The organism is Paraglaciecola sp. 20A4, assembly GCF_011378905.1.
GTDB lineage: Bacteria > Pseudomonadota > Gammaproteobacteria > Enterobacterales > Alteromonadaceae > Paraglaciecola.
On record NZ_WTPY01000015.1, the window covers coordinates 29437 to 87107 of the forward strand.

The following is a 57671-nucleotide window of genomic DNA, read 5'->3' on the forward strand; positions in this document are numbered from 1 at the left end:
GTTCAATTGGATCGATGTTATCTAATATAGGGGGCGCTGCGAATACCGTAAGAAATAACATTGCCGCTTTGTTAAGTGCAACAGGTATCCAATCCATGATGTGTACATAAACGGCAAGAGTTACGATTAAAAGAGACACGATCAGCCCTGTTGTTCCCAGTTCCTCCGGCAAATACTTAATCTGTAAAGCCAATAAAAGCCCAGTAAATGCCCCAACCAGTGTCGGCAACCAACGATCAAAATTTGCTTCTTCTACGCCAGCCCAAAACCAGAGAAACAATAAACTGGCAAAAAATGAGGTAATATTTAACGCTAAGCTGCCAAGTAAAATCCATGTAATAATCCCCACAGTAACTACTGCGGTGACGATCATTCCTTCAACGGCAGTTGGTTTTTTTTCTTGCTGTTCTTTTTTCATTAGATAATTCCTATTTGATTGCTCTGATAAGGATAGTTGTTACCGAAACTCCATGAGCTGCGTATTCTTGAGGTTTTAATGCTTCGGGTAAGTCTGAGATGCCAAAAGAGAAAAGTGTCAAATATGTTAAGTGCCATTAGCCAATGAATAAACTTATCAAATTTGCCGTATTCAGTCTTATCGGTCATCTGATTTTTCTCGTATATGGGGAGTTATTGATAACGCAACAAAGGAGGAACTTAATATGCTTGTCGCGCTAACTTTGGTGCAGAGTCTTAAATGTTTGCTAGGCAAAACTCATGAACAGCAGCCGAGTACTCTTGCGTGTTGAACATCATCAGTTGATGCGTAGCATCCTCAAACATTTTAAGGGTAACAGGGCCACCAATTTCACTTACGATAAGTTCGAGACCACCGGGAGGGATATTAGGATCTTTAGTCCCGGCCGTATATAAAATAGGTTTAACATTTTCACTGAGAAGTTGTGGTGGCACGTAGTTCAGAAATGAAGCCCAAGAGGCAAGATCGTAGGACCAAGTATTCAATGGATCCTGCTTTTTGGCTTCAGCTGCGCCCAAAAATCCATAGTCTTTGTCAAAATCAAAGAACAGGGCAAGGTCTAGTCGAGCGCCACGACCGAGTTCGGTTAAAAGTAGTTTTACTGGTTCACTTCTCCAATGTGCTGACATCTTTTTAACGGTCGGGCTTCCTGGGACTGCAAGCGATCCCATGCAGATTACACCAGAAATTGCTGGGCAATCCACCGATGAAATAGCGGCTGCAACACCTAAACTAGAACCCAAAGCAAAAACAGGTTTGTTCGTTGTAGTAGTAATGTGCTCAGCGAAATCACGGGTAGCCTGTGCCCACTCATCCATGGTGAAAGTTCCACGAGGTCGACCTCTATTTGAAAGACCGTGACCAGGGGCATCATAACTCCAGATATCTGCACCATGAGCAGCATGGTGCTCGCAAAAAGCGCTATAGATACCGCCATGTCCACCAAGGCCGTGGGATATTACCAAAGCATATTTTTGTTCTATTGTTTCGTCATAGTATCGGTACGCATGTATGTCATTGAGAGTATGGGATTCAATTTTCATTGATATTTCCTTTAAAATTGGATTGCTTTAATTATCAGTCTAAAAACGAACAACACTGCCAGACTGAGTTAATGTGAATTTAATTGTATGTGTTAGTTTTTGATTGGAGGTTTATTGTCAGTCATCGATGCAGTAATTGCTTCGTCAGGTGCTGCCAGCATCGCTTTATATTGCTCAAGGGGATAGGCAAGATGAGGCTTAGATTCGTCATATTCGGGCTGAGGTACACTTTGGGCGGGCGTCTCAAAGACCGCTGGGTTTTGATAGCGAGCCAGTTCTTCTTCAGATATACCGGCAAGTTTTACAACTTCCGGATCTATCCATGTGCCGTTCAAATCCAGCGGGTTTTCCGCTTGGTCGGTAGTCGCCACTTCAAGCACTAGATTTTCAGGGCCTGCAAAGTAGATAGATGAACAAAGGCCGTGATGAATAGGGCCAATAACAGGCACCCCACGCGAGCGAATTCGATCGCGCATTGCCAGCATTTCTTGCTGAGTATCCACGCTCAACGCTAAGTGTTGCAGGGTACCCGGGGCAGATGTACCTGCACCATGGCCTGGGTTCGTATATCCAATCTTGGTCTCTAACTCAGCATTTCCCGGTAAAAATACAAATGCAACTGCAGAGTCACCGAGGCGCATAAAACCGTGCCAGGCGCCCTCAGCACCATGCATCCAATATAAGGCGATGAGTTCCATGCCCAGTACATCGCTAAAAAATTCGATTTGTTTTTTTATGTCGCTGGTTGATATGGCAATGTGATGAAGTGCGTTTGGCCTGATCATGATCTTATTATCCGATGTTATTATTTTGTTAATGCATTTAGGTTTCTTTATTGTAATACAATAATACATTAATTCAATGGGCTGAAAACGAATATTAGCAATCAAACTTAGATCAGGAATTAATGACAATGGTAGTGACATCGCCATCACCCTCTAATTAATTTTGCCAGGTTCAATGTTTACGGATTTTTATTCCGTGATTTTCTGGATCGGCATTTTTACTATGCAGTTCAATATTTGTGTTTGATAGTGTTTCTTCCGCTCATTGAAAATATTCAGTACGTGCAGTGACGTAGGTACAAACGCGAAGAAGATACCCGGCCGCGGATTCCATTGAAAAATGGATCCACCAAACCCCATCCATAAATTTTTTCTCTATTATTCAAGAAACGATTATCTACGTTGCTCCCCAGATCACCTAATTATGGTGAGAATAAATCGAGGGACTCTGTGATAAGAATCCCATACTTGTCCACTAATTAATTTGTTGCTGCAGTGCAGGGTAGCGAGGTTGATCTATTGCTAGCTGTCCTGCCACTGTTTGACGTATGTGCTGTGCTAAACCAGGGGTATTTAATGGCATATTCGTTCGTAGACGATTGACCAGTTCCCAACGTAAATCATCCAGTTCACCTTGTTGCCCCAGTAGGTCTTGTAGCCGAGTATGTTCTTGAATCGCCAAGTCATTGCCACACTGAAATTCTCGCTGGGCTATCCCGAGCGAATTGGCCGCCACTTTGGCTAAAAAACTGCTGTGGGAGTCTAGCTGTTTTGCGACGTCTTCTTTAAGAAAAGATGCCACGCCCGCTAATAGCTCTGCAGGCATTGGCAATTGAGTTCCCTTTGAAATGGGTGTGGTAAAATCAGGTAGGGTAAAGTCACCTCGAATAATTAAATTGACGCAATCCATTTGTGCCTCAGTGGAACGCCTACCAATAACAGGGCGTTCTAAGCTCGGGGTTTCACCCGTGCGCCAAGCATTTGCCATTTGCAGTGTTGCCATTGCCCACCAGAATGAACCAAACACTTGCCAGTACTTAATCTCCTCTGGTGAAACTACTACTTCGCTAGTTTCATAATAACCGTCTAGTAGATCTTTGATCTCTCCGAAGCCACCTACGGGCAAAGCGTCTTTGCCAAACCGCCAAGAGTTGACACAAAGCCAACCTAAGTCTCGTATTGGGTCACCGATTTGGGCTAACTCCCAATCTAAAACCGCGTTGATGCCATCAGCTGTCACCATTAGATTGCCATTACGAAAATCACCGTGGACCAAGGTCGTTCGATATTCTGTGGGGGCATTATCGAGTAACCACCTATAGGTATAGTCGATCATTGGCACCGGTACATTGAGGTCGCGATAGGTTTCCCACGTTTCTTTCACCAAGGATACAGGGCTGATTTGTGGTAAATCGTTGGATAAACCCGCACTCTGCCAGTCCAATGCGTGGATCCGACCGAGGATTTGGCCGCACTCTTTAGCCAGATGCGGGCGAATTCCTTCAAGTTCTTTTGCGCGCACAATGCGTTGGCCTAACGTTTCTCCACTTATCCAATCCATGATAAAACCACTGCCTAAACCATCTTTAGGCTGCAGTACATAATGGACTTTTGGCCCCGGAATTCCTGCGCTCACTGCTAGTTGAAATAGGCGTGCCTCTGTGGCTAAACTGATGCTGCCTACAGTAGACTCAGCTTCGACAGTCGGTTGACTTCGTCGTAGAGCAAACTGTTGTTTACCTGAAGAATCTTCAATGGTGATACGATAAGTCTCTTGGCTGGCACCGGCAGTCAGTTGTTCACAAGACAATAAATTTTTAAAATCAGTTAGTTCTCTAGAGAGAACTTCCCCCAACGCGGTATTGAAGGTCTCAGACATTTTTATTCCTCTACTCCCTTAGGCTTTTTTTGACCCATAAAGCCGAAAAGGTAACCTGCGGCACGTCTTATTTGGATTTCATCAGCGCCTTCTGTAATGCGGTAACGACGGTGATGGCGATAGATATGTTCAAAAGGTTTGTAGCGAGAGTAGCCCATACCTCCATGAACTTGCATGGCGAAATCAGCGGCTTCACAGCACAGCCTGTTTGCTTGATAATTACACATAGACACTTTATCTGACACAGAAAACGCGCCATCACGATCCATTAACCAAGCGGTTTTATGGATCAGTGCGCGTAGCATTTCACAACGTGTATTTAGGTCTACCAGTGGAAACTGAATAGCTTGATTGACAGACAGGGGTTTGCCAAAAGGCTTTCTCTGGTTAGCATGTTCCACGGCTTCGTTTACACAATACTGGGCTGCACCTAAACTTGAAGCTGCTTGGCGAATACGGTTTTCGTTAAAAAAGTGCTGGATGACCATTAACCCTTTGCCTTCATCACCGAAAATTGCGCTGCTTGGCACTCGCACATCAGTAAAAGAGACGCGGGCGTGATCGGATGGCATGTTAAACGTCCAAAGGTATTCTTCAATTTTTAAGCCCTGCGTTTTCATCGGTACTAGAAAAGCAGTGATACCTAGTCCATCACCAGGCTTACCTGAAGTACGTGCCATCACCATATCGGCATCAGCAATATGAACGCCGGTATTCCATGTCTTTTCACCGTTGATAATCCAGTGGTCACCATCGCGTATTGCGTTGGTTTCCATATGGGTAGCGTCAGAGCCATGTTCAGGTTCAGTGATCCCAAACGCAAATCCTTGAGATGCGGTTTTCATTCCCTCTAGCCATTGGTCTTTTTGTTCTTCGGTGCCATATTTCAACATTAATAACAAACCAATATTATTGCCGATAACTGAGTGTTCATTCTGTAGATCATTATGCAAGCCAAGGCCTTTCCCGGCTAAATGCTCTCTGATGATAGCCATGCCTAGATTGCTGCCATTGCGGCCACCAAATTCCTCGGGGAAAGGGTAGTTAAAAATACCGGATTCTATGGCTAAGTCTTTGGCTTTTCGTAGCAGTAATTCCCATTCTTCATTGGGTAGTCCTTCGCGTTCCCAGTCTGTTCTAGCGTCTTCTCGGCGGTGATCAAAGAAGCGAATATTGTCATCTATTTTCTCGAGAGGTTTGATTTTGTCTTCGATAAATTGATCTACCTCAGACAGAAAGTCGATGATTTCTGATGGGATTTCAAAGTTCATTAGCTGTTCCTATTGTCTATGTTTTATATATTTGGCTAAGCTTTGAGAAAAAATATTAGCATGGTTTGTTTGTGATTATATTACGTAATACTAGGTATTCAGTTAATGTTAGCTCAACTGAATACAATTGATATTGGTAACCCCCTGAGCTTTATTTATACTCCGAGGGTTAAGTGATAAAATTAAAACCATTTGTATTCCGCTGTTAAGAATACCTGACGTGGTGCTTCCACATTAGACCAGTATGCTCCGTCATAAAAAGGAGTGGCTCCACCAAAGCTGACTGTTGTTTCATCAGTCAGATTTTTACCTAAGATAGACAGTTTCCAATTGTCACTTGTACCGTTTAAATTGATGCTGACATCAAGTTTTGCATAAGAATCCTGTTGAAGGTAGGGGTCATTTTGACCATCGAAGTAATACTCATCGCTGAACATGAGTTCACTGCGTAAATCGAGGCTCATATCATTGTCGAAATATAGGTGATAACTTGCGTAAATACTCCCAGACCACTCTGGGGCGAACGTCAGTTTGTTGCCTTTAGCATTTCTTGTCGATGTTACAGCATCGCAGTCTGCTTCTCGTGATGTGCCCGTTGAGCAACTAGCGCCAGGAAAGTTATCGTAGGTTGCATCGGTATAAGCGACAGCACCGCCAATCTCAAAATCACTTGTTACAGCGTAACGAAAGTCAGCTTCAAATCCTTGGGTGGTTGCCTCTGCAGCATTTTTAAAGAAAAAGCTGTTGGTGGTCGCATCGAGTGCAGATACCTGTAGATCATCGAAATTTGACTGATAGAGTGCGAAGTTGAAAAATAAGTTGTTATCAAAAAAAACGCCTTTGAGACCAGCTTCGTAACCTGTTGCTGTTTCAGTATCAAAGTGAAAATTTGTTGGACTATTAGAAGAAGAGTTAAACCCACCCGCTTTTGTTGCTTGAGTAGCTGAGGCATAGAGCATAACGTCGTTATTAACGTCCCACTGTACTGAGACACTTGGATCGACACCATTCTCTTCAATTTTACTTACCTCTAGATCGGCGGTAATGTAATCTTCGGCTCCGAAAATACCTGCAAGTACATTGTTAATATCGGGAAATATAGTTACATAACTAGATGCTTTAGAGGCGTTAACTTTTTTGGTCTCATTGGTGTAGCGAGCCCCAACATTAATACGAAAATCATCGCTAATATTCCAAGTTACCTGTGCAAAAGCAGATAATGATGTGGTGTTTTCATCAAAAAATTTAGTATTTTGACTATCAATTGCGCTGGCAAGAAAAGGTGGAAGAGCAAAAGTTGGCCCTAACCAAAGTCCACTGTTACTTAGATTGATTATGCCTCTGTCGTTAGACATTTTAATGTTTCGATCCATGTAGAATCCGCCCACAATATAATCAATGGTTTCACCTCCGAGTGACACAAAGCGAATTTCTTGGGTGAATTGGTCAAAAGTTTCGCCGCCATTTCCCTGTTCCCTGATAAAGGAAATCCAATCTGTTGGAGACATACTATTAGCATATATTTCTTCATGCTCGAACTCACTATAACCACTGATAGATGTTAGCGTGCCACCTGCTAGATCCCAGTCGACTTGAGCTGAATATGCAGAGTTTTCTACCGTTAGACCTTGATCTCGATTACCTGCCTCATATCCTCCCTCAGATGTCAGTCCAGTCAATGGGTTAAAAGTAGCAAGGTCAGGGTTGAGTTCGTTGATAAAACCGTTGGATATAATACCATTGCCAATAAAGTCGAAGTCTGGGTCTCTGGTAAGGAATGTGTCCATAATGGACACTCCGTCAGGAGTAGTAGCACCAGGCTGGATGGCTGATGGGCCGAAATGGACACCGCTGGTATCACGTTCACCGACTTCTGCTTTAACAAATACCGATACTGAATCGCTTGCTTCCCAAACTAAGCTAGCGCGAAGTACTGAAAATTCATCGTCGTTCTGATCTTTTTCGCCATTAAGGACGGTTGTACCGTTAGTAGCCAATCGCGTATTGGTATCGAGCCAGCCACCAGTAAATTTTTTCTGGGCTACAATTCTACCAAAAAGATTGTCTGTCAGTCCCCCAGAGAGCATTGTTTCCACATTGTAACTGCTATTTTCAAGTTCATAAGCGGTCTTAACAGATGCTTCAAAATCTTCTGTAGGTCTGCGGCTTGTAATAACAACGGCACCAGCGATACTATTTTTACCTTGAAGGACACCCTGTGGACCCTTGAGGATCTCAACACGTTGTATATCAGTAAATGGGGCATTAAACTGGTGTCCTCTACTCACATATATACCATCTACATAAATACCTACCGATTGTTCAGCGGCAGCGTTAGTTGAGCCGGTGCCTATACCGCGAATGCTAATGGAGCTTGGACCTGGGGCGGTGGAAAGATATACATTAGGTAACCTTTCAACAACCCCTTTAAAATCAAGAATATTTTGATCTTCTAGTGCATCCCCACTGACAACTTGTATTGATACAGGTACGTCACCCAATGATTGAATACGTTTATTTGCTGATACAGTAATTACTTCCAACCCAACTTCAGCACTCGCTGTTCCGGCGAGTGTTGTGAGTCCGATTACGGCGGCTATGGTCTTCATTTTAAAGTTTGTATGTTTCATATTGTGTGTCCTTCTGCTCTTAGTCTGAGAGAGTGATTTAGATTATTTACTTGTTTCGTTACTGTTTGATTTACATGTCTATTTCGTCTTGTAGTGTTAAAAAGTTACAACCAATTTTTTAGATCTACCTAAACTACTATTGAATGCTCGAGTGTTAGTAGGACTGCCGTCTAGCTTCGTTGGATAAGCAGAGTGTTGTGACTGTAGCTGCGGTGATATATCTGTGAACTCAAACATTATCTATTTCCACCGATTAGAACGCTGCAGTTAAGGCAGATGGCGAATCCAGCTAGCCGTATGTTTTTAATGTTTGATATATTGTATTACAATGATACATTTGTAGCAAGGTAGTAAATAACTGTCAACTCAAATGTTAAAATAATGATTTTCCATTAACTTAAATACGACATGGCGTAGAGGGGGGAGGGGCATAGAGTTAAGCTTTGTTGACGAGCTTATACTATGAGTATTGAAGATAATTAAGTGTTTATTATAAGACGAACATGTATCTAACACTTAGTAATGATGACGAAGCAAGGTCACTTGTATTGAAAGCTCTAATTGAACAGCAGTGGGTAAAAACCGAGTCTTATTTAGACTCGGTTTTGTTTGAACGATAAAATTAAAACCAGTTGTATTCAGCGGTCAAAAATATCTGGCGTGGCGCATCCACATTGGACCAGTATGCGCCAGTAACCAAAGGTGTAGCACCACCATAAGTGACGGTAGTTTCATCAGTCAGGTTTTTTGCTATAAGTGACACTTTCCAATCGCCATCTGCATTTGTTAGGCTTGCGCTGAGATCAAACTTGGTAAATGCCTCCTGAAGCATGTAGGTATCATTTTGACTGCCCCAGAAATAATCATCGCTATAGATTAAATCGCCGCGTAAGGCGAATGTCATTCCGTTGCTTAGATCTAATTGGTAGTCAGCATAAAGGTTAGCCGACCATTCAGGAGCAAATCTAAGTTTATCGCCTTTGGCATTTCTACTCGCTGTCGCATCGTCACAATCTGCTTCTTTTGAACTACCATTGGAACAACTCGCGCCAGGGAAATCACCGTAGGTAGCATCGAGATAGGCTAGCGCACCACCGATTTCAACATCATCTGTTAAGGCATAGCGAATGTCTGCTTCTAGACCCTGTGTGGTTGCTTCTGCAGCGTTTTTAAAGAAAAAAGAATTTGTGGTTGGGTCGAGTGCTGATACCTGTAAATCGTCGAATGTCGTGTTATAGAGTGACACATTGGCTGCTAGGCGGCCTTCTAAGAAATTGCCCTTAAGGCCCATTTCATAGCCGGTAGAGGTTTCGGGATCAAAGCTGGTAATTTCAGCGTAGCTGGCTGAGGAGTTAAAGCCACCTGCTTTTGTTGCTTTGGTGTAAGAAGTGTAAAGCATAATATCTTTAGTAACATCCCATTGTATTGATACACTTGGGTCTAGGCTGGTATCGCTAACCTCACTTCGAGGTAGCTCTTCGGTAGTAAAATAAGCAACTCCAAATGTAGCCAGTGCAAATGGGTTAAATATTGGGTTTTCTACCAAGAAGCCGGCGTCAATTAGGTCGTGATTGACTTTCTTCGTTTCATCAGTATAGCGGGCGCCAACATTAACACGAAAGTCGTCAGCTATATTCCAAGTACCCTGTGCAAAGATAGAATAGGATTCTGTGTTTTCTTTAAAAAATCGATTGTTAGCAGCATCAAAAAATGCGAAAACTGGATTCGCCGGTAAGCCACTATTGCTAAAGTTGATTATGGTGGTAGCCCCGTTCATTTCGATATTACGATCCATATAAAAGGCGCCCACAATGTAATCAAAGGTTTCACCACCAGGGGAAACAAGGCGGATCTCTTGGGTTAACTGGTCGAATTCTTCACCACCCATCCCCTTTGGATCGTTGTTGTAGAGCCAGTCTAAGGGCGCCATAGTAAGCGATGAATTCCTCGAATTATCAAACTCACTATAACCAGTAATGGCCGTCAATGTTCCAAGTTCGATTTCCCAGTCAATCTGGCCAGTAAATGAAGCGCTATCAATCGTTCGTACAAGCGCTTTGTTGCTAGCATCGTATTGATTGGTATCTGGGTTGTATTCGATGGCATAGCCATTGGATATAACACCGTTACTAATAGTATCGTAGTTGGGATCACTGCTCAGGTAGATTGGGAGTAGAGGAGCACCAGAGAAATTTGCAGTCGGTTGTAAGCTTGAAGGACCAAATGACATTCCTCTTACTTCTTTCTCTCCTAGTTCAACTTTGCCGAACAAAGATAATGTGTCGCTAGGCTCCCAGACTAGGCTTAGGCGAAAAGAGGAGAATTCACTTTCGTTTTGGTCTTCTTTTCCATTTAGCACCGTTACCCCGTTTGCTGCTGTTCGAGTATTAGTGTCGAGCCAACCACCGACAAAATTTTGCTGGACTACAACCCGAGCAAAAAAGTTATCTGCAATTGCCCCTGAGACTATGCCTTCAAGGTTATAACCTTCATTCTCAACTTCGTAACTTGTACGCACTGATGCCTCAAAATCGTCAGTAGGGCGAGTTGTTGTAATGACAATGGCACCCGCAACACTGTTTTTGCCTTGCAGTATGCCTTGCGGGCCTTTAAGTACTTCTACCCGTTCTACATCAGTAAAGGGGGCATTAAATTGGCTGCCTCGACTCACGTACATACCATCAACGTACAAGCCAACAGATTGTTCGGCTGCAGCGTTGTCATTTCCTGTGCCGACTCCGCGAATGTAGATTGAACTTTGTTGAGGAGCTGTTCCGAGATTAACATTTGGGAGTCTCTCAACAAGGCCTCCGAAATCTAAAATATTTTGATTTTCTAGCAAATCCCCAGAGACTACTTGCATTGAAACAGGTACGTCATCCAATGTTTGCATACGTTTTTGCGCAGTTACGGTGATCACTTCTAACTGTTGGGCACTTGCTGTCCCAGAGAGTGTTGCTATTCCTATTGCGACCGCAATAGCTTTCTTTTTATAGAATTTGTATTTCATATCGTTAGCCTTTTCCCTTTTGCATGAGCTAGTAATTTAGGTTAGTCGCTTGCTTCATTACTGTTTGATTTACATATTTATTTGGTTTTGTCGTACTAAAAGAGTCATCAGCCATTTTTTAGATCAACTCAAACTACTCTTGAATGCTCGAGTATTAATCGGACTAACTTCTAGCGTGGTTGGATAAGCGGAGTGTTTTAACTGTAATTGTTGTGATGTATCTGTGAACTTAAACATTATCTATCTCTACTGATTAGAAAGTTGCAGTCAAAGTAGGGGACGAATCCAGCTAGTTGTATGTTTTAAACACTTAAAGGTATTGTATTATAATGGTACATATCTAGCAATATAGTAAATATATGTCAACTTAATTGTTAAGAATAATCCTTTGTTATTAACTTAACTATGACAAGGTGTTTGGGGGGGTTGTGTAGAGCTAATCTTTGTTGACGAGCTTATGTCATGAGTGTTGAAGATAAATTCTAGTTCAAAATTATTTAATGTTATGCGGTCAGTAATCTCTATTAGCCTGGTCAAAATCAATTATGTTCAAGCACTCAAACATTTATTGCCAAAATTATTCGTTTGCTAATTATTATTAATGTATCTAAGTGTTATTGTATTACAATATTGGTTGTAATTAGTAAACTATAAAGTCCCAAAACTAAGTAACTAAGAGAGGTTTTAAGTGAGCAGCACAGAAAACGTGATTAAAGAAGGAGCCTTAACGGGTTTTGGTACCCCTAGGTACAGAAATTATGTATTAGGACTGCTTACGCTGGTATATATTTTGAACTTTGTTGATCGGACCATTATTGCAGTTGTTGCACAACCAATAATCAACTCGTTCAATCTTACTGATTCTGAATGGGGACTCCTCACAGGTCCCCCGTTTGCCATTTTTTATGCGTTTATGGGGCTACCCATTGCGCTCTGGGCTGATCGCTCGAACCGGGTCAAGCTTATTGCTCTGTGTATTGTAATCTGGTCTATTATGACCGTTCTATGCGGTTTCGCTGTCGGGTTCCTAACGTTACTGTTATTCAGAATTGGAGTAGCTATAGGGGAAGCGGGTTGTACTCCAGCTGCTACCTCAATTATAGGTGACTATTTTGTGGCACATAAACGAGCGAAGGCTTTAGCTACGTATTCAATGGGGGTGATGCTGGGTGGTGTTTTGGCCAACCTACTGGGTGGCCCGATTGCGCAAATGCAAGGTGCTGATGTTGGTTTGTGGATTTCAAATATGGGTCTTGGAGGCTTATTTTCAGCGGTAGATTGGGTAAATCTAGAGGGGTGGCGAGTCGCATTTTTTGTCATTGGTCTGCCGGGCGTTCTTGTCGCATTCATCTTACTATTGACAGTAAAAGAACCCCCGCGAGGTCATAGTGATCCATCAGAAGAAATGACGGAACAGCAGGCCCATTGGACAGACGTATTCCGGGAACTAAAAAAGAAACCATCGTTTTGGTGGGCCATTATCGGCGGTTCGCTGGTGGCTTTTGTAAGTTATGGTGTGATGGGCTTTCAAGCCCCTTTTTTAATGCGTGAACATGGGTTAGATGTAAGTGAAGCGGCACTTTATTTCGGTGCACCACTGGCTTGTTTCGCAGCGATAGGTACGTTTCTTGGAGGCTACATCACTGAGAAGTTAACTCCTCGAATTCCAAATGCTACAGCGTTGGTTCCGGCTGTGGGCCTACTTATAGCAGTACCGTTTTATATTGCTGCCTTTCATTTGGATGACCTGACAAGCATTTTTATCTGTTGGGGAATAGCGGTGCTTGTGCACTTCACCTATCTTAGCGCGGGATATACTATTGCCCAAGGTGTCGTTACTGCCAAGAATCGTGCAACCGCTATCGCTGTTGCACTTATTTTGTGGTCGTTGATAGGTAACGGAATTGGTCCATATTTTGTTGGTTTTGCTAGTGATTTTTCCATGAATTATCACTTGCTCAATAGTGAGTTTTCGGCGTATTTGACACCTAAAATATGTAAGGCAATGGATTCAAATTTGGCCGCAGAACAGATTGCTGTGTGTGCTGAGGCGAGTTCTTTGGGATTAAAACAAGCTATGAGTTTATCTGCGTGCTGGTTAATTCTCGCTGCTGGCTGTTATCTAATGGCGTCTCGCACGGTAAGACAAGACTTTGTTGCCAAATTATGAAAGTAAATAACCTGAGTATGGCTTATCCCGAATTCAGGTTAAATAGAGGCAATTTAGATGATTTGTGCTGGGATTGTTTCAGAATAAACTTCTTGATAGGGCTTATCCATAGCACAGCCCTACGAATTGTGTTGATTTGGTTTTTATTTGGCATTGTATTACAATGGTACAAATATATTTATGTAGGAATAAGTAAATGAATACCGAGCACAGTTATATTACCGCCGAATGGTTAACCGAAGCCCTGAGATCGACAAACACCATAAGTTCAGACGTATCTGTATCCGCTATAGAAACATCAGTAATCAGTGGCGGTATGATGGCAAATTCATATCTTATAAAGCTAGAGTATGCCAATGGTACAGGAAGCGAACCCGCTTCTTTGGTAGCAAAAGCGCCTTCGAGTAACCCTGATAGTAGAAAGTCAGGGCAGGAGATGGACTCCTACCTGAAGGAAGTGAATTTTTATAAGTACATCGCACCCACTTTGAGTATGAATGTCCCTAAGTGTTACTTCGCACAAATAGACCCCGAGACTTCCGATTTCACTTTGTTACTCGAAGACTTAAACCCCGCAACCATATGCTTACCTAGAGACTGTAGCCTCGAAAAACTGAAAGCATCGATTATTCAACTCGCCTTGCTTCATGCCGACACATGGAATGACGAAAAGCTAAAAAATTACGATTGGTTAGTAGACAGCGCCGCCCCTGGGCATTTTGAACGTATTAAGCCCATGATCACCAAAGGATGGGAGGTTTTGAAGGCGTCTGCCGATGACCGTGTTCGTAGTAATTTTGAGAGGGTCGGTGATGGCTTCTTGGCTATAGCTGAGCGCTGGTTAGGTGATATGGGCAAACGTTTTTGCTTGGCACATTGTGACTATCGCATGACCAATGTTATGTACACAGAGGATAATGAGTCAATCGCCATTGATTGGCAGACCTTGCAATTGGGCCGTCCCGGTCTTGATACCTTTTATCTTATTGCCAACACTCTAGATCCTGAAACACGCAAAGCCCATGAAACAGAGTTGTTGCAGGTTTATTACGATACGTTGCTTGCCAATGGTGTTGAGGATTACAGCTTTGACGATTGTATCGAAGATTACGAATATGGCTCTTTGTATGCGGTAATGATGGTACTGGCAACCACTTACGGCATTGGCGCTACCCACCTTCCCGATGCTTATAAACGCCAAATATTTTTTGTAGTGCCTCGCTATTGGGGCTTTGTTGATGAGCATGAAATTCTGCAACGTTATTCCAGCCAAGCATAACAACTGACACCAATAATTAACATAAGTGAGAGCTGAGAAATGAACACTTTAACCGATCATGACGAATATCTTCATTTGGGTTACCCAAGACAAACTGAGTCTAAATGGAAAGAAAATTATTATTTTAATTTTATTGATCGTGAGGCAGATGCTGTTGGCATCATCCATTTCTCGATCCGTCGAGATACGGGTCGAGCAATATTTAATTTACAGGGACGCATAGGCGGGGAGCGCTTACGTCATACCAATAATATTACATGGCCTGCCACTGACCGCTCGGCCTTTAAAGAAGGAGTGGTACTAACTGATGGTTGCTTGACCCTTGAAATTGTAGAGCCCCATAAAAAGCAGCGTATTACTTTTGAAAAGGACACGACAAAGTTGGATTTGAATTATACGCGTCGTTTCGATGTGTATCAGTACACGCATCATAATGAGGCTGACGCTGAAGTAGAGTCTGATGTGAATATGTCTATAGAGCATTACGAACAGGGACTCCATCTCAATGGAAAAGTCGAGTTTGGTGGAAAAAATATTGAGATTAACTGCCTTGCTCACCGGGATCACTCTTGGGGTTACCGTGACGAGTCCGGCATTGTTGGCTGGAACTGGATTGCGATTCAATTCGAGAGTGCAACGTTGAATTTTACCCGAACTGTTAGTCATAAGTTGGGTGTCATGGGAAATGGATTTATCTCCACCGTTGATGGTACCAAAACGATTGTAACGGTCGAGGTGAACGAGGTGATTAACGATGACAAGGGAGAGCCTGACATAGCCAAATACACTATTACAGATGAAGATGGCGCGAAAACCGATTTTACGGCGAAACGTTTTACCAGTGTTGTTATTCCGATGAATAAAGCACGAACGACTATGTGTTATGAGAATTTTTCAGAATTTACCAATGAGTCAACAGGTGAAACCGGTTTAGGTATAGATGAGCATATGCTTAACGTTTAAGTACATTGCAGTTTCATGAAATATCTAATCATCATATAAACTAAAATATTAGGAAATTATTATGGATGAACCTATTTTTATGTTGAATGCACTTTGGTTTAAGAAAGATGGTGGTCTTGGGAAGTACATGGAATATGGCGCTGCAATAGCGCCTTTATTTAAGGCAGCGGGAGCAGAGGTAAAAGACAATTACTCTCCTGAGGAAAGCCTAGTTGGCGATTGGGACCCCGATGTGTTTTTTGTAGTTCGATACCCCAGTAAAGCTGCATTTATGACTATGGTTAATAGCCCAGAGTATGCAAAAGTGAAACATCTTAGGGAAGAAGCGTTGGATAATAGTTTTTTAGTTAGGTGTAAACCGTTTGAGTGGGTCTAAAACCGATAACACCTTGCTGTTGTCGGCATAATTAATGTGGTTGCTACCGTTAAAACATCTTATTTTCTATACTTTCGTTCCGCTGAGCGATTTTAGGAGCATACGTGAGTAAACAACTAGTTACTTGAACCGATGATAATGGTTTAACCACTTTAGTACTAAATCGAGCAGACAAATTAAATGCGCTCAACCATGCCTTATTTGCCGAACTACGGGCGCATATATTGGCTATCCAAAGCGACGACAGCGTAGGCTGCGTAATTTTGCACGGGGCTGGAAAATGCTTTTCAGTTGGACATGATTTGGGATATGTATCTGAACTTGCAACTCAAACTCTTATAGAGCCTGATTGGGAATCACGGAGATTACGTATTTTAGAACGGATGGCAAAGTCCGTTATTGCCGCAGTACACGGTCATTGCTACACCGATACCCAGAGAATAATGCTTTTATCTGCAGATAATCGACGATTCAGCTTTATGACCAGTATTTAAGGCGTTATTAAAACTAAATGGTGGCTCAATGTATGGGTTAATGGAAGTGATGACTCGGTATAATTTAACCCGTCAGAATTTTCTTTAAAAATAAATCAGGGGGTTTAAATGTTGCTTTGGATTATCGGTATATTTATTATTTTCTGGGCGATTGAATTTTTTTATCTACGTGGTGAAAATATCGATGCCTTCGACCAACCTGCTGGTCAGAGCTTTGCTACTGGCGCAGCACCCAACAACGAACATAAACTAATTGAAAATCTTCTTAAGGAAAATTTCAGCACATTACGGAAAGTATCGCGGAAGGAACGATTGGGTAAAATGCGTGAGTATATGGATGAGATGTGGGCAGATCACGAATTCGTCAGCACATTTACCGAGACTGACATTGATGGATTAAAAGCCGAGTGGGTTGTTGCGCCAGGTGCAGACAGTTTGAATCGTGTGTTGTACCTGCACGGCGGCGCATTTATGCTGGGCAGTCCCAAAAGCCATCGCTTACTCACCAGCAAGTTTTCTCAAATGGCTAATGCAGCAGTGTTGGCGATTGATTATCGTTTGATGCCTGAGCATACTCGACTGAACGGCATCGAAGACTGCCGAAATGCTTATCGCTGGATAGTAGAAAACGGCCCTAAAGGGCAGCAATCAGCGTCAAAACTATTGGTTGCCGGAGACTCCGCCGGAGGCAACCTTACACTCGCACTTTTAGCGTGGGTTCGCGATCAAGGGCTAAGAGCTCCAGACGCTGCAGTTGCACTGTCACCGGCGACTGACAGCACAATAGGTAGCCCTAGTTTTAAAAATAATATGGAGACTGACGCGTTGCTCGGCCCCAGTTTAAGCTTCATGAAGAAAATCCCTCGCAGCCTAATATGTTGGGTATCGCTTCTACAAAACCGTATGAGTCCCAGTAATCCTATCGTGTCACCTGTGTTTGGTGACCTCTCTAATTTACCGCCCATACTAGTGCAGGCCAGCGAGACAGAGATGCTGTTTGATGATGCACGCCGATATGTTAACCGTGCGGTTGCAGCCGGATCCCCAGTTAAGCTGCAATCTTGGGCTCATGTGCCTCATGTCTGGCATATGATTAATGAGAGCGTAACCGAAGCCCCTGAGGCCTTTAAGGAAATAGAAGGTTTTCTAAAAAATCCACGAGCTTTCGTGACTGATAATAAAGCTGTCCACCCTATGGCTGCTTTCACAACCTGAAAAATAAACACTCAAATCACCGGGAATAATAGATCTCCATGACACAACGTAAAATCATCGAAACGTTAACCGCTCAGCCTAATGCAGAGGGAGCTGGGGATGCCATCCACCGAGTTTCGGGTATGCAGCACATTGGCATGGATCCGATCCTAATGATTGATGAATTTCGTGCCGAACATACGGATGAACCCGGCCGCGGTTTTCCACCTCACCCTCACCGCGGCATGCAGACGCTTACCTATATGAAACAGGGCGGAATTATCCACGAAGATAGTCTGGGGAATCACGGTAAAATAAGCAATGGTGGTGCACAGTGGATGTCTGCGGGACGAGGTATTATCCACTCGGAAGTGCCCACCCAGAGCGAGCAAGGTTTGCATGGGTTTCAGTTATGGATAAACCTTTTGGCCAGTGAAAAACTGTCTGAACCCCGTTATCGGGATGTAAACACCGAAGATCTCGGGCACTGGCTGGGCAAAGGTGCAGAGGCGGTTATTATTTCCGGCCAGTGGCAGTTAGATGGCGATATGCTAGAAGGCCCTCTAGAAGAATTGGCGAACTACGTGGCCATCATGGATTTGTCTTTGGCTCCTGGTATACAGATTGAAATACCCATTTCGACAAAGGAAAACTTAATCGGCTACGTCTACAGTGGTCGTGTTGAATTACAGGGTAGTAAAATAATTGAACGACAAATGTTGATTACGGGGGAGGGTGATGAATTAGCCTTTACTGCGGGTGAAAGCGGCGCCAATTTATTGCTAATGAGAGGGTTGCCTCTGCGTGAACCTGTTGTTCATTACGGACCCTTTGTTATGAATACGAATAAAGAAATAGAGAGTACTTTACGAGACTACCAGTCTGGTAGGTTTCCATAAATAGAGTGTGCCCAGATTGTGATGGTCTGAGCGCTTTTGATAACTACAATTTATAATGAGATAATTAATGGATAAGATATTTATTGCTGGTGGCACTGGTATGTTAGGAGCATCAACGGCGCGTGCGTTCGCGGACAAAGGGATACAAGTCATTGTTTCAAGTCGCAAGGATAACGACGTTGTTGGCGATAAACTTGAATCAGAAAGCGATTTGATCAAGGTTGAACGTGTTGATCTTTTCAATTCTGACGATCTCGACGCTCTTTTTAAAAAGCACAAATTTAGCGGACTTGTGATGTTGGCTCATACCCATCAATATGCGCTTACCCGCGACAAGAATAACGAGATTTATCCAATCACTATCAATTGCTTGGAAATGGCACGCAAACATGGGGTTAAACGCGTTGTGTTTGGCGGATCTCTGGCTGTTTATGGTGGATTAATGCCTCCATTTTCGGAATCTGTTGCTTTCCCCCCAGAAGTCCCAGCGGAATACGTAGGTATGCCAAAATTTGAAGTTGCCATGAAGCGAGCTCTTGAAATTATAGCACTTGACTACGGTCAGGATTTTCAGATGGGGCTTTCCGTGCCACCAGGTACGCAGAAACCCGAACCGCATGAATTGGAAGTTGTTATCCTTCGTGCACCCTCGATGTTTGGTCCCGGTTATAAGGCGTTGGGCAGTCCTCTTAGCATCGCGGCGCATGTTGCAGCTGGAAAAATACCGCAGTTCAAGGGAAATCTGGGCTATAAAGACGTGCCTATAGAAATGTTATGGGGACTGTTTGCCGGTGCTCCGGTGAGTTACGTCAAAGATAATGCACAGTGCATTCAAATTGCGATGGGCGCCAAGGAATTGAAGCATCATATTTACAATGTTTGCAGCGGCTTTACTGCCAGCCCACGTGCGCAATTACAGTCAATTCTTAATGTAGCGCCTGAATGTGCGGATCAGATAGGTTTGAAACCTTCTGAGCTTCCAGAAGCCCCAGTTGAGATGGATGCGGGGTTCAATAGCGATCTTTTCGAGAAAGACTTCGGTTGGAAATCAAGTTTTACACTTGAAACAGCATTTGCCGATTATGTCCGCTGGCTTAAGGATAATCAATATTAGATGTGAAACGTGATGCTTATAGCCCCTTTTGCGGGGCTATATTTGATAATTTTTATAGGTCACAGGCCGGTTAAATAATTATTAATTGATATAACTACGAACAAGCCATCTCGCGCATTACTTTCTTGTCCAGCTTCCCTATCGCTGTAACTGGAAGCTGATCAACAAAAAACAGACGCTTTGGAATCTTATAAGGCGACATATTAGCACGACAAAATGCAATAATTTCTGTTTCTAAAACCGCTTTATCTTTATCTGCATCCTTAGAGTTCAGCTGCACGAATAGGTTAACCACATCATTGCCAGGGCGCTTTTCATCAGATGTTCCTACCACTGCAGAAAGATCTACACAGTCGAGCTTTGACAGGGTATCTTCGACATCTATTGAAAACACCTTATAACCACCGACAATCAACATGTCTTTCGCTCTATCACAGAGTGTTATGTAACCTTCCGAATCCATGAACCCAACATCACCGGTATAAATATATTGTTTACCGTCGATTAGACGCACCGCTTTTTCAGTTTCTTCTGGTAAATTAAGATATCCTTTCATCAATCCTGGGGTATTTGCAATAATTTCGCCTGCCTCGCCGAACGGTAATTCTTTAGTACCTGTTTCTAAGTCCATGATTTTCACATCAACACCAGGCAAAGGAATACCGACGGTCGTTGGTTTAGAACGCTTAGGAGGGCTAACCACATAACCAGGGGAGGTTTCCGTCATTCCAAAAAGATCGCAAAGTTTATTTTCCCCTATCCACCCCTCAATTTTTTTACGATCATTTCCCGTCAATGGGGCAGAGCCCGACATCGCTATTTTTAAATTTGAGAGATCTATTTCTCCAGATTTCGGATGATTTAACAGCATTTGATAGAGTGCTGGAACGCCGGCAAGTTGCGTAGGCGGATTTGCGATCAGCTGGTCAATATAATGATCGATATCACGAGGATCGGGTATCAACAAGGACATACCACCAAACAAAAGTACCGCCATCACGCCAGCAGTACCGGCAATATGAAACATTGGAAATGGTGCAGCGCTAACAGTCACTCCGGCCTCCATACCTGCATGAGTATAGGCGTTCTCTGCCACCCATGCTAAGCCACCATGCGTTAGCATAGCCCCTTTGGGGCTGCCTGTAGTACCGCCGGTGTATTGTAGAAGGGCAACATCCTCGTGTGACACGGTCACTTGTTCGAAGTGCGTTTTTTCGTCAGCGATTACACGGGTATAATTATAAGTCTGAACATCCTTTATGGCTGGCATTACAGTCTCATTTGGAGTTTTAATCGTGTCCATCGCACCGGTTACAATGACGTTGTTGATTACACCTTGTAATTGCTCAGCAACGCCTTGTATCGCAGGCACGAATGTATCCAGTACGATCAATGTACTAATGTTGGCATTTTTCACTTGATAAACCAACTCAGGAGGAGCCAGCAAGGGAGATACATTAGAAACAATGACACCCATTTTTGCTGCAGCCACCAAAGCAACAATATACTGAGGGATATTTGTCATTTGAATACCAATTACATCACCCTTGGAAATACCCAATGCGGTTAATCCATTAGCCAGTTGACTTGCCTGAGTATTAAGTTCTGCATAACTTATTTTTTGGCTTAAATAACAAAGAGCAGGGCTGTTCGGGCGATCGATCGCGTGACGACTGACATGAATTGAAAAAGGCACTACCTTTGGGATGGATTCTTCGATCCCCGCTTCATCATAGATAAACTGCCAAGGTTTAGTTTTACCTGTTGTATTCATTTAGTTTCTCCCAAACTATTTTTAATATGTTTCAATCGAAATTTAGATATCGTCTTAGATACAAGAGCCCCTGACCTTATTCAGACTCGGGGAGTTAAGTAATAAAGATTAAAACCAGTTGTATTCAGCTGTTAAAAATATCTGCCGTGGTAAATCGACATTAGACCAGTACATACCAGTAAATATAGGAGTGGCGCCGCCGAAATTAACCGTCGTTTCATCGGTAACATTTTTTGCGATTAATGATAGTTTCCAACGGCCATCTTCACCTGATAGGCTTGCGCTAAGATCAACTTTAGTAAATGCATCCTGTAACATGTAATCATCATTTTGGGCACCAAAAAAATATTCGCCGCTATAGATTATATCGCCTCTCAAATCGAGTAGCATGCCATTACTTAAATTGTATTTGTAGTCAGCATAAACGCTTCCAGACCATTCTGGTGCATACCTGAGTTGATCACCTGCCGCATTTCTGGAGGATGTTATCGGGTCACAATTCGCTTCCTCGGAAACGCCAACAGAGCAACTCGCACCCGGAAAGTCGTCGAAAGTACCATCGAGATAAGCGATAGCTCCACCGATTTCAATGTCGCTGGTTAGTGCATACCGAATATCTGCTTCTAATCCCTGACTAGTTGAGGCTGCCGCATTCTTGAAGAAATAAGAATTAGTCGCAGCATCGAGTGCAGAAACTTGTAGATCCTCAAACGATGTGTCGTAAAGTGCCACATTAGCAAATAATCGGTTTTCTAAGAACGTTCCCTTGAAACCTATTTCATAGCCTGTGGCTGTTTCAGGATCAAAGCTGCTATTAGCGGGTGAATTATTTGAGCTATTAAAACCACCGGCTTTTGTTGCCTTAGTGTAAGAGGCGTAAAGCATAATGTTGTTGTTAACATCCCATTGCATTGACACACTAGGGTCGAAACTTGTATCACTAACCTTACTCCGAGTAAAGTCTGCTTCTGTAAACTCTACTACCCCAAATAAATCGCGAACGCCTTGATTGAGTGGGTCAGTTATTAAAAATGTAGCTTCAAGAGTATGATTGACTGTCTTTTTTTCATCGGTATAGCGCGCACCAACATTCACTCTAAAATCGTCACTTATATTCCAAGTAATCTGGCTAAATAGTGAAAAGGATTCGGTATTTTCAGAAAAATACCGTAGGTTTATAAAGTCATAATAAGAATATACGGGGTAATTGGGTACCAATCCGTTCCCGAAATTGATGGTAGCAGTCGCTCCGTCTTGTAATATGTTGCGATCCATATAGTAAGCACCGACTATATAATCAATGGTTTCTCCGCCGGTTGATACAAAACGGATTTCTTGCGTTAACTGGTCAAATTCTTCGCCACCATTACCTTTCTCATCATTATAATATATCCAATCTAAGGGGACCATTGTACTTGCGGTTCTTTTCGATTGTTCGAATTCACTGTAGGCCGTGACTGATGTCAGGGTGCCGCCTGCAATTTCCCAATCAATTTGACCGGTAAAGTTCGTGTTATCAACCGTTGTTCCAAGGAAACCATTGGTTGCGCCATATTGGTTGGTCTCTGGATTATACCTAAGAGGGAAGCCACTGGAAATTACGCCATCTTTGACGAATCCGTAGTTAGGATCTAAGCTATTGAAAAGCGCTATATAGCTGTCTCCCAATGGTGTGTCTTGCACGGCACTACCACTAAATGCCTTACCACTTACTTTACGATCTCCAACCTCTATTTTGCCGAATAGTGATAATGTGTCAGTGGGCTCCCAAAGCAAACTCAAGCGCAGAATTGAGAACTCATCCTCGTTCTGGTCTTTCTCTCCATTGAGCATAGTCACGCCGTCAAATGCGAGTCGACTGTTTGTATCAAGCCATCCGCCTTTTAGATTTTTCTGGGTTACCAATCTTGCCGAGAGGGTGTCTGAAAGTGGACCCGAAATGATGCCCTCAATATTGTAGCCATCATTTTCAACTTCATAGCCCGTACGTATCGTTGCTTCAAAATCTTGGGTTGGCCGACGGGTGGTAATAACGATAGCGCCAGCAACACTGTTTTTACCTTGTAGAACGCCTTGGGGGCCCTTAAGCACCTCTACTCGCTCTACATCCGTAAAAGGAGCGTTAAATTGGTGTCCTCGGCTCAGGTACATACCATCGATATACATACCTACTGCTTGTTCAGCGGCATTGTTATCAGTTCCTGTGCCAACGCCCCGAATACTGATTGAGTTTAATGTGTTACTTGATGCAAGGTTGACATTAGGTATTCGTTCAACAAGATCTTTAAAATCTACAATATTCTGACTTTCTAACATCTCACCGGTGACAGCTTGCATTGAAACGGGGACGTCTGCCATTGTCTGAACCCGTTTCTGGGATGTGATGCTGATAACTTCCAATTCGTCGGTACTTGCTACACTGGTGAATGTCGTGAGGCCTATTGCGACGGTCATAGCTTTCTTTTTAAAGTGAATGTTTTTCATATTGTAAGTATTTCCCTGTTACATAAGTTGCCATTTTACGATTCGTTGCGATCTACAACTCTAAATTGTAATACAATAATACATATTAGTTGGTATGAAAATGAAGATTGTTAATCAAGTGTTGCTGTAGTGTTATTGTTGCGGGTTGTTCACTTTATGATAAGGTCTTATCGCGTCAAGGTGAGGTCATAAGTCGTCAATGTTGATGTCAAACGACAATAAGCTTTACCATCGATGGGATGATATATTGCAGATTAGACCTGCTGGTACTGGAAAGCAGTCGCGTCCACCCAAAAAATTTGGTTTGGAATGCTTCACCGGTAGTGTTGCACTATTTGTGGAGCACTACCGGTGAAGTTTTTTGCGGACACGACTTTACTAGCTTGTAAAAGTGACAAGTACTTCGAGCTCTTCGGTTATGCAAAATAGGGCTCTTCCATCGGTTTAAATTTTTCCTGTGGCGTAGAAATGAACTCGTGACAAAGGTTTTTTAGCTGAATTTTTGGAAGAACACTGTCGTGTAATTTGAGTGCTAGTTGTTCTTGAATTGGTCGCCCATGTTTCGGTCTTTAATCAAGGGGGAATCCTGAAATACGCTGTGGTTTTTATCATTTAAAAATGGCTATAATTTCTTCGTGCCAACCAAGGGAGAGTTCCAGGCTGCGCCTAGTCGGAAAATGTTTGCACCCCAACTAGGGGGTCTTATGTGGAATTAGATCAAGATTGCAGTCAGTGACTTTAATCGTTTTTTTAAGCTTCACCTGTCAGTTAATAATAGGATATGCAATGCCGTAAATTATTGGGATTTTTTGGGTGAACTGGCCAACACCAATAATTATAGGAGTATTATCTTGATTACTCATAGGTATGTATCACTTTGCTCATGTTGTTATCCCCATTTCAATTTTTTTTATTTGAATAAACAGACCTTCTTATTACCAATGATTCGTCGTAATTTAAGGTCTTAATACGCCAATATAAGATTTTGTTACGTCATTCTCTGCGTGCCTATATCTTAATCGGTCAAGACCTTATATTTGCGCTCATTGAAATGAAGTCTGAGCTAAGTGTTTTTCGGTGTTGCATTATTGATTGATAAATCTATGTCTAAAGGCTAGATGAATTTTCTTGTTCGTATCAATAGTATATGTTAAGTATAATTTATTGATGAAATTTAGAAAAAACCATCTGCAATTGGGAAAGACAGGACGTTGTACGGTATGATCACTCTAAGACATAATGCAATTCAGCAAATATCCCTTCTCGAAAACCTAGGTTTGGATCTTGAACGTTGCTTTCATAATACCAATATATCGCACGAAAAACTGATAGAAAAAGGCGTTTGTGTTAATGAAAGTCAATTAAGGCAGTTTTATTGCAATAGTGTCACGGAATATGGTAATTCCTTTCTCGGTATCATGATGGGAGATAACGTTTCTATCAATTACACTGGTTATTTAGGCCTCGCCTTTATGTCGGCTCGCACGCTTAAGGATTCTATCGGAATCAGCATAAATCACCCACAATTAACAGGATCTACATTTGAACAAGGCCTGAAAATTTTTGAGACAGAGTTTAGTCTTACGCAGACTGGAGGTAGAAAAGAATTAAATGACCTTTTTGATTTTCTTTGCAATGCAGCACTAGCTGGACGTTATAAATTCATTAAAGAAATTTTTGACTGCCAAGTTCCTCTTAATCGTGTCGCTTTCATGCATGCTGACCGAGACCAAGCCGATAAGTATGAGGAGCATTTCGGCTGTGATGTGTCGTTTGAAGCAGAATGTAACGAACTTGTTATCCCTTTGGAGTACTTGCATAAATTATTACCGAGGGCTGATGCCGATGTATTTGAAGTTATGCGCGAGCGTTGTGATTATATTGAACGTCAAATGACTCGTGCCGCTTGCTATCGAGTTAGGATTGAGGATATTCTTCATTCTGCCGACGCAGTATGGGGAGTAGAGGCGGTAGCCCGCGAGTTAAATGTTTCTGTGCGCACTCTAAAAAGAAAATTGGAGTCTGAAGGTACTAGCTTTCGCAAAATAATTAATGAGATTCGAGAGAACCTCGCAAAGGAGTATCTCTCTAAGTTTGATTATAAAATCGAAGGTATTGCAACGCGGCTAGGCTACAACAGTACATCTAGTTTTGGTCAAGCCTTCAAACAATGGTTGGGTATGACCCCCTCTGAATATAGAGAAATTAATTACCCTAATGGAACTTGAAGTTATTCTTTAGTCTCAGTATCTACTGCATTTTAGCAGGCATAAAAAACCCGGAAATAATCCGGGTTTAATAAGGTTTTCTAAACGAAACTTAATGTCCGTTTTTTAGATTTAAGTGTCTAAAAAGAGTACTTGGCATTAATACCTACAGTACGTGGACTCCCAATAAAACCATTAATAGAACCTGCTTGCAGAACAGCACTATAATGTGTGGTAACGTAGGTTTCATCCGTTAGGTTTTGAACATAAGCCCCAACCTGCCAACCGGCATTATCAGAGCCGATGGCAATGGAGGCGTTTACTAGAGTCACGGCATCCTGTGTTGTATTGATTGCACTGGTAGTGAATACTTCTCCAGTGTGAACAGCCTCAATTTTACCTGTAAGATTAAGCTCGGATGTTATCTCGAAATATCCATTAAGTGCTATGTTAGCAGCTACCTTTGGTGCGGTAGTAAAGCGACGGCCAGCAATATCGCCTAAAATTGGATCGTTGCCGTATTCGGCTTTTGGTAACCAAGTAACAGCACCAGACATGGTCAGGTTATCGTTAAGTTGGAATGATTGCTCTATTTCAAGACCATAGCTTAGTGCTGAAGGGGCGTTGCTGATCGCGTAGAATAGGCCAGTAAAGCTTGAAATCTGCAGTTCTGAGATGTCAGTATAAAATACGGCTAAATTTGTTCGGGCAGAGTTTTCTAACCAATCGGACTTGAGGCCTAATTCCCAAGAGTCAGTGGTCTCTGATTCGAATTCAGGCGATGCCGGTGATGCAGCTGTACCCGCAGCGTTAACGTCGGTGTTGATACCACCTGACTTATACCCGCGGTTATACGAGGCATAGGTCATTATATCGTCGTTAAGCTTATACTGTAAAATAACCGTACCACTCACCGAACTGTCTTTAAAACTATCGGAATAGGGCAGGCCAGGCATTACACTAGCTAACGCGAGCGGGTCAAATTGTGGATCACGAAATAATGGATTAGCAAATGAGCCGTCTTTCTTATCCTGAGAATAGCGTGCACCTATAATCAGGTTAAACTTCTCGTTAAGGGTGAAGTCCCATTGGGTAAATATTGCAGCGCTCTCAGCTTTGGCTTGCATATCTTCCTCTGTAAAATCCCCTGGGGCCGCATTAGCAAGCCCTGCAACTCCGAAGACTGTATCCCAATACATTTGAGCATCATTGCCCCAGCCAAGATCTCTGCCCATTGTCAAATCTTCGGTTGAGTAATATGCACCAATAACATAATCGGCCTTAATATCGCCTTCAAGTTGCCCGCTGAGTGAAATTTCGTTTGAAACAAATTCTGATTTGAATGTTTCGTCGAGTTTAAGGATGTCGGCTCCGGAGAAGTCGCCATCTTGGTTAAGACTATTTACATCATATTCGCGTATCGCACCTATATACGATAACGTTCCTATGTCGAGCTCTTGTGTTACGTAAACACTAATACCTGAATCTTTGGTTATATTGTCAGTTATGGAATTCAAGGTTGCTTCAAAGTCAGATGGATCACTAGAAGGAGCCGTACGACCATCGTCAGTAATGAAACTGTTAACCAAGGGCCGCAATGGGCCATCGATAATGTCAGCAGTTCTGAAACAGCAATCATTATCTTGTTTAGAATAGTCGGCTATTATACGTATTTCAGTGTTATCTGTAGGTGTGAATAGCAGTTGCGCTTTGAAGCCTTCACTGTCATCAATGGGCTTTGTGCTATCGTTGGGGTCATTAAAGTACACTTCACGCTCTGATTTCACGCCAGCGAACCTAAATGCGGCGTTATCACCAATAGGGACGTTAATTACTCCGCGAATCAGCTGTTTGTTGTAATCGCCGAACTCTACACCAACTGAGCCTGACATATCATCTGTGTCAGCTCTGACACTGCTGAGTAAAAGGGCTCCAGCCGAGGTGTTTTTTCCGAATAGGGTGCCTTGAGGACCGCGAAGTACCTGTAACTGATCTATGTCTAAAAACTGTCCTAGTGCCTGTCCTGAACGAGAACGGTAAACACCATCGATAAATACTCCCACAGCCCCCTCAAATACTCTTGCAGTTCCTGTTGTTCCTATGCCTCGTATCTGAATATTACTGGAAGAAGACGCCAGGGCGTTTGTTCTAAAAGAAATACTTGGTGAGATGGCATTTATATTTTCAGCATTAAATACACGCGCTTCTAGCAGGTCATCTCCGCTTACTGAAGTAACAGCGATAGGTGTGGTTTGTAAATTTTGAACCTTCCGTTGCGCTGTTACTGTGACGACTTCAAGTGTTTTCGCTTTTGATTGTTGTGTAGCGTCTATCGTGGAGTCAACATCTTCAAGCTCTTGAGCCATTGCTAATTGTGTTCCACCTAGGATGGCTGTCATTGCTGCGGCTAGTGTTGCAATTCGAAATATGTTTTTCATGTTATTTTATCAATCTCCATTATTGTTGCTTTATTCTTTAATCATCTGTTTTGATATTAGAAAGGTAAAATCCTTACATTATTTTATTGTTATCCTCCTTTAACTGCAGTCTTTACGTAGCTCTCGTTTCAATATTTTTCCATTTGGATTTCTAGGTAGATCTACGCGAAATTCTAAGCGTTTTATGCGTTGGCGCTTGCCAACCTTCTGATTCGTCCAGTCTATTATTTGATTAGTGGTTGGAGCTTGTTCGCCTTGCTTTAGGACGACCAACGCCATGGGGATTTCTCCCCATTCCTGATCAGGGAGTCCAATAACGGCTACTTCGGAGATGGCTGGATGTTCTAACATCACGGATTCAATATCCGCTGGGTATATATTTTGTCCGCCGGAAAGGATCATATCTTTTTTGCGGTCTACAATATAAAGAAAGCCTTCTTCATCAATTCTTCCAATGTCTCCAGTACGCAACCATTTCATACCGTTTTTATCTATATATGTTGATTCCAAAGTAGCGTCTGGTCTGTTGTGATATTCAGTCATCCAGCTGATGCTGCGGGCACAAATTTCACCGGTATTAGGCCAAGGTAATTCGTTATCATCATCGTCCAAAATAATATAGTCGTGACCAGGAAACGGTTTTCCGACAGAGGATAGTCGACCTTCTGCATCTTCTGGCTGCAGTGTGGTGTTAAATCCTTCTGTTAGACCGTAGAGTTCAATAACGACACAGCGGAAATTATCGGAGATCTCCTTTTTAAGTGATGCAAACAACGGCGACCCACCAGAGATAATCGCTTCTAAAGACGAAGTGGCATCAGGGGAAAAGTTGTCAGCTTCTAGGATACGTTGGAATTGAATGGGAACCATCATGGTATGGGTGACTTGATACTTTTTAACGGTTTCAATCCATGTGGTAGGGGTAAAGTCTTTTTGAATCACGCAGGTACCCCCTACAACTAGCGGACAAAATACCGATGCCATAGCTATGTTTGAATACATACCTAAACTACAAATTGATATTGCACTTTGATGATAGCGATTGGCGAGGGCGAGTTCGTAGGTAGCTTGTATTCGGCGCCGGTGAATTTGCTTGATGCCTTTTGGTTGACCGGTAGTACCCGAGCTATAGATGATATTACAGGGGGCATTGTCAGAAATATCAATGTCTAGGTGAGTTAAAGGTTCAGCGTCTCGCCATGTCTCATAATCAAGACCGTCAAGTGTTGTTGTTTTTTGATAGATAATACTTGTGGTCAGGGCTGGGACTTGATTAAGTTGCCCAGTCAGTCTTTCGGCTTGCTCAGGTGTAGCAAACAGGACTTTGCTCTGGGAATCATTGAGCATGTTGATTAACCCTTGCTCGTTAACCGCTAAATTAAGGGGTACAACAACAGCACCAGCTTTGAATATGGCGTACATAATTTCAACATATTCAACGCAATTTGTCATGAGTATGGCGACAGAATCGCCACTTTTTATACCTAACGCCAAAAGGCCATTGGCAACCTGATTAGAGCGTTGGTCAAGTTCGCGCCAAGTTAATGTTTTTTCTTCGTCTATAAGAGCGAGTTTATTTGGAAGCCACTTTCCATGTAAGCGAATTAAATCATGAATCAGTGGTGGCTTGATATCAAACTGCATTGTGATGTGTTCCTTTTTATGGGTTGATAGGAATAGAAAACGGATAATTTTCTATTTATCTTGCTACGGTTAAAGCCTGTATTGTTGCTTCAAAAGCAAAGCTGTGGCCTGGGATAGCGTCGCTGCATCTAAGTAACATTCCCGCAACATCTGAGTAGCATGTTAATGCATGGTTTTATTTTTTGAAATGTTGCATATGGGCCAAGTTGTATGGAACTTGGGCCATTTGAATAGGCGCCATAATTGGAATAAATACTCTATTTAAAAGAGTAAGGGGATCTGTTTTTATGTACCTAGAGTTTTACTTTTTATATGTAAAAAATTAGGACTTAATTGAGTACATCCATAAAGCTTTTATCTTGGTGACTCAAAGTAATACCATTCCGCATAAATAAGTGGCCACTCAGAAAACCCCAGCCATTTTTGCGCAAGGCGTCACTATGCAGTAATGGTCAATCCCTTTCAAATAGTGAGAACGCAGGGCAAGAATGGCTGGGGCTTTCCCTTTAGGGCGAGTTTTAAAAGGGCTTACTCTGCGTTGCTCGAATTCGCAATAGAATAACTATTACTTCATTCAAGCGCCTTGATTAAGCCCTTTTAAAATCTCGCTGAGAGACCACTTATTTATGCGGATTGGTATAAGGTCATTCTAATTGTCTAATTGTTAGATTTAACAATAAAAAAAAGCGGCTGAAGCCGCTAGAGGACAGTAATACAACACTATCTAAAGGAAAGGTTACACGCTACTAATGGGGTATTAATTCAAACATTTTTGTTCAACCTTATTTTTCGGTGTATTTGAAAAATAAGGTCAGTAAATCAGTAGCTGATAACAGAAGTAATTATCGTTTTACTTGTTTTTTGAAGGAATCCATCACTTTAATGCTGTACGGAGGACGAAGCATTTTAAATGGGTCAAGATTTGATTGAGTATAAAAAGCCTTAGCATGACTAAAGTTTTTAAAACCATCATAGCCATGGTAGCTTCCCATACCGCTATCACCTACACCACCGAAGGGTAAATCTTCTTGATTCGAGTGCGCAAATAAGTCATTAACAACCATACCACCTGAGGATGTTTCATAGGTTAACTTGTCAATTTCCTCCTGATTTTTTCCAAAATAATAAAGACCAAGAGGCTTCGGCTTTTCATTAATTTCATTCACGACATTTTGTAGTTGTGAATAACTTACTACAGTCAAAAGCGGTCCAAAGGTTTCTTCTTGCGTAACTCTACACTCAGGTCCTGGATTTAGAATCAACGAAGGCAATATTTTTCGACCTTCTCCAACTTCATCAGATAGTGGTATAACACGAGCACCCTTTTCTTTAGCGTCAGTGGCTATATCGTTAATACGATCGGCATGCCTTTGACTAATCGCATGAGTATATTCAGGATCTTGCTTCACATTAGGGTGCAATTTTTTCAAGCTATCTTTACAAGCAGTTACAAATCCTTCAACTGATTTTTCAGGAATATAGACGGTGTCGGGGCTAAGGCAAATTTGCCCGCCATTCACTGTCTTGCTCCATATGAGTTTCTCTGCGGCCAGTTTAAGATCGGCAGTTTCAGAGATAATCACGGGATTCTTTCCGCCCAGTTCAAGTGTCAATGGTATTAAGTTTGGCGCTGCAGCTTGAGCAACTAATCTTGCAACACTGGTGGAACCGGTGAAAAGTATATGATTAAACTTTAATTTTGAAAACTCGGCAGATAATTCTGGCCCGCCTAAAATAACAGCCAACTCAGATTCATCAAAACTAGCGCCAATCATTTCGGCCATAACGTCTGAAGAATGTTGACTTAACTCTGATGGTTTTAATAGGCATCGATTACCTGCGCCAAAGATCTCACCGATGGGTGAAAGCGCTAGTGCTATTGGAAAATTCCAGGGTGAAATATTACCAACAACTCCGATAGGAACATGTTCTACCTTTGATTTTGCACCGATTAAGCCTAGAGGAAATTTACTGTTACGCTTCTCCGGTTTCATCCACTTCTTGAGGTTTTTTCGTACATATTTAAGGTTATCAAGTGTCGGCACAATATCTGTAAAACGGGTCGTAAATGGTGAGCGGCTTTCAAAGTCAGCCATTACCGCGTCAATAATTGATGCCTCATTACGCACTATCATATCAATCATGCGGTCAATACGATCTATTCTAAGCGCTAGGCTTGGGTAGGGGTCCTTTATTTGTGCTTCACGCTGAATGTTGAATATACGGTGCATGTTTTCAGTTTGTTTAAGGGTTGTTTCGTTACTGTTCATTGGAGATACCTTAGGTATATTTTATAGGGAAGGTTATCATTTAGCGTAACCAACCATTTTCTTAATCAATGTTTCACACTGTATTTGATGTATAAACGTTGAACGGGGTGTAATTGATACAGTACAAAGTCTATAAATCTATAAATCTATAAATCTATGAATGATACATGCATCGCTTGATTTGGATGTAGCGACTAAAGCCACTAATAAAGAGAGAGATTTCACCGCGAGGTTAAGTCTCTCTCATATTTATAAAGTTTCTTAGAAAGAACCTCTTAACGTTACCCCATAAGTGCGAGGAGATCCCAAATAAGCATTCACATCACTTCCCTGAGCAGGGGAATTAAATGCAGCCGTTACGTAGTTTTCATCCGTCAAGTTTTGTGCCCAAAGTTCAAGCTGCCAACCCTGATCTTCTGAAACTAAAACGAGGTTGGCATTAAGAAGACCTACGCTATCTGATTGACTGATGGTATCAGCTGCGTTGATGAATTCTTCGGTTTTGTATTGGTACTTAACGCCACCTCTTAGGTAATAACTGTCAGAAATGGGTTGGTCAAAAGTAATGCCCAAATTTGCGGCTACTTTTGGCGCATACTTCATGCGCTGACCAGATATAGAGGCATCAGTAATAACTGATTCGCCATACTCAGCGAAAGGTATCCAGGTCGCATCGAATGTGGCGCTAAATACATCATTCAATAGCACCATGTTTTCAAATTCAAGACCATAATTTTTTGCTGATTCGGAATTAAGAACGGCAAACTCTAAACCAACAAATTGCGCTACTTGAAGATCTTCTACCTCGTTATAAAACGCAGCAATGTTAGTGCGCGCACGGCCATCCCAATAGGTTGATTTTAAGCCAAGTTCAAAACCATCAACGGTTTCAGGTTTAAAAGTAGGGTCTTTCGGTATTGCTCCTGGTGTGAAATCAGGGTTGTCGGCCAAGCTGCCCGCTCCATTCTGGTTAAGGTTTACGCCGCCAGCTTTAAATCCACGGTTATACGTAAAATAAGCCATGGTGTTATCGCCAGTAAAATACTGCACGCCGAACGTTCCACTAATGGCTTCGTCTTTGTTTACCACATCAGTAAAAGCTGGCCCAGGGTTTACACCAAAAGCAAAGAAAGGGCCTAGACCGCCTTCTATATTATAAAAGCCGTACTTAAATGATCCCGTTTTTTCTTCTTCTGAATAACGCAAACCGGTTATTACCTTCCAGTGATCATTTAGGTTAAACGTGACGTGCGAGAAAATAGCGGCGGACTTATTTTCACCAACATTTAACTCTTGGTCTACGGGGCCGTCCGGTGCAATGAGTATTGGGGCAGTCGGCCCAAGAATAGGTATTAGAGCCGGGCCGAAGAAAGCTTGAGCGTCGCTCCCATAATCAGTATTCCGTTCGATATCAAGATCTTCTTTTGAATAAAAAGCCCCAACAATGTAATCTGCATTGAGTCCTTCTAGAGAACTTGAAAAAGTAAATTCTTGAGAGAAAAAATCACTTTGAAAATCTTCAGCTAACGTTAACAGATCGACAGCAGTAAAATCAGCGTCGGTGTCTACCTGATCAATGCGGAACTTTCTATAAGCCGTTGTCGACTTGAAGGCGCCTGCATCAAAGTTATATTCTACATTTAAAACTAAGCCTTTATCATCGACTACCTGCTCGCTTACTGTATTCAGCGCAACTTCGTAATCGTCAAAGTCGTTAGATGGTACTTTGAGACCATTAGATTCTTGTATAAAATTAATAAACGGCGAAATGGCTGGATCCTCGATGAATCCAACCGTTGCGTATCCCACATCACCTTCAGATTTCAGTATGTCTGCAATCACATGGATGTTCAGTTTATCGGTTACTTCGGTGTACCACTGAGCTTTTAACGCTTTAGTTTCTTTACCGTTAACACTGTTACCTGTATTTACATCGGTGTAGTAGCCGTCATCATCAGAGTAAACGGCTGCAATACGCAAAGCAGACGTGTCTGAAGTCGGTAGGTTAATTGCTGCCTTAAGGTCTTTAGCCCCATAATTGCCCATGCCGACTTCATAGTTACCTTCCATATCATCTAACGTGGGTTTAGTTGAATTAATGAGGATAGCACCGGCCGATGTGTTCTTACCAAATAAGGTTCCCTGTGGACCACGAACAACTTGGAGATTACCAATATCGACAAAACTTTCTAGCGCCGCACCAGCACGTGTGCGATAAACACCATCAATAAATACACCTACGCCACCTTCAAAGCTACTTGAATTACCTGCAGTCCCCAAACCTCGTATTACAATATTTGCAGAAGCGGCGGCATTATTTGTTATACTAAATTTTACGCTGGGTGTTACAGCAGAGATGTTGCCAATATTTTCAACCCTATTGTCAGCCATTGCTTCTGCGCCTACAGAGGTAACCGCAAGAGGAACTTCACTCAGTAATTGTGTTTTTCTTTGAGCTGTTACTTCAATTACTTCTAGCATTGGAGACTTTATTTGAGTTTCAACTTCCACTGCATATGTGCCAGAAGATGCATAGACTGATGCCATTGCTACACTTAGTGGTAATAGTTTCATTGACTTTTTCATGTTTATTATCTCTCTTATTTTAACAATCATTTGAACACTATTTAGTTCTCTTTAATTTGATCTCTAAGAGAGAACTTTATATTCCATTATTTCAGTGGTGATTGAAAATTTTTGCGTTATAACGTCTTCCATCTCTTTTCCCATTGCTAACTGTGCCGCTAAGGTTTTCTTTTCCAAGATAGTGATATCAGTAATACCTGCCTCCCTCAGTTTTATGGTCATTAGGATACAGGCACTGATAAGAACAACTTTTGGTTTCGAAACGGACTATGGGATAAAAAATAGGTGTTTTATAATCGATCCTTATTCAAACGCAACGTTAACCAAATGTTATAGGAATGTTATTATTACGAGTTATTTTCTTTGCATCAAGGTCTTATCGCGTCAAAATGAGGTCATAAGTCGCCAATATTGAGGTAAATAACCTAGGTATGAAGATCATTTATACGCAAAGCTAAAACAAAACTTATTGCTATTATTTAAAGTCGTGTGTTTGCTCGAAAAGTTTTAACTAACCGAAGATAAATCCTTCATAACCGTTGTTTACAACTTCTTCACATTTTTCTCTGTATAAACTAACCCCGCCAGTGTAGGGCATAATGACACGGGGTTTCCCTGGAACATTTGCTCCAACGTACCAAGAATTACCATGGGTGATAAATAAAGGTTGAGCTAATTCTATGTTGTGTTGAATCCAAGCTTCTTCTGCATCATATTCTGCTTCAATAGAATTGATTTTTTGTTCTTTCATATGCTGTATACAAGCGTCTATCCACTCTACATGTTGTTCGATAGAAACTAGCATATTACTTAAAACAGAAGGACTACCTGGACCTGTAACGGTAAATAAATTTGGAAATCCATTTGCCATTAAGCCTAAGTACATTCTAGGACCATTTTTCCAATACTCCTTAAGCGTTTTGCCTTCTTTACCTTGTATATTTACACGGGTAATAGCGCCAGTCATTGCATCGAAACCAGTAGCACATACAATCACATCAAATTCTAGGTCTGCATCTGCTGTACGGATCCCTGACTCTGTAAACTCAATGATCATATTTTTGTTCACATCAACTAGGTCAACATTTTCCTTATTAAAGGTTTCGTAATAATGGGTATCCATTACGGGCCTTCGATCATAAAAACGATCACCTTTAGGTATTAAAACGGCCGCTTTTTCAGGATCATTTACCAAACTGCGAATGCGTCCATCTAGATATTCTCTAAATACTTCGTCAGACTGTTCATCGTATGTCAAATCTTGAAAAGTTACTGGTAGTGCTAAGCCCGAACTAATATATTTTTCGTCCAAAATTTTAAATAATTCATCTTTTGGTATAGTATGCATTGGCGCTTCAGCAGGTTCACAAAATAGAATATCTTCAAAGGCTTCATCATTAACCGCCAAAACATGACCTGACACACTATATCGCTCACGATTTCGAATCGTTTCATAATCCGCTTTTACTTTTTCAATAAAAGTTGCAGATAAAGGTTTATTGTTCGCAGGAAGTGTATAACTTGAATCTCTGACAAAAACAGTTAATTTATCTGCTGTTTCCGCTATAACAGGTATCGCTTGAATGCCTGATGAACCTGTGCCAATAACGGCAACTTTTTTACCTTTAAAATCCATCTTCTTTTCTGGCCAGCTACCCGTATGATAAAGTTCACCCTTAAAGTCCGCCATACCTTTAAAATTAGGTGTACTTGGAACAGACAAGCAACCTGTTGCCATTATAAAATATTGGCATTCAAATTCATCACCTTTATCTGTTGATACTGTCCATGAATGAGACTCCTCATCATAAATTGCATCGGTCACTTTGGTGTTAAATTTCATGTTCTTACGAACATCTAATTTGTCGGCTACAAACTGAATATATTTAAGAATTTCAGGTTGGGCTGCATATTTATTAGTCCACACCCATTCATCCTGTATTTCTTTTGAAAACGAATAGGAATATTCCATACTTTGTATATCGCATTTAGCACCAGGATATCGATTCCAATACCAAGTACCTCCAACATCTTTTGCAGCTTCAATTGTTTGAACACTAAGTCCTTTTTTAGCTAAAAGGTCGGTAAGGTAAACACCAGCAAATCCAGCACCTACCACTATAACATCTGTTTTTTTCAATTTATTTTTCATAGATTTCAAGAGTACCTGTCTTGTAGTTTTTTATTAGGATACGGATCATACCAGCACCTCTTTTGAGCTTCTAAGAGGCGTAACGCAGAGGTGGTCATAATCGGTCCATATTTAGATTAAGGTGTTAATATGCTGTTATTATTATGGGTTATTCTATTTACATTAAGGTCTTATCGCGTCAAGATAAGGTCATAAGTCGCCAATGTTGGCGTCAATAATCAATGTGCAAAGGTCATTTATGCGTCAAGTTGCTACACAACTTATTCCTATTATTTATAGCCGTGTGTTTGCACAAAAAGCGGGTCAAACAAAAGAACAGATGAAAGAGGTCTTACGGGGCACGGGGGTTGATGATGGCAACGATAAAAACAGTGCTGTAGGAATGACCGTTAGTCAGTACCGTACATTATTGGCAAATGCACAGCGAGTATCAGGCGATAAATATATTGCCTTTAAAGCGGCAATCAATTTACCAGCCACCATACATGGGCCAGTGGGTATTGCCGCCACTAGCTGCGCCACTTTGCAGGATGCCCTAGAGTTGAATGCCCACTATGGCTGTTTAAGGCTCCCATTCAGTTGTATTGAAGTAGCAAAGGTGGGAAGACATACTAGGTGTGTCATAGATGTGGACAGTGCACTAGAAGAGCAAACTGAGCCAGCGGTAGATTTTTTTCTATCGGGTCTAATGCACGCGATGATTTTAGTATCTGATGTGCCCTTGAAAGAATTACATCTTGAATTGAAACGGCCTAAGCCCGCTGATGCGTTGATCTTTGAATCGCTGACGCCATGTCCTGTTCGATATGACCAGAATGAAAACGCCCTAGTTATTCTGACCACCGAGTTGGAGCGCGGTCTTCCTGGTGCCAATACAGAGGTTTATCGTGATGCCATAGAGCGATGTGATGCTGCCTATTCTTTACAGTATATTCCTACCAATGAGGTAGACGAGATACTTGATATGTTTGTTCGCATGGCTGGACAGGTTTGCACTATTCAACAGATCACCCAAAATATGGGCATGAGTGCACGTACCTTGCAGAGACGTTTGAAACTTCGAGGCGTTTCTTTTCAGATATTATTGGATGACTGGCTGGCGAAACAAGCAAGTAAATATTTACTAGAAGAACACCTGACCGTTGAGGTGACGTCTGTTTTACTGGGGTATAGTGATGAGGCGAATTTTCGACGGGCGTTTAAACGCTGGTATGGATTGCCTGCTGGAGTCTACCGAGAAAGGGGTCTTTCAGTATCGGTCTAAATGCTTGATTTTTCACCAAAACGATAGGCTCTACTAGGGCCGACTTTAGCTCTTCATCTCTGGCATAATCCTTTTGGTATTTAGCTGGGTGCCTTAATGATATTATTTCCCATTTCCTAATATGGCTCCACTACAGCTGACGCAATAAGACCTTGTCTAGACGCGATAAGACCTTAAAATACACTCATTCATTAGTCATACTTTTAGATAGCTTAACAATAATAATCTCGGGCATGATGCCTTGATTGAGGCTGATTATAAAATTGTTGAGCATATTCACGCTCGAATTTAACCGCGCCGATGGCGCTAAAGCATACCGCCTATTTAATGCGTATTAAGAGGGCGTCATTAAGTTATTTTATTGATATGAAGAGAGACAGCACTAATGAGTACACTACATTTTTTAGGCTTTTCTAGAAAAAACGTCATCATCAGTGACGCGCGTGACTATCTTGGCATCAGCTATGGCGTAGTTGCACAGTTTCAGTTGCTCAAGTTTTCCCTAGTAGGATTGATGGCATTCGTGGTGTTAGGTTGTGGTGTGCCAAGTAAAGTCACAGCTGACGCTCCCGATCAAATAGCTCAGTCTACAAGTGTTGTTGGCGATGTTAATGCAAACCGACTGGCCAATGCGGACGCTGAGCCTGAAAATTGGCTGGCACACGGCCGTACCAATGATGAGCAACGCTTTAGTCCGCTCAAGAAAATCAATAGCGATAATGTTGCAGAACTCGGCTTGGACTGGTTTTTCGATTTTCCCACTCGTCGAGGTATGGAAGCGACTCCAATCGTCGTAGACGGAGTGATTTATGTAGCCGGCGCTTGGAGCATGGTATTTGCTTTTGATGGGAAAACGGGGGCGCTACTATGGCAATACGATCCACAGGTTCCCCGGGCGTGGATGGTTAATGTTTGCTGTGATGCCGTTAATCGAGGCGTTGCGTTGTGGAAGGGAAAGGTATTTTTCGGTACGTTGGATGGCCGATTGATCGCTTTAAATGCTGACAGCGGCGAGAAAGTGTGGGAAGTACAAACTACACCTAAAGATAAACCTTATTCTATTACTGGCGCACCGCGTGTCGTCAAAGGTAAAGTGATCATTGGCAATGGTGGCGCTGACCTAGGTGTGCGTGGGTTTGTTAGCGCCTATGATGCAGAAACCGGCGAACAAGTTTGGCGTTTTTATACTGTGCCCGGTGATCCATCGAAGCCATTTGAGTCGAAAGCGCTTGAAATGGCAGCGACTACTTGGAAAGGCGGTCAATGGTGGAAAGTAGGCGGCGGCGGTGGCACCGTATGGGATTCTATGACCTACGATCAAGAACTAGATTTACTGTATATCGGTGTGGGTAACGGTTCACCATGGAACCGAGAGATCCGCAGCCCTGGCGGCGGTGATAATTTATTTCTTTCATCAATAGTTGCGGTGCGTCCTGATACCGGTGAATACGTTTGGCATTATCAAACTACGCCGGGTGAGAGCTGGGATTATACAGCCACTCAACATATGATTTTGGCCGATTTAGAGATAAACGGTAAAGTACGTAAAGTTATTATGCAGGCGCCGAAAAACGGTTTTTTCTTTGTACTTGATCGTGTCACCGGTGAGTTTATTTCTGCTGAAAAATATACCGAAGTGACTTGGGCCAGCCATGTTGATCCTATTACAGGTAGACCAGTGGAAAACCCTGGGGTGCGTTATGAGATAGCTACTGCTGTGTTGTACCCGGGCTCGTTGGGTGGTCACAGCTGGCATCCTATGAGCTACAGCCCAGATACTGGGCTGGTGTATATTCCGGTACAGGAAATCCCTGCAGCCTATACTGCCAAACCCAATTTTGAATACGATGCTAACCAATGGAATACAGGTGTTGATACAGCTGATGGTGGTATGCCCGACGACAAAGCGACCCGTGAAGTAGTAATGAAAATGATCCGCGGGAATATAACCGCATGGGACCCAGTGGCGCAAAAAGAGCGCTGGAAAGTACAGCATAATAATATGGGTAATGGCGGACTACTGAGTACTGCGGGCAACCTGGTATTTCAGGGTAATGCTGAAGGTGATTTTGTCGCCTACCGCGCTGACACCGGTGAACGATTGTGGTCGGCACCTGCCCAAACCGGTATCGTCGCTGCACCCATTAGCTACGCTATAAATGGCGAACAATATATAGCGGTAATGGCCGGGTGGGGTGGCATATTTGCAGTGGCTGGCGGAGAAGTTGCCAAGCGCAGTGCTGACGGTCGTAATCGAAGTCGCTTGTTGGTTTATAAATTGGGTGGTACTAAGCATTTGCCAGCCATAGAAGAGGAAGCTGATAAGTTATTGGCACCGCCGCCAATAACCGCTGATGCTAAAACTGTTGAGCAGGGCCGTAAACTATTTCTTGATCATTGCGCTGTTTGTCACGGTGACCGAGCAGTGTCTGGTAGTGAAATTCCCGACTTACGTTATCTACACCCAGGTAAGCATCAGATATTCAACCAAATAGTGGTGGATGGCATATTTAATGGACTGGGTATGCCGTCCTTTAAACATGTGCTGTCGGTTGATAATGCAGAGACCATTCATGCTTACTTGATCAAGCGGGCTCACGAAACGCTGGAAGAGCAGAGTTTGACACCGGCACAACAAAAGTAGGATTGATTTGCGCTCATTGAGTCCACGTTGTTAGAACTGTTTACCTGCAATGTTGACTCAAAGTTAGTTGTTTGCACGTTACGCCTTAATTGGTTTGCGTGCACCGTAAATGAAAAATTTAAAATGACTTATTACGTCGAGCGAATACGTTGAATGAGAAGATAATAATATGAATATCGAACAGGTTAATCCTCAACTCCAGAGTTACGCTAAAAAAGTACCAAGTTTTCCCTTATATCGCCTATGGTTCCTTAAGCTTAGTCGCATACTTTTTAGATTCGGTTTGGCGAAAACAGAGTGTTTAGATGGCATTAGTTATAGCGATAAAAAATTAGCTCAATCTACGGTGCGAGTATACAAACCCAAAGGCACTCCATCGGGTATTGGTGTGCTTTGGATCCATGGCGGAGGCCTAATTACAGGTTCGCCCAACTTAGACAATAAAACATGTTCTCGCTACGTCAAAGAGTTAGGGGCGGTTGTTTGTTCTGTGAAGTATCGACTGGCGCCGGAACACCCTTTTCCTGCTGGATTAAACGATTGTATGGAAGTTTGGAAGTGGTTCCAAGAGCAAGCCGTTCAAATGGGGGTCGACCCTACGCGGATTGTGGTTGCAGGTCAGAGCGCTGGAGGGTGTATGGCCACTAGCCTTGCCCATAAATTGATGGACATTGGCGGACAGCAACCTGCTGCTCAGTTATTGTTTTGTCCCATGTTGGATGACCGAACTGCAGCGGATACAGAGTTGGACAAAATAGATCATCTTGTCTGGAATAATCGTACTAATAGAGCCGCTTGGTCTTGGTACTTAGGCGGAGTAACGGGATCATCATCGATACCTGAAGGAGCAGTTCCTGCAAGGAGAGAAAATCTCAGAGGGTTACCTCCAGCTTGGATTGGTATTGGTGATATTGATCTTTTTTATAACGAGAACGTCGATTATGCGAAACGACTGGAGAACTCAGGAGTAATGGTTGAATTTGACTCAGTGCCAATGGCCCCTCATACCTTTGAGAATTTTGCAGATAGTACACGTTTTGTTGATGAGTATTTTAAACGGCATTTTGAGTCTGTACGGAAATTACTTTCCATCTGATAAATATTAAAATGTGTTTTAGTTGTCAAACCTGCAACGCTGCACTTGTAACGGCAAACTCAATTTTAGGATGTAAATAATATGTTACAACGATTGCCCATTTCAACTATTGCAGTGGCTTTTTTTTCAATGTTCAGTTGCTCTGTGCTCGCTACAATTGAACAAACTGAGGCATCTAAGTCAAATAGTCGTCATGCTGAATCAGAGATTATTGTTGTTACAGGTACGCTTCAACAATCCGCAGTTCTCGCTTTAGCTGGCAATATCAACCGCATATCAAGTGACGATATTGCCTCGGTAAGTTCTGTACATCCAAGTGATATTTTAAACAGAGCAACAGGCGTTCATGTACAAACCAACAATGGTATGGAATCTTTGCCATCCTTACGTTCACCTATTTTAACTGGCCCTGGAGCTGCGGGCGCTTTTTTATTCCTTGAAGACGGTGTCGCCACTCGAGCAGCTGGTTTTGCTAATAATAATGGATTGTCAGAGTTAAACCTTGCTCAAGCAAATGAAGTCGAAATTATTCGCGGCCCTGCCAGTGCAGTTTATGGCTCAAATGCGGTTCATGGTGTAGTTAATCTATTGACCAAAGCACCACGCACTGGCGGTGATATAACTTTAATTGCGGGGCCAAATGAGAGATATCAACTACAAGGTACGTTGGGTAGCGGATCGGATAACCAAGGTGTTAGTGGAAATATTCAAGCTATTGATGATGGTGGTTATCGAGATAATAGCGATTTCACCTCATTAAAGTTGGGGATGCGTCATGATTTTGTTAACGGTGATGACAAGTTTAAGACGATAATTTCTGGTTTTGTTCTTGATCAAAATACAGCAGGATTTATATCGTCTGGTGACAATGGTTCTGATTGCTACAGTTCGACTTATTCAGAAGAAAACCTTTACAAAGACAACAATGCAATGGAAAAAAACTGTGATACACGATGCTTATCGTGAATGGTCATCAGTTCGTCTTGCAAGCACTTGGCAGCGCAAGTTAAGCGCCAATCGTAGCTTTAGCATCACGCCTTATTTCCGTATCAACCAAATGGAATTTCGGCAGCATTATTTACCATCAGAAGCCATTGAAGAAAATAGCCATTACAGTGTAGGGATGCTTAATAACTTTAATTGGCAAGTAGAAGATAATCTTATTTTAGTAATGGGGATTGATTTTGAGTAGACCGAAGGGGAGTTAACTCAAACTCAACAAAAATCTGATAGTTATAACTTTGGCAAAGCGCGTCAACAAGGGTTGCATTATGACTATAAAGTGGATGCATCAATCATTGCTCCCTATATTCAGGCAGATTGGCAGTTAACTGAGCAACTTAAATTTACAGGTAGTGTGCGTTTCGATGCTACCCAATATCGATATGATAACTTACTTGCCGATGGCACTACTAAAGCTGACGGTAGTGCATGTGTTAATAATAATGATGAAACTACAGAGTGCTTATTTAAACGTCCTAGCGATACTAATGATAGTTTTGACAATAGCAGTACTAAATTAGGATTTAATTATCGATTGGATGATGATATTGCATTTTTTGGTAGTTGGTCTCAAGGTTCCAGAGCGCCACAAACCACCGATATGTATCGACTACAAAATCAACAATTGGTAGGTGAAATTGAATCAGAGCAATTTGATAGTTCAGAGTTAGGCTTGCGTGGGATAAGCAATACCTTAACGTATGAAGTGGTAGTTTATAACATGAAAAAAGAAAATTTCTTTTTTCGCGATGACAACGGCTTAAATGTGACTGACGGTGAAACCTCTCACAAAGGACTTGAGCTGAGTATTAACTATGATTTAACTGAGCAATTTAGTCTTGCGATCAATTATAGTTATGGTCAGCATGAGTATGAATTTGACCGTGTTAGCAGTGGTGTTATTAAAGGCAATAAAGTAGACACTGCGCCAGAACAACTAGCTAATGTTCGTCTTACTTGGCAACCTACTGATAACAGCGAACTCGAACTGGAATGGTTACATATGGGCGAATATTATTTAGATCCCGCCAATGAGCATGATTATTCAGGCCATGATTTATTGCAACTTAGAGGCTCAATAGCACTCAACAATAATTCACGTATATTTGCGCGTATAGAAAATCTGACCGATGAAAAATATGCGAGTAGAGCTGATTACGCCTTTGGCTCTTACCGATTTTTTGGCGGTCAACCAAGGGCATTCCATCTTGGCGCTTCTATCTCTTTTTAACGACAGAATACGCTATCTTTTAGTTACAATGGGACCATCAACCCGCAATCAAAATAACTAATCGCTATTTTGATTGCGGTAACGCCGCTGGCTAATTATACCTATAGTATTTTTGTCAAATATATGATTAAAACTATCTCTAATCGATGAATGTTGCCAAACGTGATTGCAAAGTCGCTTTTGCTTCAGCAACCATACGTTCAATTAGCACTTCGCATGTAGGGATGTCATTTATAAGGCCAATAACCTGACCTGCAGTCCAGATACCATCATTGATTTCACCTTCTTCTATGCAGCGCTCACGACCACGTGCACCCGCAACTAGCGGTTGTAGATCTTTAAAGTCTGTCTCACCGTCTCTCGCTTCTATTTCAACAACTTGCTTAGCAATATCATTTTTAAATACCCGGGCAGTGTTATTCAGCGTGCGAAACATTAAGGTGGTATCTGTTTCGTTGGCGTCAACCATTGCTTGTTTCATATTCTCATGGACTGGTGCTTCTTGAGTGGCAACAAAGCGTGTTCCCATGTTGATGCCTTCAGCTCCTAATACCATCGCTGCAGCCATTTGTGCTCCAGTGCCTATACCGCCAGAAGCGAGCATTGGAATACTTAGTTTGGCGAATGCTGCAGGTAATAACACAAGATTAGTTACGTCGTCTTCACCTGGATGGCCTGCACATTCAAAACCATCAACACTGACTGCATCACAGCCTATTCTTTCGGCCTTTAACGCGTGGCGTACAGAGGTGCATTTATGGATCACTTTTATACCGGCAGCTTTAAATGCGGGCATAAATGCTTCAGGGCTTCTTCCTGCTGTTTCCACTACTGGGACTTTGCATTCTATAATGACTTTGGCGTATTCTTCGTAAGGAGGGGGAGTGATAGACGGTAAAATGGTAATGTTGACGCCGAAGGGGTTGTCGGTCATGGTGCGGCAGCGTTCTATTTCTTCACGTAATGCTTCTGGCGTTGGTTGCGTGAGGGCGGTTAAAATTCCCAAGCCGCCAGCGTTCGATACCGCCGCTGCAAGTTCTGCAGTTCCAACCCACATCATGCCGCCTTGGATGATTGGGTATTTGATATTTAGTAATTCTGTTATACGTGTTTTCATCTTATTGTTTCCTACGTCGTAGCGTTTTGTTTAAAAATTTTTAAGTGTGAATAAAATTCAAGAAAATGTTTATTTGTTTTTCTTTTTGACCTGTTCTAAAACTTTCATCATTTCGGCTAAATCTACAGTCCTATTGTGAGGAAATGAGTATTTCTCTTCTAACAACAATCCTTGCTCTAACGTTGATTGCCAACCCTCATTTATGAGTTTTTTCATCTTTTGAGTATTGCCTTGGATATGCTCAGCAATTGATTGGGCTTTAGTAAGCGTTTCTTCTAACAGGGTTTCTTTACTGCAAAGTTTGTTAACTAATCCCCATTGCATCGCGGTAGATGCGTCTATGATATCGCCGGAGAGGCTCATTTCCCGCGCGCGACTAATGCCGATAATCCTTGGTAATTTTTGTGACATGCCCCAAGTTGGCATCAGTCCTACTTTGGCGTGTGTATCACCAAATATGGCTGAGTCTGCTGCATAAAGAAAATCACAGCAAAGCGCCAGTTCAAGCCCGCCGGTAATAGCTGCACCGTTAATGGCGCCGATTATCGGCTTTGTGCATTGCGCAAAGGTATCTGTCATATCCCTACTCTCAATGATATTGGAATCATTGCCGGCAACATCTTTGAGATCAACGCCGGCACAAAATGCGCGGCCTGCACCGGTCAAAACGATGACGTTAACGTCTTTTGCAGCATCAGCAGATTTAATCGCTTTAATGAGTGCTGTGCTTAGTCCCTCTGATATAGCGTTCAGCCTATCTGGGCGGTTTAGTGTAATGAGTGCCACCTTGCCGATTGTTTCGGTCAATACAGGGGAGGTCGTTTGATTTTTTGCTTCAATAGTACCCATGGTTACTCCGTTAAGTAAGTTGGTGATTTTAATGGTTCGGTGAATTATTGGTCTTTAAAGTTCGGTGGCCGTTTATTTAAAAATGCATTGATGGCTTCTTTGTGATCTTCGCTGGTGGCGCAGAGTATTTGTTGCCTGTCTTCAAGGGCTATGGCTGAGTCCATGTTGTTGGCATCGATGTTGGAATTAAGTCCTGATTTAGTCAGTCTCAAACCCATTGGAGATGTATTCAGCATTTTTTCAATGAAATTATTCGCTTCACTGTGAAGTGCTTCAATCGAGTCAACCTTTGATACTAAGCCTATTTCTTTCGCTCTGTCGGCATGTAGGAAATCGCCAGTTAGGAGTAGCTCTGAAGCAATAGAAGCGCCAACGAGTCTTGGCAGCATATAGCTAACCCCCACGTCACAACCTGAAAGACCAATTTTTATAAAAGCGGCATTCATTTTGGCGTTAGGTGTTACTAGCCTGATGTCGGAGGCGAGTGCAAGCGCAAAGCCTCCACCACAAGCTGCACCCTGAACGATGGATATAATGGGCTGAGGGCAGTCACGCATAAGTTTAACAATACGTGATACGCGTTGTTGAATGCGCATGCCATTAGGTGCTGAGGATACATCTACCCCATGCTCATCTGACATATCGTAGCCAGCACAAAAAACTCTACCTTGTGCTTTTAGTACCACAATGCGGATCTCTTGACGATATTGCAGACTCTCGAAGTAATGCTGCAATTCGAGCATCATTTCTGGGTTCATTGCGTTAAGTGACTCGGGACGGTTTAAGGTGAGCCATTCAACATTTTTTTTGGTTTCTACTTTTATGAACTGGTATGGAGGCGGCTTAGGCTGGAATAGATTCATTGTAATCTCTCGTTATGGCTCGGTTATCACTTCGATTGGGTCACTAGCGCTTATCAGTTGTTTACTGACACTTCGAAAACGTGAGCTTTCAAGTGATTTTCGTAACATAAAATATCACTTGCCATAACATTGTGATAACTTTAGGCGTGTAGCATTGTATTACAATTATGCATTTGTGTATACTTAACCTGTGCTGTAAGTGAGTGGTACTTTTTGAATACAGTGGATAGATGTAGGGCAATTTTTATGCTGTTCTAAAGCTCTAGGTAACGTTGATTTTTAGCGGTAAGACAGCTATCGGCTGTGGTGAATGGTGTTGCATCAGTGTGGCCATTTCATGGCGCTTTAGGTCATAGGATTGGTTTACAAACAACTGCACAAATAATACACGAGGAACAACATGATAAACCTTGATGACTTTAATGAATTGGTATTAGCGCGCCGGTCCATGCGCTCATTTTTGAGCACGCCCGTACCTGATGAAGATTTGAAGCGTATTTTTGAAACGGCAAAATTTGCGCCATCTAACTGTAACACTCAGCCGTGGCAGGTTTGTGTAGTGTCTGGGGAAACGGGCACTAAGGTCCAGCAGGCGTTGCTTGCTTCAACCGGTGTCGGTAAATTTCAGCTTGATTTCCCCTTTGACGACAGTGTCTATAATGGCGAATACAAAGAGCGCCAAGTAGGCGCCGCCAAGGCTTACTTATCTGCAGCTAGTATTGCCCGTGAAGACACTACAGGGCGCAATGGTTTTATGAAAAGCAACCTCAGTTTTTACGATGCGCCTCATGCAGCATTTATTTTCATGCCACAGTGGTGTGGTGTGCGGGAGGCTTCTGATGTTGGCATGTATGCGCAGAATTTGTTGCTGGCCATGCGCGCTCATAATGTGGGCAGTTGCCCGCAAACCATATTAGGTTTTAATGCCGACGCGGTGCGCTCGGTATTGAATGTGCCGAGTAATATGAAATTGCTGTTTGGCATATCGTTTGGTTATTTTGATCCACAACATCCTTTGAATACAGTACGAACTGAACGTGCAAGTATTGAAGATAGCGTCAGTTTTTATTCTTAAGTTTTTCATCTATTTGAGAATGTAAAAATGGCAATTATGAATTTTGGGAGAAACTAAATGAATACCACAAATAAAACCAAACCTTGGCAGTTTATCTATGACGAAGCAGGAATTGTGGAAAAAATCCCCGAGATAATACCTTTTTCAGTTCATATCAGTCGCCATGCCATGGAGCGCCCTAACAGCCCTGCTCTTTGCTATTTAAGCAAAAAAATCAGTTATGTCCAACTCGACGCAGAGGCAAATCAGCTTGCCAATGCATTAGTCGCATTGGGTATATCCAAGGGAGATGTGGTGGGAATACAGATGCCAAATATTCCTCAATATGTTGTGGCGATGTTGGCAGTTGCAAAAATGGGGGCGATTGTTTCCAATGTGTCCCCTTTGTTAGCTCCTCCTGAATTGGTTTATCAAATTAAAGATGCCAATATCAGTACCTTGATCGTTTTGGACGCATTCGTGCCTATAACACAAGCGGTATCGGGGCAACTGCAAGGTACCTTGCATAATGTCATTGTTACCGGTGCTGTAGACGCGATTAAGATTCCTGAAGATACGAAAGCACCAGTTATCGAGGGAATTCAGGCTTATCATTACACCCATTTAATCTCTGACAAAGATACTCAATTCGAACAAATTTCGGTGTCCCCCGATGACGTTGCGCTTATACAATACACCGGCGGTACGACAGGCAAGCCTAAGGGCGCCATGCTGACACACAGCGGTTTGGCGTGGGTCAACGAAAACTCTTATATGTATGCCAATATGGTGGCAGGGGAGGATGTCTCTGCGTCGCCATTCCCACTGTTTCATATTGCGGGTGCTTCTGGCGCTATGGCGATACTTCAGTTTGGCTGTATGTCTGTGTTGATCCCAGATCCTCGCGATATAGATCATTTTGTTGCTCAACTGATTGCCAATCCCCCTACAATTTTTGCTGCCGTTCCCACACTTTATCAAATGCTGTTGGCTAATCCGAAGTCCAAGGAAATAGATTTCTCCAAATTGAAGTTCGCGGTATCAGGTGCTGCTCCGCTGACCGGTAATGATCGGATGAAAGTCGAGGGCATGTTAGGTGAGCAGAAGCTGGCTGATTTTTTCGGAATGACAGAAACGTCGCCGACTTACGTGGCTAATCCACCTAGGCGTTCGAAACCAACAACGGTAGGTATTCCTTTGCCAGGTGTTGATGTAAAAATTATGGACTTGGAAACCGGTACTAAAGAATTACCATTTGGCGAGGAAGGAGAAATTGTTGTCAATACGCCGGGGTTGATGAAAGGTTATCTCAATCTACCAGAGGAAACCGAAAAGGCGCTGCGTCTAATAAACGGTAAGCCATATATGTACACTGGCGATGTCGGAACTATGGATCATGAGGGTTATATAACAGTGTGCGATAGAGCTAAGGATATGTTGGTTGTCGGTGGTTATAAGGTCTTTTCATTAGAGGTGGAAGATAAACTGATGCATCTGGACTTTATAGAAGCCGTTGCCGTGGTGGGTACACCTGATGAAAAACGCCCGGGTAATGATGTCGTCAACCTGTTTGTGCAGCTTAATCCTGCTTGTGTGGATAAAGATACGACTGAGTTAGAAAAAGAAATCGTTGCTTTTTGTCGCGCTAATATGTCGCCTTACAAGGTTCCAAAGCGTCTGTTTTTTGTGGACCAGCTTTCAGTTACAGCGGTAGGGAAGTTGGACAAGAAAGTGATGCGCGAGATGGCGTCTGTTTAGTTAGGTTTACAGCGATGTCGAACGAACCAATATTGAATATTGTGTAGGTTTTTATTCCTAAACTTTGCACATATGTATAAGTATCTATGAAGAGGTTGTTATGTCTGGTGTAGTAATGGGAACCCAAGTCATAAAGGGGCAAGTGGCGTTAATTACAGGTGGTGCTTCTGGTATAGGCGCCGCTACGGTTGAAGAGTTTTTGCGTTGTGGTGCCAAAGTAGTGGTTGCTGATCGAGATGACGACGGTTTTGCACGTTTAAAACAAAGGTTGTCAGAGCAGCACAACTCAGGTGATATCGATGAGCTGCTTTGTTTTATAAAGACTGATTTGGCTAAAGCAGAACAGGTTGAGGCGATGATAGATTTTACAATATCCCGCCATGGCCGTTTGGACATTCTTTTTAATAATGCCGGTATTGCCGGTTCTGGATTAACCGTCGATGCGGATCTTAGGCACTGGGATAAAGTCATGGACGTTAACTTAAAGGCGGTTTTTATTGCCTGCAAGACAGCCATACCTCACATGTTAAAGCTGGGTGGTGGGGCGATTATCAATACGGCCTCAATATCCGGATTGGCAGGTGATGCGGGGTTCAGTTCTTATAGTGCATCAAAGGCTGCGGTGATTAACTTAACGAGAAGTATGGCGCTAGAGCAGGCTAAAAATGGTATCCGTATTAACTCACTCTGTCCAGGAGCCGTCGATACTCCGCTTCTCAGTAAGTTACCTCCAAAAATAACTGAAAAAGCGCTAAACGCTATCCCCATGGGTCGTATGGCACAGCCAATGGAAATGGCTAAAGTAGTGCGTTTCTTAGCCAGTGATGATGCAAGTTTTATGACCGGCGCCGTGCTAGCCGTTGATGGCGGTATAACGGCTTGGACTGGGCAGCCAAGTTTCTTTGAATAGACAATTTTCTTTAGGAGCTGCAGGTAACTGCAGGTAAATGCATGAATAACGAAATTAATACTCTTTTTTCCCTTAGTGGCAAAACTGCGTTGGTAACTGGCGGCGCAAGAGGCTTGGGGGAAATGATGGCCAAGGGTCTGCTTCAGGCTGGCGCTAAGGTCTATATCACTTCGCGTAAGCCCGCTGATTGCGATACTAAAGTGAAGGAACTCTGTGCCTACGGCGAATGTCACGGTATTGTCGCTGATGTGGCAACTATGGACGGGATCGAAAAGTTGATAGATGGCTTTACTGAACAGGAGTCATCACTGGATATCTTAGTGAATAATTCGGGTAAAACTTGGGGCGCTCCACTTCTTGATTTCCCCGAACGAGCTTGGGATGAGGTCATGGCAATCAACGTTAAATCTCCTTTCTATATTATTCAGAAACTACTCGGCCATCTGCAAGCTGCTTCGTCAGCAAATCGACCTGCTCACATTATTAATATTGGCTCTATTGCAGCGCTCAGTAAAGACAGTATGAGTGCTTTCCCTTATGGGGCATCTAAAGCCGCGCTGCATCATCTAACCGGCGTATTGGCTAAAGAATTAGTCAGTAAACACATCCATGTTAACGCCATCGCACCTGGTTCTTTTCCTAGCAAGATGACTGCGGGTATTACCAAATCAGATGAGTCAATGCAGTCGTTACTCGATACCATACCTATGGGTCGTATGGGCGAACCTGACGATATTGCACAGTTGCTGATCTATTTGTGTTCTAGCCGATATATGACTGGGCATGTTGCAGTATTAGATGGCGGCGCTACTTTATAGAGGTTTAGCACTGGCGACTTGAAAAAATACAACGATTAAAAAAAATTAAGAAGAAATTTAACATGAGCTACGCAACTGATACTTATCCCCATTTATTTTCGCCCTTAGACCTAGGGCATACCCAACTTAAAAATAGAGCCTTAATGGGGTCTATGCATACTGGTTTAGAAGAAACCGAAAATGGTTTTGAGAAGTTGGCTGAATATTATGCCACCCGAGCTCGCGGTGGCGTGGGCATGATTATTACCGGCGGCATATCGCCCAATGATGAAGGTAATCCTTTATTAAGTGGTGCAAAAATGCAAAACCAAAAAGATGTTTTAAACCATCAATTGGTGACAGCGGCTGTTCATAAAGCCGCTCCTGATTGCAAAATTTGTATGCAGATCCTGCATAGTGGTCGCTATGTTCATCACGATGGTGGCGTTGCTCCTTCAGCCATTCAAGCACCCATTAGTCCTTTTGTGCCTAAGGCAATGACGATAGCTGATATTCAACAGCATATTGAAGACTTCGCCAACTCAGCGCGACTTGCTAAAGAGGCGGGGTATGACGGGGTAGAAGTTATTGGCTCAGCGGGTTATTTGCTGAGTACTTTTTTATTAGAGTTTACCAACCAGCGCGATGATCAATACGGCGGCTCTTATGAAAATCGAATGCGGTTCCCATTGGAGGTCATGACGGCTGTGCGGGAAGCTGTAGGCAAAGATTTTATTGTGGTTTATCGACTGGCGGCCATGGAAATGCTGGATCAGGGCAGTACCTTTGATGAAACCCTGACTCTTGCCAAGGCCATGCAAAAAATAGGGATTGATATCATCAGTACCCATTTTACATGGCATGAAGCGCGGGTTCCTACCTTGGCTACTATGGTTCCTCGGGCAGCCTTTACTAAGGTAACCGGTAGGCTTAGAAAACATTTAGATATCCCTATGATCACCAGCAACCGAATCAATATGCCAGAAGTGGCTGAGCAAGTATTGAGAGAGGGCGACGCCGACATATGCTCAATGGCTAGACCTATGCTTGCTGATCCAGAATTGGTTAATAAGTCTGCGCAGGGGCGTGAAGATGAAATTAATACCTGCATAGCCTGTAATCAGGCCTGTATGGATCATGTATTTAATGGGCAGCAGGCCAGTTGTTTGGTCAATCCCTATGCCTGTAATGAAACCATTATGGTTAAAACTTCGCCCGCCCATAAAAAGAGGATAGCCGTTGTGGGTGCAGGTCCAGCTGGAATGGCCTATTCAACAACGGCGGCCGAGCGGGGCCATGAAGTAACCTTGTTTGAGTCAAGTGATAAAATTGGCGGGCAATTTAATATTGCTAAAAGAATACCCGGAAAAGAAGAGTTTGAAGAAACATTACGATATTTTGCTAACCAAATAGAGCTGACCGGTGTGAACCTAAAACTTAATCATCGAGTGACTGATAAAGAATTAATTGCAGGTGACTTTGATGAAGTGGTACTAGCAACCGGTGTTTCACCAAGGGTGCCGAATATAGAAGGTGTTAGTCACCCAAAAGTTATCTCATATTTGGATTGTTTGCTGGATAAAAAACCAGTGGGACAAAAGGTCGCTGTTATTGGTGCTGGAGGCATTGGTTTTGATGTTTGTGAATATATTATGCATCAACCTGGCGTTGAGTTAACGCGAGAAACGTTCGCGCAGGAGTGGGGTATTGATTTCTCTGGGCATCCTCGAGGCGGTATCGCTGGCGTCGAGACCCACATTCCCACATCTGGTAGAGAGGTTTATTTATTGCAAAGAAAAACCACCAGTGTTGGTCGAGGTTTGGGTAAAACAACGGGGTGGACACATCGTATTCAGGTAAAAAAACGCGGTGTAAAAATGATGGCCAGTGTTGAGTATAAAAAAATTAATGATGAAGGCTTGCATATAACGGTCAATGGCGTCGCGCAAATACTGGATGTTGACACAGTTATACTATGTGCAGGACAAGACCCTTTAAGAGAGTTATACAGCAGCATTGAGACTAGCGGTAAAAAAGTATCGCTTATTGGCGGAGCCGATGTAGCTTCAGAACTGGATGCTAAGCGAGCTATTGATCAGGCAACGCGTTGTGCGCTAGAAGTTTAAGCCTCTTAAAGTAAAAAGTGTAAATATAATCTGAATCGAGCTGAGCTGCAGTTCAATTTAATTCCGGATACATAATTCAGACTTTCTGAAACGGTATCTTCAAGTGGAATTGGAATTGGAATATAAAAAGATAAATGTTTTTATGAAAAGATGAGAGAAAAATATGTCTAATCGAGTAGTAGTAACAATTAAAGAAAACGGCATAGCCGTAGTGACCTTGAACCGGCCTGAAAAAATGAACGCTATAGATCTCGATATGTTCGAATCTATCACTGCTGCGGGTGAGTCGTTGATAAATAACCGTGCGGTAAAAGCTGTGGTTATCCATGGTGACGGTGCTGCTTTTTGTGCCGGTCTTGATCTTAGTTCTTTGGCCGAAGATGGCCCTGATGAGATGGCGTTGGGATCACCTAAAATAGGTAAAGCGCCTAATTTATATCAAAAAGTAGCATGGGTTTGGAAAGAGGTTCCGGTGCCGGTTATTGCGGCAGTTCACGGTGTGTGTTTTGGCGGCGGATTGCAGATAGCGCTGGGCGCCGATATGCGTTACGTACACAAAGACACCAAAATGTCGATTATGGAAAGTAAGTGGGGTTTGATCCCCGACATGGCCGGGACACAAATTCTGCGGGATTTATGCCGTGTTGATATCGCTAAAGAGTTGACATTTACCGGTCGAATTTTTAATGGTGAGCAAGCAGTGCAATACGGAATTGCAACAGAGGTTGCCATTGATCCACTAGCCAAAGCAATGGCAGTGGCTGAGAGTATAGTTGCCTTGAGTCCGGATGCCATGGTGTATGCCAAGCAGCTATTTGAAGACGGATGGCAATGCAGTCGTGAAGAAGGGTTGCTTATGGAAGAAACGCTTAACGCTAAACTTATGGGCAGTGAGAACCAAATGGAGGCGGTTCGCTCTGGTATGAGCAAGTCCAAGGGGAATTATAAACCGCGGATGCAAGATGCTTTTTACCAAGGTAACTGGATAAAATAAAGCGTCGTTATTCTATTAATACGGGCGTAAAAACCTGAAGTGCAATGGTCAAATAAGATCATTTTTTATGGCAGCTAGGCTCAAGCGTTCAATTAGGTTTGACTCCTAAATAAAAGCGTTTTACCTATGCTCCATTCCATATAATCTATAGATATTGGTAATTTTTTATATGAAAAACAAAGAACAAATAATTGCAAAGGTAAATCAACAGGGGCCTAAGCTCATCAGTTTACTCGGTGGAGCGTTAGTTGATTTTGATACTGAAAAAGACGCTTGTACATTTGAATTCAATATTAGCAAAGACTACTGCCATTCTATTAATGTTGTTCAAGGAGGCTTTGTTACTGCCATGCTAGACGCAGCGATGAGTCATGCTGTAATGATAATAGATCAAAATATTACCAATATTTCATCATTAGAAATAAAAACCGCCTATCTAGAGCCAACCCTAGCAGGAAAATTACGCGTTGAAGGTTGGGCGGTAAAAAAAGGTTATAAAATTATATTTATGGAAGGTCATATTTACAACGAAGACAATGTGTTGACAGCCACAGCAAGTTCGGTAGCTAAACTATCAAGAGCGACTAAGTAATCTTTGCCATTAGACTTTTTTTACAGGGCGTTAGTTATCTTTAGACTGTTTAGTTTGCCCCGAACGACCGTACTACAATTATTGAGTTTTAGATAAATTGAGGCAACATCTTAATTGCCCTAAGCGTCGAGGGCACATAGAGACATATGCGTTCTTATTATCCTTCATAACCACAATATAGGACTTATTTATGCCACATATTAGTACCACCGCCAAAGCAACTCCCGACAAACCTGCATTTATCATGGCCGATTCAGGCCAAGTGGTAACATACAGCCAGTTAGACGCCAGCTCTAACCGCATAGCCCATTTATTTCGCTCTCTTGGGCTAAAGCGCTACGACCATATTGCGTTACTGATGGAAAATCGGCCCGAGTTTTTGGAAATAACCCAGGGCGGTTTGCGCAGCGGCGTCATATTCACTCCCATGAGCAACCATCTGCAGCTTGAGGAAGCCCGCTATATTCTGCAAAACTGCAACGCCAAAGTGTTTATCACCGAAACAAAGTTTCAGGCCATGGCAAAGCAGTTACTTGAGGAAATACCGCAACTAGAGCATTGTTTTTTTGTGGATGGCGATGCCAGTGATAAACAAAACTGGTGTTCGGCGCTCGCACTGCAGGCTACAACACCGATTGACGACGAATGTATGGGCATACCGATGCTGTATTCCTCGGGCACTACTGGTCAGCCTAAAGGCGTACTCAATAAGCAGCCATTTGACAGTATTCACGAGATCCACCCTAGCATGCAGGCACTTGGTGCCGTGTTTGGTATGGATGAAAATATGGTGTATCTTTCATCCGCGCCCCTCTATCACGCCGCGCCGCTGCACTACAATATGCTAACGCTGCAGCTTGGTGGCACCTCGGTGATTATGGATCACTTTGATGCCGAGCGGGCTTTACAATGTATAGAGCAATACCAAGTCAGCCACAGTCAATGGGTGCCTATTATGTTTATCCGAATGCTTAAGATGCCCGAGACGGTTCGCAGTAAATACGATGTCAGCAGCTTGAAAATGGCTATCCACGCCGCAGCGCCTTGTCCAATAGAAATCAAGCAGCAGATGATTGATTGGTGGGGGCCAGTTATTACCGAGTACTACTCAGGATCCGAAGGCAACGGTATGACTATGATTGACTCCCATAATTGGCTAACACACAAAGGCTCGGTCGGCCCGGCTTTGGTGGGGGACATTTTTATTTTAGACGATGTTGGTAATGAACTGCCACGCGGTGAAACCGGTGCGGTTTATTTTGGCAACGGTAATGAATTTGAATACCACGGCGAACAAGAAAAAACGGCGAACGCTTTTAATGACAAGGGCTGGTCAACCTTGGGTGACGTAGGTTATCTCGATGACGACGGCTTTCTTTATCTGACCGATCGTCAGCACTTTATGATAATCAGCGGAGGCGTGAATATTTATCCGCAGGAGATTGAAAACTTGCTGATTACGCATAAAAAAGTATCTGATGTGGCGGTTTTTGGTGTCGCCAATGATGAATTTGGTGAGGAAGTAAAAGCCGTAGTCCAACCGGTAGAATGGGATACCGCGGGTGATGAACTGGCGAGCGAGCTTATTGACTGGGCGCGCGCGCAACTTAGCCATGTAAAAGTGCCGCGTTCGATCGATTTTAAGCAAGAATTACCTCGTGGTGACAACGGCAAACTTTATAAGAGAATACTGATAGACGAATATAAGTAAGAGGCATAGCCTAATTGGCTGTAGCAAAATATCCAGCAACGTTTGTTGATCTATGGAATAGAGCGCCGTCTTAAATACATAATCCGCTATGGCAGAACTTTATAAATATCACAGTAATGCCAAGTCATGCCTGATATGTGTTCTTTGTATTTATTCGCTCCTGTTCAAAATAACTGACCATTAAGAATACAGTAATGACAAAAGTAATTCCCCAACCTCCTACTAGACTCGTAATTGGAAATTTGCATCTGATAAAGCAGAAAAGTCCAATTGCCAGCTTGATGAAATTGAGTGAGGAGCATGGCGAAATTTTCCGAATGAATGTATTCAATAGGCATTTTTTAGTTGCAAGTTCACAAGAGATTGTGAATGAATTAAGTGACACAACGCGTTTTGAAAAAAAAGTGTCAGGCCCCTTGCTTGAATATCGAGCTTTCGCCGGCGACGGTTTGTTCACCGCTCATTCTAGTGAGCCAAATTGGGGCAAAGCCCACCGTATATTGTTACCCGCTTTTGGGCCGCT

The 57671-nt window shown here is 42.6% G+C and carries 40 protein-coding genes and 1 pseudogene (1 of these 41 running past the window's edge); 24 read left to right on the forward strand and 17 right to left on the reverse strand.

Features of this window, described 5'->3' with window-relative positions; genetic code table 11:
• The 7 genes from GQS54_RS14125 to GQS54_RS14155 all read right to left on the reverse strand — a co-directional run.
• A partial coding sequence (locus tag GQS54_RS14125; RefSeq protein ID WP_205967769.1) for a hypothetical protein occupies positions 1–418 on the reverse strand: 418 nt, incomplete at its 3' end.
• A 275-nt stretch (positions 419–693) separates the two neighbouring features.
• Positions 694–1521, reverse strand: coding sequence for an alpha/beta fold hydrolase (locus GQS54_RS14130; RefSeq protein ID WP_166424626.1), 828 nt, complete (start codon positions 1519–1521; stop codon positions 694–696).
• A gap of 92 nt (positions 1522–1613) precedes the next feature.
• Positions 1614–2306 (reverse strand): VOC family protein, encoded by a 693-nt coding sequence (locus GQS54_RS14135; protein WP_166424627.1) that lies wholly within the window; start codon positions 2304–2306, stop codon positions 1614–1616.
• Positions 2307–2781: 475 nt separating this feature from the next.
• Positions 2782–4185, reverse strand: a complete 1404-nt coding sequence (locus GQS54_RS14140) for a phosphotransferase family protein (RefSeq protein WP_166424628.1) — start codon at positions 4183–4185, stop codon at positions 2782–2784.
• A gap of 2 nt (positions 4186–4187) precedes the next feature.
• Positions 4188–5456, reverse strand: coding sequence for an acyl-CoA dehydrogenase family protein (locus GQS54_RS14145; RefSeq protein WP_166424629.1), 1269 nt, complete (start codon positions 5454–5456; stop codon positions 4188–4190).
• 182 nt (positions 5457–5638) lie between these two features.
• Positions 5639–8086, reverse strand: coding sequence for a TonB-dependent receptor (locus GQS54_RS14150; protein WP_166424630.1), 2448 nt, complete (start codon positions 8084–8086; stop codon positions 5639–5641).
• Between the two features lie 622 nt (positions 8087–8708).
• On the reverse strand, positions 8709–11096 hold the full coding sequence (locus GQS54_RS14155; protein WP_166424631.1) for a TonB-dependent receptor: 2388 nt from the start codon (positions 11094–11096) through the stop codon (positions 8709–8711).
• 688 nt (positions 11097–11784) lie between these two features.
• Between GQS54_RS14155 and GQS54_RS14160 the strand changes: the two genes are divergently transcribed.
• From GQS54_RS14160 to GQS54_RS14195, 8 genes and pseudogenes are all read left to right on the forward strand, one after another.
• Entirely contained in the window at positions 11785–13266 is a 1482-nt protein-coding gene (locus GQS54_RS14160) for an MFS transporter (protein WP_166424632.1), read from the forward strand.
• A 196-nt stretch (positions 13267–13462) separates the two neighbouring features.
• Positions 13463–14545, forward strand: a complete 1083-nt coding sequence (locus GQS54_RS14165) for an oxidoreductase family protein (RefSeq protein ID WP_166424633.1) — start codon at positions 13463–13465, stop codon at positions 14543–14545.
• A gap of 39 nt (positions 14546–14584) precedes the next feature.
• Positions 14585–15508: a hypothetical protein gene (locus GQS54_RS14170; protein WP_166424634.1), complete on the forward strand. Its 924-nt coding sequence runs from the start codon at positions 14585–14587 to the stop codon at positions 15506–15508.
• A gap of 61 nt (positions 15509–15569) precedes the next feature.
• Positions 15570–15884 carry a DUF1330 domain-containing protein gene (locus tag GQS54_RS14175; RefSeq protein WP_166424635.1) on the forward strand — a complete coding sequence of 105 codons (315 nt, stop codon included), beginning with the start codon at positions 15570–15572 and terminating at the stop codon, positions 15882–15884.
• 146 nt (positions 15885–16030) lie between these two features.
• Positions 16031–16378: pseudogene (locus GQS54_RS14180) on the forward strand (enoyl-CoA hydratase/isomerase family protein); the annotation flags it as partial.
• 108 nt (positions 16379–16486) lie between these two features.
• Positions 16487–17593 (forward strand): alpha/beta hydrolase, encoded by a 1107-nt coding sequence (locus tag GQS54_RS14185; RefSeq protein WP_166424636.1) that lies wholly within the window; start codon positions 16487–16489, stop codon positions 17591–17593.
• 38 nt (positions 17594–17631) lie between these two features.
• Positions 17632–18471, forward strand: coding sequence for a pirin family protein (locus GQS54_RS14190; protein WP_166424637.1), 840 nt, complete (start codon positions 17632–17634; stop codon positions 18469–18471).
• A 67-nt stretch (positions 18472–18538) separates the two neighbouring features.
• Positions 18539–19585 carry an NAD(P)-dependent oxidoreductase gene (locus GQS54_RS14195; RefSeq protein ID WP_166424638.1) on the forward strand — a complete coding sequence of 349 codons (1047 nt, stop codon included), beginning with the start codon at positions 18539–18541 and terminating at the stop codon, positions 19583–19585.
• 94 nt (positions 19586–19679) lie between these two features.
• On the opposite strand, the gene GQS54_RS14200 is transcribed toward GQS54_RS14195, so the two are convergent.
• Entirely contained in the window at positions 19680–21359 is a 1680-nt protein-coding gene (locus tag GQS54_RS14200) for a class I adenylate-forming enzyme family protein (protein WP_166424639.1), read from the reverse strand.
• A gap of 108 nt (positions 21360–21467) precedes the next feature.
• Positions 21468–23843 carry a TonB-dependent receptor gene (locus tag GQS54_RS14205; protein ID WP_166424640.1) on the reverse strand — a complete coding sequence of 792 codons (2376 nt, stop codon included), beginning with the start codon at positions 23841–23843 and terminating at the stop codon, positions 21468–21470.
• Between the two features lie 1220 nt (positions 23844–25063).
• Here GQS54_RS14205 and GQS54_RS14210 point away from each other — a divergent pair.
• Positions 25064–26071, forward strand: coding sequence for an AraC family transcriptional regulator (locus tag GQS54_RS14210; RefSeq protein WP_166424641.1), 1008 nt, complete (start codon positions 25064–25066; stop codon positions 26069–26071).
• 119 nt (positions 26072–26190) lie between these two features.
• On the opposite strand, the gene GQS54_RS14215 is transcribed toward GQS54_RS14210, so the two are convergent.
• From GQS54_RS14215 to GQS54_RS14235, 5 genes are all read right to left on the reverse strand, one after another.
• Positions 26191–28488, reverse strand: a complete 2298-nt coding sequence (locus GQS54_RS14215; protein WP_166424642.1) for a TonB-dependent receptor — start codon at positions 28486–28488, stop codon at positions 26191–26193.
• Between the two features lie 99 nt (positions 28489–28587).
• Positions 28588–30132: an AMP-binding protein gene (locus GQS54_RS14220; protein WP_166424643.1), complete on the reverse strand. Its 1545-nt coding sequence runs from the start codon at positions 30130–30132 to the stop codon at positions 28588–28590.
• Between the two features lie 842 nt (positions 30133–30974).
• Positions 30975–32402: an aldehyde dehydrogenase family protein gene (locus tag GQS54_RS14225; RefSeq protein ID WP_166424644.1), complete on the reverse strand. Its 1428-nt coding sequence runs from the start codon at positions 32400–32402 to the stop codon at positions 30975–30977.
• A gap of 261 nt (positions 32403–32663) precedes the next feature.
• The gene (locus tag GQS54_RS14230; protein WP_166424645.1) at positions 32664–34988 is read right to left on the reverse strand and encodes a TonB-dependent receptor; all 2325 of its coding nucleotides are present in this window, start codon (positions 34986–34988) and stop codon (positions 32664–32666) included.
• A 511-nt stretch (positions 34989–35499) separates the two neighbouring features.
• Complete coding sequence (locus GQS54_RS14235; protein WP_166424646.1) at positions 35500–37140, reverse strand: NAD(P)/FAD-dependent oxidoreductase; 1641 nt, start codon at positions 37138–37140, stop codon at positions 35500–35502.
• Positions 37141–37378: 238 nt separating this feature from the next.
• Here GQS54_RS14235 and GQS54_RS14240 point away from each other — a divergent pair, with 238 nt between their 5' ends.
• The 6 genes from GQS54_RS14240 (at position 37379) to GQS54_RS23285 (ending at position 44377) form a co-directional block, all read left to right on the forward strand.
• Positions 37379–38404, forward strand: coding sequence for an AraC family transcriptional regulator (locus GQS54_RS14240; protein WP_166424647.1), 1026 nt, complete (start codon positions 37379–37381; stop codon positions 38402–38404).
• A gap of 385 nt (positions 38405–38789) precedes the next feature.
• Entirely contained in the window at positions 38790–41048 is a 2259-nt protein-coding gene (locus tag GQS54_RS14245) for a PQQ-dependent dehydrogenase, methanol/ethanol family (RefSeq protein WP_240919949.1), read from the forward strand.
• Between the two features lie 169 nt (positions 41049–41217).
• Entirely contained in the window at positions 41218–42144 is a 927-nt protein-coding gene (locus GQS54_RS14250; protein WP_166424648.1) for an alpha/beta hydrolase, read from the forward strand.
• Between the two features lie 81 nt (positions 42145–42225).
• Complete coding sequence (locus tag GQS54_RS23275) at positions 42226–43110, forward strand: TonB-dependent receptor plug domain-containing protein (protein ID WP_240919950.1); 885 nt, start codon at positions 42226–42228, stop codon at positions 43108–43110.
• The gene (locus tag GQS54_RS23280; RefSeq protein WP_240919951.1) at positions 43088–43336 is read left to right on the forward strand and encodes a hypothetical protein; all 249 of its coding nucleotides are present in this window, start codon (positions 43088–43090) and stop codon (positions 43334–43336) included. Before GQS54_RS23275 ends, GQS54_RS23280 begins: the two co-directional genes overlap by 23 nt.
• A 90-nt stretch (positions 43337–43426) precedes the next feature.
• Positions 43427–44377, forward strand: a complete 951-nt coding sequence (locus GQS54_RS23285; RefSeq protein ID WP_346766578.1) for a TonB-dependent receptor — start codon at positions 43427–43429, stop codon at positions 44375–44377.
• A 139-nt stretch (positions 44378–44516) separates the two neighbouring features.
• Here the strand turns inward: GQS54_RS23285 and GQS54_RS14260 are convergent, their stop codons facing one another.
• From GQS54_RS14260 to GQS54_RS14270, 3 genes are all read right to left on the reverse strand, one after another.
• Positions 44517–45494, reverse strand: coding sequence for a nitronate monooxygenase family protein (locus tag GQS54_RS14260; protein WP_166424649.1), 978 nt, complete (start codon positions 45492–45494; stop codon positions 44517–44519).
• 69 nt (positions 45495–45563) lie between these two features.
• Complete coding sequence (locus tag GQS54_RS14265) at positions 45564–46343, reverse strand: enoyl-CoA hydratase (RefSeq protein WP_166424650.1); 780 nt, start codon at positions 46341–46343, stop codon at positions 45564–45566.
• A 44-nt stretch (positions 46344–46387) separates the two neighbouring features.
• Positions 46388–47206, reverse strand: coding sequence for an enoyl-CoA hydratase/isomerase family protein (locus GQS54_RS14270; RefSeq protein WP_166424651.1), 819 nt, complete (start codon positions 47204–47206; stop codon positions 46388–46390).
• A 400-nt stretch (positions 47207–47606) separates the two neighbouring features.
• On the opposite strand from GQS54_RS14270, the gene GQS54_RS14275 reads away from it, so the two are divergent.
• From GQS54_RS14275 to GQS54_RS14315, 9 genes are all read left to right on the forward strand, one after another.
• Positions 47607–48281: a nitroreductase gene (locus GQS54_RS14275; RefSeq protein WP_166424652.1), complete on the forward strand. Its 675-nt coding sequence runs from the start codon at positions 47607–47609 to the stop codon at positions 48279–48281.
• Positions 48282–48338: 57 nt separating this feature from the next.
• Complete coding sequence (locus GQS54_RS14280; RefSeq protein ID WP_166424653.1) at positions 48339–50018, forward strand: class I adenylate-forming enzyme family protein; 1680 nt, start codon at positions 48339–48341, stop codon at positions 50016–50018.
• A gap of 100 nt (positions 50019–50118) precedes the next feature.
• Positions 50119–50928 (forward strand): SDR family NAD(P)-dependent oxidoreductase, encoded by an 810-nt coding sequence (locus tag GQS54_RS14285; RefSeq protein WP_205967770.1) that lies wholly within the window; start codon positions 50119–50121, stop codon positions 50926–50928.
• 41 nt (positions 50929–50969) lie between these two features.
• The gene (locus GQS54_RS14290; protein WP_205967771.1) at positions 50970–51746 is read left to right on the forward strand and encodes an SDR family oxidoreductase; all 777 of its coding nucleotides are present in this window, start codon (positions 50970–50972) and stop codon (positions 51744–51746) included.
• Positions 51747–51808: 62 nt separating this feature from the next.
• On the forward strand, positions 51809–53851 hold the full coding sequence (locus GQS54_RS14295; protein WP_166424654.1) for an NADPH-dependent 2,4-dienoyl-CoA reductase: 2043 nt from the start codon (positions 51809–51811) through the stop codon (positions 53849–53851).
• Between the two features lie 163 nt (positions 53852–54014).
• Entirely contained in the window at positions 54015–54845 is an 831-nt protein-coding gene (locus tag GQS54_RS14300) for a crotonase/enoyl-CoA hydratase family protein (RefSeq protein WP_166424655.1), read from the forward strand.
• A 169-nt stretch (positions 54846–55014) separates the two neighbouring features.
• Positions 55015–55437, forward strand: a complete 423-nt coding sequence (locus GQS54_RS14305; RefSeq protein WP_166424656.1) for a PaaI family thioesterase — start codon at positions 55015–55017, stop codon at positions 55435–55437.
• A 190-nt stretch (positions 55438–55627) separates the two neighbouring features.
• Positions 55628–57148 (forward strand): acyl-CoA synthetase, encoded by a 1521-nt coding sequence (locus GQS54_RS14310; RefSeq protein ID WP_166424657.1) that lies wholly within the window; start codon positions 55628–55630, stop codon positions 57146–57148.
• A 194-nt stretch (positions 57149–57342) separates the two neighbouring features.
• A protein-coding gene (locus tag GQS54_RS14315) for a cytochrome P450 (protein WP_166424658.1) crosses the window boundary here: on the forward strand, positions 57343–57671 show its 5' portion. The gene runs 175 nt beyond the window's last position; the window shows 329 of its 504 coding nt (coding positions 1–329); the start codon lies at positions 57343–57345; the stop codon falls past the right edge of the window.

Bases quoted from the DNA above. Each gene is read 5' to 3' on its own strand.
- GQS54_RS14130 (WP_166424626.1), bottom strand. From the start codon at position 1,521: ATGAAAATTGAATCCCATACTCTCAATGACATACATGCGTACCGATAC.
- GQS54_RS14135 (WP_166424627.1), bottom strand. From the start codon at position 2,306: ATGATCAGGCCAAACGCACTTCATCACATTGCCATATCAACCAGCGAC.
- GQS54_RS14140 (WP_166424628.1), bottom strand. From the start codon at position 4,185: ATGTCTGAGACCTTCAATACCGCGTTGGGGGAAGTTCTCTCTAGAGAA.
- GQS54_RS14145 (WP_166424629.1), bottom strand. From the start codon at position 5,456: ATGAACTTTGAAATCCCATCAGAAATCATCGACTTTCTGTCTGAGGTA.
- GQS54_RS14150 (WP_166424630.1), bottom strand. From the start codon at position 8,086: ATGAAACATACAAACTTTAAAATGAAGACCATAGCCGCCGTAATCGGA.
- GQS54_RS14155 (WP_166424631.1), bottom strand. From the start codon at position 11,096: ATGAAATACAAATTCTATAAAAAGAAAGCTATTGCGGTCGCAATAGGA.
- GQS54_RS14165 (WP_166424633.1), top strand. From the start codon at position 13,463: ATGAATACCGAGCACAGTTATATTACCGCCGAATGGTTAACCGAAGCC.
- GQS54_RS14170 (WP_166424634.1), top strand. From the start codon at position 14,585: ATGAACACTTTAACCGATCATGACGAATATCTTCATTTGGGTTACCCA.
- GQS54_RS14175 (WP_166424635.1), top strand. From the start codon at position 15,570: ATGGATGAACCTATTTTTATGTTGAATGCACTTTGGTTTAAGAAAGAT.
- GQS54_RS14185 (WP_166424636.1), top strand. From the start codon at position 16,487: ATGTTGCTTTGGATTATCGGTATATTTATTATTTTCTGGGCGATTGAA.
- GQS54_RS14190 (WP_166424637.1), top strand. From the start codon at position 17,632: ATGACACAACGTAAAATCATCGAAACGTTAACCGCTCAGCCTAATGCA.
- GQS54_RS14195 (WP_166424638.1), top strand. From the start codon at position 18,539: ATGGATAAGATATTTATTGCTGGTGGCACTGGTATGTTAGGAGCATCA.
- GQS54_RS14200 (WP_166424639.1), bottom strand. From the start codon at position 21,359: ATGAATACAACAGGTAAAACTAAACCTTGGCAGTTTATCTATGATGAA.
- GQS54_RS14205 (WP_166424640.1), bottom strand. From the start codon at position 23,843: ATGAAAAACATTCACTTTAAAAAGAAAGCTATGACCGTCGCAATAGGC.
- GQS54_RS14210 (WP_166424641.1), top strand. From the start codon at position 25,064: ATGATCACTCTAAGACATAATGCAATTCAGCAAATATCCCTTCTCGAA.
- GQS54_RS14215 (WP_166424642.1), bottom strand. From the start codon at position 28,488: ATGAAAAACATATTTCGAATTGCAACACTAGCCGCAGCAATGACAGCC.
- GQS54_RS14220 (WP_166424643.1), bottom strand. From the start codon at position 30,132: ATGCAGTTTGATATCAAGCCACCACTGATTCATGATTTAATTCGCTTA.
- GQS54_RS14225 (WP_166424644.1), bottom strand. From the start codon at position 32,402: ATGAACAGTAACGAAACAACCCTTAAACAAACTGAAAACATGCACCGT.
- GQS54_RS14230 (WP_166424645.1), bottom strand. From the start codon at position 34,988: ATGAAAAAGTCAATGAAACTATTACCACTAAGTGTAGCAATGGCATCA.
- GQS54_RS14235 (WP_166424646.1), bottom strand. From the start codon at position 37,140: ATGAAAAATAAATTGAAAAAAACAGATGTTATAGTGGTAGGTGCTGGA.
- GQS54_RS14240 (WP_166424647.1), top strand. From the start codon at position 37,379: ATGCGTCAAGTTGCTACACAACTTATTCCTATTATTTATAGCCGTGTG.
- GQS54_RS14245 (WP_240919949.1), top strand. From the start codon at position 38,790: ATGAGTACACTACATTTTTTAGGCTTTTCTAGAAAAAACGTCATCATC.
- GQS54_RS14250 (WP_166424648.1), top strand. From the start codon at position 41,218: ATGAATATCGAACAGGTTAATCCTCAACTCCAGAGTTACGCTAAAAAA.
- GQS54_RS23275 (WP_240919950.1), top strand. From the start codon at position 42,226: ATGTTACAACGATTGCCCATTTCAACTATTGCAGTGGCTTTTTTTTCA.
- GQS54_RS14260 (WP_166424649.1), bottom strand. From the start codon at position 45,494: ATGAAAACACGTATAACAGAATTACTAAATATCAAATACCCAATCATC.
- GQS54_RS14265 (WP_166424650.1), bottom strand. From the start codon at position 46,343: ATGGGTACTATTGAAGCAAAAAATCAAACGACCTCCCCTGTATTGACC.
- GQS54_RS14270 (WP_166424651.1), bottom strand. From the start codon at position 47,206: ATGAATCTATTCCAGCCTAAGCCGCCTCCATACCAGTTCATAAAAGTA.
- GQS54_RS14275 (WP_166424652.1), top strand. From the start codon at position 47,607: ATGATAAACCTTGATGACTTTAATGAATTGGTATTAGCGCGCCGGTCC.
- GQS54_RS14280 (WP_166424653.1), top strand. From the start codon at position 48,339: ATGAATACCACAAATAAAACCAAACCTTGGCAGTTTATCTATGACGAA.
- GQS54_RS14285 (WP_205967770.1), top strand. From the start codon at position 50,119: ATGTCTGGTGTAGTAATGGGAACCCAAGTCATAAAGGGGCAAGTGGCG.
- GQS54_RS14290 (WP_205967771.1), top strand. From the start codon at position 50,970: ATGAATAACGAAATTAATACTCTTTTTTCCCTTAGTGGCAAAACTGCG.
- GQS54_RS14295 (WP_166424654.1), top strand. From the start codon at position 51,809: ATGAGCTACGCAACTGATACTTATCCCCATTTATTTTCGCCCTTAGAC.
- GQS54_RS14300 (WP_166424655.1), top strand. From the start codon at position 54,015: ATGTCTAATCGAGTAGTAGTAACAATTAAAGAAAACGGCATAGCCGTA.
- GQS54_RS14305 (WP_166424656.1), top strand. From the start codon at position 55,015: ATGAAAAACAAAGAACAAATAATTGCAAAGGTAAATCAACAGGGGCCT.
- GQS54_RS14310 (WP_166424657.1), top strand. From the start codon at position 55,628: ATGCCACATATTAGTACCACCGCCAAAGCAACTCCCGACAAACCTGCA.